Raw genomic sequence first — 54,656 nt, 5'->3', positions numbered from 1 at the left:
GGTCATCGAGGCGATGATGGAATCACTGCGCCTGTCCATCAGCGACTACGTTGCGGAGTCGATCCGCAGCGACGAGGCGTGGGAACCGGTCGCCGATGTACTCCGCGGCCAACATCACGGCATCCTGGCTGCGGTGTCGGCAGGCGAGGGCAAGCACGCTTCCCAGCTGCTCCGCGAGCACATCGAATGGTTCTACGCCGAAACCCAGCGCTAAAGCACCATCCGTCGATTCAGGGACCCACAGGTCCCTGTGAGTGGTGCCGCACGTCTGTGGGCAGCAAGTCATGAACGGCGCCCGCCAAGCGGACGTCACAATCTTGAACACTGTTCAATCTTTGTTGACAGAACCTGCGCGCCTCAACACACTTGAACGGTGTTCAATTACTTTCAAGACCTGGCCGACCGGCAACTGGCCGGCGGCACCCTGACCCGCGAGGAAGCCCTCGCCGTCCTGCACTCCACCGACGATCAGCTTCTCGACGTGGTGGCGGCCGCGGGCCGGCTGCGCCGCGCGCACTTCGCCAACACCGTCAAGGTCAACTACCTGGTGAACCTCAAATCAGGCCTCTGCCCCGAGGACTGCACCTACTGCTCCCAGCGCCTCGGTTCCGCCGCGCAAATCCTCAAGTACACCTGGCTCAAGCCCGAGGAAGCCGTGCAGCAAGCCGCCACCGGAATCCGCGCCGGCGCCTCCCGCGTCTGCCTGGTGGCCAGTGGCAAGGGCCCCACCGACCGGGATGTCGACCGGGTGGCTTCCATGGTGGAGGGGCTCAAGGACGAGCACCCGCAGGTGGAGGTCTGCGCCTGCCTCGGCATCCTCAAGGACGGCCAGGCCTCCAAGCTCAAGGACGCCGGCGTCGACGCCTACAACCACAACCTGAACACCAGCGAATCGAACTACGCGGACATCTGCACCACCCACGAATACTCCGACCGCGTGCGCACCGTTGAGCACGCCAAGGACGCCGGGCTCTCCCCCTGCTCGGGCCTGATCGTGGGCATGGGCGAAACCGACGACGAGCTGATCGACGCGGTCTTCGCGCTGCGCGAGCTGGACAGCGATTCGATCCCGGTCAACTTCCTGATGCCGTTCGAGGGCACACCGCTGGAAGGCACTTGGCTGCTGACGCCCGCGCACTGCTTGCGCATCCTAACGATGATCCGCTTCGCTTGCCCGGCCACCGAGCTCCGCATGGCAGGTGGCCGCGAAATGCACCTGCGTTCGCTGCAGCCGCTGGCCCTGCAGGTGGCCAACTCGCTGTTCCTCGGCGACTACCTCACCAGCGAAGGCCAGGAGGCCAAGGCCGATCTGGACATGATCGCCGACAACGGCTTCGTGGTCCTGGGCGCCGGCCCGGATTCTTCCACAGGGTCCACCGAATGCACCGGGTCCGCTGTTTCCGGTGCTGTGTCCCCTGGGTCCGCTGCGTCAGGCACTCCGCAGGCAAACAACGACGGCGGGGCCCCGGCTTCCGCAGGCCAGGTCACCATCCGGCGCCGCGGCGCCGGTACGGAACTCGCCCCCAATGTCTGAGACTGCCCAGGCCACCGCAACCGCCACGCCGGGCAGCCCGCTCGAGTTTCCGGTCGGAACAGCCGCCGCTGCACGAACTCTGGACAAGACAGCCTCCGCTGCGCCGTCGCTCATCGCCCGCGACCGCGGCCTGCTCTGGCATCCCTACGCCCCGCTGGACGGGGCGGATCCCTACGCCGTCACCGGAGCGTCCGGAGTCCGGCTCCAGCTTCAGGCCGCGGACGGCGAGCGCTTCGAGGCTGTGGACGCGATGAGTTCCTGGTGGTCAGCCATCCATGGGTACCGGCACCCGGTCCTGGACGAGGCCGTCCGCCGGCAGACGGAGCAATTCAGCCATGTGATGTTCGGCGGCCTCACCCACGAGCCTGCCGTCCGGCTCGCCGAGCAACTGGTGGAGCTGGCGCCGGATCCGCTGGAGCATGTGTTTTTCGCGGACTCCGGCTCGGTCTCGGTGGAGGTGGCCCTGAAATTGGCGGTGCAGTACCAGGCAGCCGTGGGCCGGCCCGGCCGCCAGCAGTTCCTGGCCCTGCGCGGGGGCTACCACGGCGACACGTTCGCGGCGATGAGTGTGTGCGATCCGGTAGACGGGATGCACGCAGCGTTCCCCGGCCTCGTCGCTCAGCAGCACTTCCTGCCGCGGCCGCCTGCGGCGAAGCTGAACAACGACGGCGAACTGGTCGCCGATGCGTCCGAGGTATCCGGCTGGATCGCCGAGCTGGAAGAGACGGCAGCGCGGCATGCCGGCGAGCTGGCCGGTATCATCGTGGAGCCGGTGCTGCAAGGCGCGGGCGGAATGTACAGCTACGCCCCGGAGTGCCTGCGCGCCCTGCGCCGGGTGGCGGACGAGCACGGACTGCTGCTGATTTTCGACGAGATCGCCACCGGCTTCGGCCGCACGGGCCGGCTGTTCGCCTCCGAATGGGCCGACCTCGCGCCGGATGTGATGTGCGTGGGCAAGGCACTGACCGGCGGCTACCTGACGCTCGCCGCGCTGCTCTGCTCCGGCGAGGTGGCTGCCGCCATCACGGCCTCGGAGTTCCGTGCCCTGCTGCACGGGCCAACCTTCATGGCCAACCCGCTGGCCTGTGCGGTGGCCACCGCGTCCCTGGACCTGCTGGAATCCGCGGACTGGCAGAAGCAGGTGCAGCACGTCCAGCAGAGCTTGTCCGCCGCACTGGCACCGACTGCCGGCCTGGAATCGGTCCGCGATGTCCGCGTGCTGGGCGCCGTCGGGGTGGTGCAACTGGACCGTCCGGTGGACATTCCCACCATCACCCGCGCCGCGCTGGAGCACGGTGTGTGGGTGCGGCCGTTCCGCGACCTGATCTACACCATGCCGCCCTATATCTCCTCGGCGGAGGATATCGCCGCCATCTGCGCCGGGATCACCGCCGCCGTCGCCCGGGTGCACGGCTGATGGGCGCCATGCAGCAGTGGCTCAGGGAGCAGTCCACCGTGCGTGCCCGGCGCGGAACTGTGCGGAACACAACGGCACGGAACACCACCGTCCGGAACGCGGCCGCCGGTGACTCGGCCGCGCGGGACACGCTGCTGGATCTGGCCTCCAACGATTATCTGGGCCTGTCCATCGATCCCCGGCTACAGGCCGCCGCCATCGACGCCATCGGGCGCTTCGGCACGGGCGCCCGCGCTTCCCGGGTGGTCACCGGGACGCAGCCGGTGCACGCGGAACTCGAAGCAGAACTCTGCCGGCTGACCGGCCAACCCGCCGCCCTGGCGTTCTCCAGCGGCTACGCGGCAAACCTCGGCATCCTCACGGCGCTCGGCGGTCCAGGAACGCTGATCGTCCGGGATGAACACTGCCACGCCTCACTGATCGACGGCGCCCGGCTCTCCCGCTCCCCCGTGGAGGTGTTTACCCATGGCGATCTCGCGGCGCTGGACCGGTTGCTGGCCAGCCGAAGCCAGCCGCGCGCCGTCGTCGTTGTTGAATCGATTTACTCGGTGCTCGGCGATGCGGCGGACCTGAGAGAAACTGCGCGGATCTGCGCCAAACACGACACCCTGCTGGTGGTGGACGAGGCGCACGGAATCGGCGTTGCCGGCGGCGGCCGCGGCGCCGTCCACGCGGCCGGGCTGGCCGGCGCGGAGCACGTGGTGCTCACGGCGACGTTGTCCAAGGCGCTCGGCGCACAGGGCGGCGCGGCTCTCGGTCCGGCCGCACTGCGCGCGCATCTGGTCAATACTGCCCGCAGTTTCATTTTCGATACCGGGCTGGCCCCGGCCGCAGCCGCCGCTGCGGCCGAGGCCTGCCGGATCATCGCCGCCGACCCATCGCTGGCACAGGCCGTGCTCGGCAATGCGGCCATCATTGCCCATGTGTGCGGAATCGAGCAGGCCGCCGGCGCCGTGCAGTCGGTTCCCGTGGGCCGGGCGGAAGACGCCGCGCAACTCGCCGTCCGGCTCGAAGAAGCCGGGGTCCTGGTCGGATGCTTCCGGCCGCCGAGTGTGCCGGACGGCATCTCGCGGCTGCGGCTGACTGCCCGCGCGGACCTGGCACCGGAACAGGTATGGCATGCCGCCGGGCTGGTGGCCGGCATGGTGGCCGCATTGGAGGCAGGGACTCCTGTACCGGTGGGCGGAATAGACGCTGCCATGCACCTCGGAAGGGTAGGAGCGCGATGAGCTTCCACGTGGTTTCGGATCCGGCAGAAGTGCGTGAGGTGATGCGCCGGACCGAGGATTTCCTGCCCACCAACGCGCTGACCTCCGTAGTACCCCTGGCCCCGGCCGCCCTGCGTATCCTCAGCCGCGCCCGCTTCGCCCTGCCGCCGGTGCTCGCGTCGGCTACCGGGACCAAGCACCGCGATGTGCGAAAGCTGGTGGCCAGTTTTTTCACCCCCGCAAAAGTCGCCGCCATCGGGCCGCAGGTGCGGGAGCTAACCCGGCTACGCACCGCTGCGACCACCGAACTGCTGCACCACGGGCCGGTGGATCTGGCCGATGCGGTGGCCAAGCACATTCCGCCGGTCATCATGGCGGAGCTGACCGGCGTCCGCTGCCCGGACCTGGACATCCTCAAACGCTGGAGCAGGGACTCGCTGGAGCTGTTCTGGGGCTGGCCGACCGAGGACCGCCAGCCGGTCCTGGCGGAGAGTGCCGCGGAGTTCTACGGCTGGCTGCGCGGCGAAGTGGCCGCCAGCCGCGGCACCGCGTCGCTCTTCGGCGTGCTCGATGCCGCCGGGCTCACGCCGTCGGAAATCTGCTCGCTGGGCTATTTCCTGGTCATCGCGGGGCAGGAAACCACGGCGCAGTTGATCGGCACGTCGTTCTACCGCGCCCTGCAGGAACCGGGACGTTGGCAGCACCTCGGGGCGGGCTCCGGGGCCGTATCCTTCGTGCGGCAGGTGCTGGCCACCGAATCCTCCGTGCATACCTGGCGGCGCGCCGTTGCCCGCGACACCCGATTGGGCGGCACGGAACTCCCCGCCGGCGCGGAAATCCTGCTCGAGCTCAGCGGCAACCATCCCCCGGATACCGGCGGAACAGCCTATTCGCTGGCGTTCGGCCATGGTCTGCACCGCTGTCTGGGCGCCAAACTGGCCGAGCTGGAAACTGTGCTGGTGCTTGAGGAAACGGCCCGGGCCCTGCCGTCGGTACGGCTCACAGGGCCGGAACCGGGATGGCTGCGCCTGATGTCCTTCCAAACGCCACTCACCGTCACGGTGGAACAGGAGGAAAAGTGACCAAAGCATCCGACCTGACGGGCTCGTCCGGCCTATCTGGCCTGCCGCAGGTCATTTTCGTCACCGGCACCGACACCGGCGTCGGCAAGACGATAACGACGGCGGCGCTTGCCACTGCTTTATCGGGCACCGTTTCGGTATACAAGCCGGCACAGACCGGGGTGGGTGATGGCGAGCCGGCCGACATGGACGAAGTGCGCCGGCTCTCCGGTGTAGCCAAGGTATCCGAGGGCATCCGGCTGCTCGAGCCGATGGCCCCGGTGGCAGCTGCCGCGCGGCAAGGGGCGGCGCTGCCTTCGCTCCCGGAGCACGTCCGGCACATTGAGCAGTTGGCTGCGGGATCGGACCATGTCCTGGTGGAAGGCGCCGGCGGGCTCCTCGTGGAGCTCGACGGCGGGGGCAGCACCCTCGCAGACCTCGCGGCCGTGGTGGGGAACTCCGATGGCGGAGGTGCCGGCCACCCCAGCTCCGGCGGCTGCAGTTCCGGCGTCGTCGTTGTCTGCCGCAGCGGACTGGGCACACTGAACCACACCCTGCTCACGCTGGAGGCCCTGGAAACCCGCAATCTCACAGCCGCCGGCTTGGTCATCGGCTCGTGGCCGGCGGAACCAAACCTGGTGGAAGAGGACAACCTGCGGTTCTTGCAGAATCTGGACGTGCCGTTCCTCGGCGCCATCCCGCAGGACGCTGCCGCCCTCCACCCGGCCGGGTTCCAGGCAGGCGCCCGGGAGTGGCTCCGGCTGCGCTAGCGCCAGCAGCCGGCGTTGGCGCTAGCTGGTGGCGTTGGCGCAGGCGTCCTGCAGTGCGTTCACAGACTCGGCCGGCACCTGGTCTCCGGCCTGCGCAATGTCACCCATCGGCGTCGTAATTTCGGCTGGCACGCCGGCCTGTTCAGCCGCATCGACGAGGCCGGAAAGAAGTTGCTTCTCCCCCGCGCTGATCGTGCCGTCCGCCACAGGTTTGCAAACCTGCTGGAGCACTTCGTCGACAGCAGCCGATGTGATTCCCGACACAGCATCAGAGGCGGCCTGGCTGGCCGCATCCTTGGCACCTGAGACGGCTTCATTGGCCGCATCGGTGGCGGCCTGTTCAACTTGGCTGCACCCCGTGATGAGCAGGGAAAACAACACAAACACGAGGGCAAAGCTTCGACGGATCATCCGGCAAGATTACTACGGAACAGCACCACCTCCTGAACGCAATCCAACGGCCGTCCACTAGCACCAAACCACCCCGAAACCTGCCACTGGCGGCGTGTCCGTTTTGCGGAGTTACCAATCCGTTATGTAGGGTGGCAACCACGTCGGCGCTTCCTGGGCCGGCCCCCTCGGAATGGCTTTGCCTAACTCTGCCACCGTTCCGAGTCCGTTCGCTAGACAGATGGCAGAGGCGGGGGACCCACGTTTACCGGGCTCCCTCCAGAGCCCTTGGGGTTAAGCCGCAGTTCACCACGGAGCGATTTTCCGAGGTGGAACGCGGCCGGGTGACTCCCATCCGAACCCGACAGCTTACCTCGCAGGCATTGGGAGAGGCTACAACCTTGTTCAAGAGCAATTCCGCACGCCATCGTGCAACCCCGGTCCACAGCAACCCGTTCAGCGGAGTTTCGAAGGCCGTATCGTCCCACGCAGGTACCGTTGGCCGCAGTGCCGCAGTTGTCACCGCTGCCGGTGGCCTGATGCTCGGCGCCGGCTTGCCTGCCAACGCAGCATCCGACGTATCTTCCAGCGACTTCGCCGCAACGGCCCAGACTGAGACTGTTGCCGCTCCGGCCGCAGCCCCGGCGCCCGCACCGGCCGCCTCGGCGGACGCTGCAACCCACACCGTCAAGGCCGGCGACACCCTCGGCAATATCGCCGCGCAGCACGGCATTGAGCTGAACGATGTCTTCGCCGCCAACGGCCTCGGCTGGGAATCGGTCATCTACCCGGGCGACGTCATCCAGCTCTCCGGCGCCGCACAGGCTCCGGCAGCCCAGGCTGCTCCGGCCGCCCCGGCACCCGCCGAGGCACCGGCCACCCAGGCCGCACCGCAGGAAGAAGCCTTCACTGTTGCTGCAGCAAGCGCCAACATCGAGCTTGCCTCCGCCAGCACGGCCAGCACCTCGGGCATCGTCGGCACCGCCAAGTCCATGGTCGGCACCCCGTACGTCTGGGGCGGCACCTCGACCAGCGGCTGGGACTGCTCCGGCTTCGTGCAGTGGGTCTACGCCCAGCACGGCATCGACCTGCCCCGCGTCACCACCGCACAGGCCGCCGCCCTGACCCCGACCAGCAACCCGAAGCCGGGCGACTTGGTTCTCCAGAACGGTGGAAGCCACATCGGCATCTACCTCGGTGGCGGCCAGATGATCAGCGCCCTGAACCCGGGCGAGGGCACCAAGGTGCACCCCACCAGCTGGATGCCGGTAGACGGCTACTTCACCGCGTAAGGCCCGCGGCCGAACAGCCGGAACAGTTATACAGGCGCGCTCCTATATATAGCGCTCCTATATATAGGTATGCACCGTCGGATTTTCCGGCGGTGCATACCTCGTTAAGTGGGGAATCTTATGTGCCGCGTACCCTCTTTTGGGACCGGTGGGAATACTGCTCCTACTATGCTGGTTAGTCTTGCTGTCGCCGCCTCGCGCAGGCACCGCTTCCCCACAAAAACCATTAGAGGATACCTTCCGTGAGTCAACAGTCCCCGGCCGAACCCGCCGTCGTAAATCCCGGCGCCGCGCCCGTACCCGGACCGGGAAGCGACGGCGCCGACCATACGCGCCGGAACAACCGGGTGATCCGGTTGCTGCTGGCTGCCTCCTTTGTGGTCATCCTCAACGAGACGATCATGAGCGTCGCCCTGACCGAGCTCATGGACGACCTGGGCATCACCGCCCGCGCCGCCCAGTGGCTGACCACGGCGTTCATGCTGACCATGGCGGTAGTCATCCCGATCACGGGCTTCCTGCTGCAGCGCTTCAACACCCGGCCGGTCTTCACCGCAGCCATGTCGCTCTTCTCCGCCGGCACGCTGATCGCCGCGATCGCCCCCGGCTTCGAACTGCTGCTGCTGGGCCGGATTGTCCAGGCCACCGGCACGGCCATCATGATGCCGCTGCTGATGACCACCCTGATGACCCTGGTGGCTCCGGCCGAGCGCGGCAAGACCATGGGCAACGTCTCGATTGTCATCTCCGTGGCGCCGGCCATCGGTCCGACCATCTCCGGCATCATCCTCAACGCCTTGTCCTGGCGGTGGATGTTCTGGCTGGTGCTGCCGATCGCCGTCGCCATGCTGATCATCGGCAACCGGCGGGTGGACAACGTCACCGAACCCAGGCCCGTGCCCCTGGACGTGTTCTCCGTGGTGCTCTCCGCGTTCGGCTTCGGCGGCCTGATCTACGGTCTGAGCCTGGTCGGCCAGGGCTCCGGCGAGGCCGGCGAGGCCGTTTCCGCACTGCCGATGTGGATCTCCTTCAGCGTAGGCCTTGTGGCCCTGTCCGCCTTCATCCTGCGCCAGCTGAGGCTCCAGCGGCAGGACCGCGCGCTGCTGGACCTGCGCACCTTCCGCTCCAGCACCTTCGCGGTCACCGTGGGCCTGATGGTCATCAGCATGGCGGCCCTGTTCGGCACCATCATCCTGCTCCCCATTTACATGCAGCAGGTGCTTGGGCTCGAACCGTTCCAGATCGGCCTGATGCTGCTGCCCGGCGGGCTCCTCATGGGATTGCTGGCGCCGTTTGTCGGCCGGCTCTACGACAGGTTCGGGCCGACCGTCCTGCTGGTGCCGGGAACAACGCTGGTCAGCGCGGTGCTGTGGTTCCTGTCCACGCTGACCGAGAACACCTCGCCCTTCACGCTGCTGGCCGCGCACATTGTCCTGAGCATCGGCCTGGCCCTGCTCTTCACCCCGCTGTTCACCGCGGGACTGGGCGCGGTGAAGCCGGAACTGTACTCGCACGGCAGCGCGATCATCGGCACGGTCCAGCAGGTGGCGGGCGCCGTCGGGACGGCCTTGTTCGTGACCGTCATGTCGATCCAGTCCGCCGCTCTGGCCGCGGACGGATCGGCGGGTAACGTGGCGGTGGCCGGCGGCGTGCGTGCCGCGTTCCTGGCCGGCGCGATCATCTCGGTCTTCGCCGTGGTGGCGGCTTTCTTTGTCCGCAAACCCGCGGACAACCAGGCGGCCGGCCATCAGGCAGCGGAGCACCCGGCAACGGAGCCTCAGGCAACGGACAGCCCCACGCCGGAACCTTCGGAGTCCGCCGGCGCGTTGGCCGACGGCCGCTAAGAGGTCTGCCCCGGAGTCGTCCCTGACCGGGAGCCCATAGAAAGGGCCAAGGACGTACGACGGCGACCCACAACATAGTGCGACGGCGGCACCACGATGATTCCGGCCGGCATGAGGACCGGAACTGTCCTCAATTCCCTTTCCGAACCCACCCGGCCTTTTCTAAGATGCCACCATGACGATCATCGAGGCCCGCGGCCTGACCAAGATCTACAAGACGAAAACCGGCGCAGTCCATGCCTTGGACGGGCTGGATCTTTCCGTCCCGCGCGGCACGGTCAAGTCCCTGCTCGGGCCCAACGGTGCCGGCAAAACCACGGCCGTTAAGGTCCTGACCACGCTCATCAAACCGGACCGCGGCACCGCCCATATCGATGGGATCGACGTCGCCGCTGCTCCGAAGGAAGTGCGCCGGATCATCGGCGTCGCCGGCCAGTACGCCGCAGTGGATGAGAACCTGACCGGCTTCGAGAACCTGGAAATGGTCGGCCGGCTCTACCACCTCGGCGCCAAGACGGCGCGGCGCCGGGCGCAGGAACTGATCGACCAGTTCGAACTGACCGAAGCCGGCAACCGTCCGGTCAAGGGGTTTTCCGGCGGCATGCGCAGGCGGATCGACCTCGCCGGAGCCCTGGTGATCAACCCCAAGATCCTGTTCCTGGACGAGCCGACCACCGGGCTGGATCCGCGCAGCCGGCTCGCGCTCTGGGGCGTGATCAAGAATCTCGTGGCCGAGGGCACCACCCTCCTGCTGACCACGCAGTACCTGGAGGAGGCGGACCAGCTCTCGGACGACATTGCCGTGATCGACGGCGGCAGGGTCATCGCCGAGGGCACCGCGGATGAACTCAAGGCGCAGATCGGCGGCCACCGCGTGGTTGTCACGCTGGTGGACGAGGCGGACGCCGGCACAGCGGTCGGCATTCTGGCCCGGCATGGCGAGGGCGAGGCCCAGGTCTCCGGGGACGGGCGCGTGGTGGAAGTGCCGGTGACCGACGGGCCGCGCGCGCTGCAGTACGTACTCGCGGACCTCGGCGAGGCGAAAATCCAGCTGCACGACGCCGGCATGCGCCGCCCCACGCTGGACGATGTCTTCCTCAAACTCACCGGCCGCAAGGCGGAAAGCGATGATGACGACGACGGCGGTGCGGGCACCGGCACCGGCTCGCAGCGCGTCAAGACGGAACTGGAGAACGCGAAATGACCACCCTCACCCAGCCCGACTCCACATCGGCCCTGGCCAGCACCGGCAGCAGCCTCGGCCAGTTCGTCTCGGACGGCTGGATCGCCACCCGCCGGAACTTGGTCAAGATCAAGCGCGTGCCGGAAATCCTGGTGTTCACCATCCTGCAGCCGATCATGTTCGTGCTGCTCTTCAGCCAGGTCTACGGCGGCGCCATGGCCATCGACAACTACACGCTGTTCCTGATGGCCGGCATTTTCGCCCAAACGGTAATCTTCGGCTCCACGTTCTCCGGCGCGGCGATGGCGCAGGACCTCAAGGACGGGATCATTGACCGCTTTCGCACCCTGCCCATGAGCCCGGCCGCGGTCCTGGTGGGACGCACCAACGGCGACCTGGCCATCAACTCCATCTCCATGCTGATCATGATGGCAACGGGCTGGGCGGTCGGCTGGCGGGTGACGACGTCGTTCTGGGGTTTCCTCGGCGGGGTCGCCATGCTGCTGCTGTTCTCGTATTCCTTCAGCTGGGTCATGGCGCTGCTGGGCATGAGCGTCCGCAGCCCGGAGATCATCAACAACGCCTCGTTCATGATCCTGTTTCCGTTGACCTTCATCTCCAACGCCTTCGTGCCCATCCACACCATGCCGGACATCCTGCGCGTCATCGCCGAATGGAACCCGGTCTCCGCGCTGGTGGCCTCGGCCCGCCAGCTCTTCGGCAACACCTATGCGGAATTCCCGGAGCCCACCGCGTGGACGCTGCAGCACCCGTTCGTCACCGTGTTCATCGGCATCGCCGTGATGCTGCTGGTCTTCGTGCCGCTGGCCATCCGGAAGTTCGAGTCCATCAGTTCCCGCTGACCCGCCGTTCGACGCCGGGGCCTGAGGCTGCCAATCGGTTTCCACATTGCCAATAGGCTGTTGCCCATGGAATCTCCGATCGAGAGCTACCTGCGCAGCCTCCATACCGAAATCTCGCAGCTCAGGCATGGCCTCCCCTACAGTGTCGGGCCTGCCTCGGCGACGATAGACCCGGATAACTTCGGTATCTGCCTCGCCACCGTGGACGGCTATGTCTATGAAGTCGGTGATTCCCGCAAGGAATTCACCATGCAGTCGATCTCCAAGCCATTCACCTACGCTCTCGCCCTGTCGGACCTCGGCATGGCGGCGGTGGACGAGAAAGTGGATGTGGAGCCGTCCGGAGATCCGTTCAACGAGATTTCGCTGGCCGCCGGTACCGGCCGACCCGCAAACGCCATGATCAATGCGGGCGCGCTGGCAGTAACTTCACTGGTCAAGGGCTCCGGCGGCAGGTCCGCAATCAAACGCATCGTCAGCGCCTACTCCGACTTTGCCGGCAGGGACCTGGCTGTTAGCGAAAAGATCTTTGAAGCGGAGTTCCGCAACAGTGACCGCAACCACGCACTGGCCTACCTCCTGAGCTCCTTCAACATTATCGAAGACAATCCCACTGCTGTCCTGGAAAATTACCTGCGGCAATGCTCGGTCCAGGTCACCTGCCGGGATCTGTCCATCATGGCGGCCACGCTCGCCAACAGTGGCACCAACCCCGTGACCGGCGTGAACGTCATGGACATCGGCCCGGTCGAGCGCGTGCTTTCAGTGATGATGACTTCGGGGATGTACGACGACGCCGGTGACTGGGTCAGCCACGTGGGGATGCCTGCCAAGTCCGGGGTGGGCGGCGGCACCATCGCTGTGCTCCCCGGACAGGCCGGGCTGGCTGTCTTCTCGCCGCCGCTTGATGAACATGGCGGCAGTGTACGGGGCATCGCCACCAGCCAGCGTCTCTCGGATGAGATGGAAATGCACTTTGTCCGCTCCGCCCGGGCCGGGCGTTCCGCCATCCGCGCCTCCTACGACATCGCTGCCTCGCCCTCGGGAATACGCCGCGACGACGACGCCGCCTTGACACTGCGCGAGCATGGCCACCGCGCCCGGGTGATCGAACTGAACGGAGACCTGCTGTTTGCCGGTACAGAATCGACGGTGCGGGCCATCGCAGGACTGGACTCCGCCGTCGAGCTGGTCATCCTGGATTTGCGCCGGGTAGGCGAGGCGGGCGGTGTTGCGCACCGGTTGCTGCCCCGCCTGCAACGGAATCTTGCCGTCGCTGGAAAGGAACTCGTGCTGGTCGACCGGGAAGAGTCCCTCAAGGACCTCTTCGCCGCCCCGGACGCCAAGGTGCGCAGCTTCGATACCCGCAATGCCGCCGTCGAGTATGCGGAAAACCGCCTGATTGCTTTGCACAATCCGGGCTGGTCGCCGCCGGCAAGGGTCCCAGTGGCCGAATCGCCGGCGATGAGTACGCTGAGCCCGGACGATATCGCCGCATTGGAGTCGCGGATGCAAACCCGCACCTACCACGACGGCGGCATCGTCCGCCGGGTGGGACAGCGTTTCGGCGGTGTCTTTTTCATCATCTCGGGCAAGGTCAACACCATCGCCACCGGGCCGGACGGCGCACGCGTCAGGCTGTCCACGCTCAGCGCCGGGATGACTTTCGGCGAACTCGCCTTGGGCAGCGAAGACCGGCAGGAGACCACGGAGAAGGCGGAAGGACCGGTTGAAGTGAAGATCTTGACCGCCGAAGCCATCGACGAGCTGCAGGAAGAAGACCCCCGGCTTGCTGTGGAACTGTGGCGTGCCCTGACCCGCGATGCCTACACCCGCGTGGACCAGTACCTGCGTGAATCAGCGGTCCGGGTCCGGGACACATAGCAGGCACAGCCGGCGCCGCGGCGCAGATAGAGGCTTGATAACGCTTTGCCGCATCTTGCGGACACGCTGCGGACTGCCGGGCACCGTCCACTATAGTGACAGTCAGTCCGGCAATTGGCACGTTCAAGGAATCTGCTGAAGCCACTGTTCCAGAGGCCGGTGCCCGGTTGAGATGTAGAGGAGAACTGCTTGGACTTCTTCGAATTCCTGATTAACCGCAGTGACGACATGCTCGAGCTGGGCATCGAGCATGCAGTCCTGGTGGGAGTTTCCGTCTTGCTGGCCACTGTGATCGGTGTAGGCCTGGGCATTGCTACCTACCAGCGGGAACGCCCGCGCGAAGTTGTCCTCGCCATCACCGGCGCCTTCCTCACAGTGCCGTCCTTTGCACTGTTCATCCTGCTGATCGGGCCGCTGGGCCTGGGGGCCATGCCCGTGGTCGTGGCCCTGACGATGTACGGGCTGCTGCCGATCGTCCGCAACACCATCACAGGGCTCCGCGAGGTAGACCCCGCCATCGTCGAGTCCGCACTGGGCATGGGCATGAGCCGGTCCCAGCGGCTGCTGCGCATCGAACTACCGCTGGCCTGGCCGGTCATCATCACCGGTATCCGTGTGACCACCCTGGTCCTGCTCGGCATCGCCGCGATCGGTGCCATTGTGCTTGGACCGGGCTACGGCGAACTGATCTTCACCGGGTTGGCGCGCGTCGGTACACCCGTGGCCGTCAATCTGGTCCTGGCCGGAACGCTGGGCGTCATCATTCTGGCCGTCCTTTTCGACGCCTTTTTCTACGTCATCCGCAAGCTCACAACCTCCCAAGGAATCCGATGACCAGCACAACCGTGAACAACCGATCCACCGGCAAGGTGATGATCCGGTTGGAAGACCTGACCAAGCGGTTCCCCGGGCAGAAACACAACGCCGTCGACAACCTGACGCTGGATATCCACGAAGGCGAGATTGTCGTGCTCGTCGGTCCCTCGGGCTGCGGCAAGACCACCACCATGAAAATGATCAACCGGATCATCGAACCGACTTCGGGCAGGATCATTCTCGACGGCGAAGACGTCACCACCACGGATCCGGACGCACTCCGCCGTCGTATCGGCTACGTCATCCAGCAGGTGGGTCTCTTCCCGCACCTGACCATCGGCGAGAACATCGCTACCGTTCCGAAGCTGCTGGGCTGGGACAGCAAGCGCGTCACTGCGCGGGTGGATGAACTGCTGGAGATGGTGAACCTCGCGCCCGAGTCCTACCGCAACCGCTATCCCAAACAGCTCTCGGGCGGACAGAAGCAGCGGGTCGGTGTGGCACGGGCGCTCGGCGCAGACCCGGACGTCATGCTCATGGACGAACCCTTCGGCGCCATCGACCCAATCACCCGGGACAGGCTGCAAAACGAGTTCCTGCGTCTGCAGTCCGAAGTACGCAAGACCATCGTCTTCGTCACCCATGACATCGACGAAGCAATCAAGATGGGAGACCGGATCGCCATCCTGCAAGACGCATCAAAAATCGCCCAGTACGACACCCCCGAACAGATCCTTACCGCGCCAGCCAACGACTTCGTCTCCGATTTCATCGGCAACGGCGCCTCGCTCAAGCGGCTGAATCTTAGCCATGTGTCCGACATCGAACTGACTCAATGGCCCACCGTCCAACTGGGCACGGACCACGACCAGGCGCTGGAAATGCTCCGCCGATCCGACCGAAGCGCCCTGCTGGTACTCGATGAGTCGGGGCGGCCGCGACGTTGGGTAGGTGCTGATGACCTTCACCGTGGCGCCGGCCGTCCGCTCGATGAGATCGGGCTGCCCGCCGGTGCCATGGTCGAGCCCCGTGCCACCCTCAGCGACGCGTTGAACGAACTGATCACCGCCCGCTACAGCGTGACCATCGTGGTGGATGCCAAGGGGATTTACCAAGGCGTAGTGGACATCGAGCAGATCAATGAAGCCATCCGGGGCATGCGCAGCAGCGCCGTCGCCAGAGCACGAGCCGGACTGGCCGAAGGCGCTGAGGCAGGGAGCACCGGGGGGCAGCCATGAGCGATACCGGCGCCGGTGTCCGTACCGGCATTGTCGCGGCCGCCGAGCCGCCGCACCACCGCCGGACGCTGGCCGGCTACCTGTTGATGCCGGCCCTGCTGGCATTGGTGTGCTTGGCCTTGTATCTGTATGTCAGTTCCCAGGAGCTGGACAGCATCGAAGCCCGCTCCCTCAACGCCGCGTCTCTGACCAAGGCCACGTGGGAGCATGTCCAGCTCACGGCGGTGTCTACCCTGCTCACCCTGATCATCGCCATTCCGCTGGGAGTGCTGCTGACCCGGCCATTCACCCGCCGCATCCGGCCCTATCTGCTGACCGTGCTCACCATCGGCCAGGCCGTACCGACCATCGCGGTCCTGGTGCTGCTCGCCGTGGCTTTCCTCTTCCTGGGCTTCCAGGCAGCGGTGGTGGGCCTGGTCCTGTACGCCATAATCCCCGTGCTGCTGAACACCATGGTGGGGCTGGAGCAGGTGGACGAATCCGTCCTCGAAGCCGGGCGTGGCATGGGAATCTCGAAGTTCGGCGTGCTGACCCGTCTGGAGCTACCGCTGTCCGTCCCGATCATCCTCGCCGGCGTCCGGACCGCCCTGGTCATCAATGTCGGCACCGCGACGCTGACCACCTACATCAACGCAGGCGGGCTCGGGGACATCATCGTTGCCGGGCTTTCCACCAACCGGGTCCTAGTGCAGATTGTCGGTGCCGCGCTCACAGCCGTGCTGGCCCTGCTGATCGATTACCTCGCTGGTATTGCCGAAGACTTCCTGCGGCCCAAAGGCCTGTGAAAGCACGATCAGAACGAGGAGAAGAGGAATCATGAAAGCAATGAGCGCCAGGATCAAAGTGGCTGCTGCCCTGGGGGCAGGCATGCTGCTGCTGACCGGCTGTGGTGGCGGAGACGACGGCGGAGGGAACGGCACCGGCGAGCTGGCCGGCGCCGAGCTGGCCGTCGGCTCGAAGGAATTCACGGAGTCCATCCTGCTGGCCCAGATCACCGCCGTCGCCCTGGAGAACGCAGGTGCCACGGTTGAGGACCGCACCGGTATCTCCGGCAGCGCCACCGTCCGCGAGGCACTCGAGTCGGGCGAAGTTGACATGTACTGGGACTACACCGGGACCGGCTGGGTCAACATCTTGGGCCACACCACCGAGGACGCGCCGGAGGACCTCTACGCCGCGGTAGCCGAAGAGGATGCTCAAAACGGCATTGTGTGGCTGGAACCCGCACCGTTCGACGACACCTACCGGATTGCGGTGAAGTCTGCCTTTGCCGAAGAAAACGGCCTGACGAACATGACAGAAGCGGCAGCATTCATTCAGGAAAATCCCGAGCAGGGAGCCGTCTGTGCGGCCAGCGAGTTCATCAACCGCGACGACGGCCTGCCGGGGCTTGAAAAGGCCTATGGGTTCGAGTTCAGCGAAGTTGTTGAGCTCGATCTGAACCTGATCTACACGCAGATCGGCGAGTCCTGCCCGTTCGGTGAAGTGTTCTCCACCGACGCCCGCGTCGTGTCCAATGACCTGACCGTGCTCGAAGACGACAAGGAATTCTTCGTCGAGTACCAGGGCGCCCTGACCCTGCGGCAGGAAACGTTGGACAAGTTCCCGGCCATCGCTGACATTATGGCTCCGATCAGCGCCGAACTGACCAATGAGGTTGTCACCGAGCTCAACGGCCGCGTGGACAACGACGGCGAACAGCCGCGCGACGTCGCCGAAGAGTGGCTCAAAAGCGAAGGCCTGCTGGGCTGAGTGCAGTGGGCAGGTTCAGGCTTCGACGAACCTGCCCACTGTCTTCTGTGCGTTGACTCCCGGCAGTGCCGCGGTGAACATGCGGTAGTACGCCAATTCCTCCCCGGTACGAAGGGGCGGATCCAGCACACCGGATTCGCGGGCGAGTTCCTCGTCTGAGATTGTGGCGCCAAAGTGACCGCGGAGCACATCGTTCATGCCTGTGCCCTGGCCGAATTGCTCCTTGGGCCGCCACAGCACCTCATCCGGTATCCAACCATCGAAGGCACGGCGCAGCAGCCATTTCGCCGGGCGCTCCAAGCTCGTAAGTTTCCACGCCGGCGGAAGTGCCAGGGCAAGTTCCACCATGTCCAGATCCAGGAACGGCAACCGCGGTTCCAGTCCATGCGCACCGGCGACGCGGTCCACCCGCTGCAGCCCACCGATATGCAGGCCTTCGATGGTGTCGAGCAGGTCCTGATGCAGGGCTTCGCCGCTACTGTGTTCGCCATAGTGCGAGTAGCCGGCGAACAGCTCGTCCGCCCCCTCGCCGACCAGCACAATCTTGATGTGGTCCTGCGCGAGTCGGGATACCAGGTGGTTAGGCACGGCGCTGTGCACCAGAGTCGGGTCGAAGGATTCCAGCTCGGCAATCACCTGCGGGACCAGATCGATGGCATCTTCGGCCGTGTAGACGTGCTCATGATGCTCGGTCCCGCAGTGCTCGGCCACTACACGCGCCGCAGCAAGATCCGCACTACCGGCCATTCCCACGGCGAACGTTTTCAAGGTCTTGCCCTTTTTGCCGGCGATACGCGACGCAATGGCCGTCACGATGCTCGAATCCACCCCGCCCGAAAGCAGGACGCCGACAGGAACGTCGACCTGCATGCTCCTTTCGACGGCGCGGACCAAGGTCTCGCGCAGTGCGTCAAAGACCCAGGTGGGCGGGTCTTCCTCCGGGGTGCGGCTCTTAAGCAGCACCGGCGCGCCAGAAGGAAAAACCGGACCTGGAATGAGACCGGCTTCCGGCGTCCAGGCGTGCCCCGGCGGAAAAGGCTCCACCGAGGGGCGCCACTGCTCGTCGAAGGCTTTCATCTCCGAGGCGAACAGCACTGTCTGGCCTTGGCGGGCCCAGTACAGGGGTGCCAGCCCGAGCGGGTCACGGGCCGCTACAAACCGCCCGTCCTCCGACGCAATGACCAAGGCGAACGTACCCCAGAGTTTTTCGAATGCGGCAACCCCGATTTCTTCGTAGAGCTGTACCGCCGCTTCCAGATCCGAGCCAGTGTGGAAGCGGTCCGCGCCCAGCCTGGCACGGATCCGCTGGTGGTTGTAAATCTCGCCGTCACCCACCAGCCAGATGTCCTCGGTACTGCCGGACAGGGGCTGGCCGCCGTGTGCAGGATCGACGATGGCGAGATACCGGTTCCCCAGCCAGGAAGGTCCGCATTGGCGGAACCCCACCCCGTCAGGTCCACGGTGCGATAACCGGTCCAGCATCCGCTTTCCGGTTTCGGGGTCGAAGGGGCCATGGGCGGCAACTATTCCGGACATCAGCGATCACTCTTTCCCACGCCGTAGCGGAGATAAACAACGCCGTTTCCGAAACGGCGTTCATCCAACAGTTCAAGTTCGATCCGGATTCCGTCGGCCAGGAAGCGTTTGCCGCCTCCCAGCGCAATAGGCGATAGGAAAAGGTGGCACTCATCCACCAGCCCGGCCCTGAGCGCCTCGGCCACGAGCTCGGATCCGCCCACCGCTAGGTCGCGGTCCGCCTCGCCCTTCATCCGGCGGACTTCGTCCGGGGCAAAGTTGCGCTCGATCCGGGTCCTTGCGCTGGAGGCAGTCTCCAAGGTTCTGGAGTAGACGACTTTGTCCGTCGTATCCCACATTTTGGCGAAGTCATGCTCGACAGCCGGCAGTCCGGCGTCGTTGGACAGACCCTCCCAAGCGGTCATGACTTCATACATCCGCCGGCCGAAGAGGTAGGTACCTATCTGCCGCTGAAGATCGTTGATAAAGGCGTGGACTTCTTCATCCGGCATGCTCCAGTCGAAGCGGCCCTGCTCGTCTGCGATGTACCCGTCCAGTGAGGCGATCGCCGAATAGATCAAGTTGGCCATGGAGAACCTTCCGAAGACCATGTGCACTGCGTCAGTCTGACCATAGATCCGGCTGCCCGCAGATGACAACCGTTTCGGCGCCTTCCTCGAGAGCACCTCGTGATTCTGCCACCCGGAGCTGCATCCCTTAAGATCAATGGGTCCCCTCCGCAGCCAGGCACTGGCAGAAAGTTCTTGATGCGCTCCACTGAACAAGCTGTCTCCAACTGGCACACCCAGAAGGACTTCAGGCTCAGCCCTGCCTGGAAGCTGCTCTCCGCGGCACCGTGGACCATCGCCTTCTTCCGGGCCGAGTTCACCCCGAACCGGCCGCGGATTGGGCTCGAGGAATTCCACGCGGCACTGGCTGCCTTCCTGAAGGAACTCCGGCACGAGAACCTGAATCTCAATGAGCAGTGGCAGGCAGACAACTATGCCGATTCCTGGGTGCGCAACCAGTTCCTCGCCCGGCCGATGGTGGACGGACAGTTTGTCTACGAGCCCACCGCACAAACCCAGCGAGTGCTGAACTTCATCGAGGGTTTCACCCAGGAGCGGACCAATCTCAACAGCTCCCGGTTGAGCGCCCTGCTGAACAGCATTGAATCGCTCGCCCACGAGTCCGACCCGGATCCGGCGGCGAGAATCCGGCAGCTTGAGGCAGAAATCGCCGAGCGGCAGGCGCAGATCCAGGCGTTGGAGACCGGCCAGGAACCCGCGGTCCTCCCACACGAAACCTCCGTTGCCGCGGCCCGCAGCATCCTCGACCTGGCTTCCAGTCTGCCAGCGGACTTCAAGCGGATGCGCGACGGCGTGGAGGCCATGCTGCACAACATCCGGCAGGAAATCATGGAGTCCAGCGTGGCCAAGGGCGTGGCCGTGGGCCAGGTCCTCGAAGGCGACCGCCAGTTGCGCAGCACCGCCGAGGGCGAGACCTTCCGCGGCTTCACGGAGTTCCTGAACAACCCGCAGCAGCAGGCCCGCTTCCGCCAGGCTGTCCGAGAGGTGCTTGAGCGCGATTTCGTCTCCGATCTGAGCTCCGACGAGCGCAACACCCTGGCCAACATGGTGCGGGAGCTGCGCCGCCAGGCCTCCGAAGTCCATGCCATCTACGGCCGTCTCTCCGAGAGCCTGCACACCTATGTCCAGAGCGACGAGTTCCGCGAGTCGATGCTGCTGCGCAAGGCCATCCGCTCGGCCGAGCTTGCCGTGGCCCACTCGCCGGACCTGAAGACCCGCACGCCGGCGGTTCCCGTCAACCTGTACCTCCCGGAGTTCGAAACACTGGCCGGCATCGGGATCTTCAACCCCGAGGACCATGTCCCGCCGCCCCGGCTTGCGGAGCCGCCTGCGCTCAGCGATGCGGACATCCACCGCACCCCCAACACGCCAAAAGCCGACGCCGGTGCCATCCGCCAGGCGATCAGCTCCGCCACCGCAGCGGCGAAGGACGGCAGGGCAACGCTGGGCACGGCGTTCGCGCTGCTGCCGCCCGAGCACCGCCACATCAACTCAGTCCGCGGCCTGGTGCTCGCCGCCCGCAACACGGACCAGAACATCACCGGCGACCGGTTCGAGGTCCTTACCTACAAGCAGATCGACGGCGTCGAGCGCACCGCATACCTCCCGCTCGTCACGTTCACCAAAGATTCAACAGACTCAAAGGATGACAGCAAATGACCGAGACGGAAGCTGACATCGCGGCGAGCGGGTACCGCGCGGAGCGGCAACTGTTCGACGGCGACACCGGTACCTTCCCGCTGCAGCTGCGCCAGACGATCGTGCGGCTGCTACGCGGACCGTACATCGATGGCGTTGCCGACCCCCGGCTGTGGACCACCGTGCTGGACAACCGGCAGGTCATCGCCAACTACCTGTGCGAGATCTTCCTGGTGCTCAGCGTGGATCCGGACCGGAAGATCGCCATGCTCACCCCGGCCGAAGTAGACGCCCCGCACACCACCGCCATCCAGCCGCGGAAGCCGCTGCGGCGCGAGGAGACGCTGCTGGCCCTGCGCCTGCGGCTGCTGCTGGACCGGCACGCCGGCTCCGGCACCGACGCCACCATTTCGCGCGCCGCCGCCCGGGAAATCCTCGAAGAACACCGGCAGCCCGGCACGGTGGACGACAAGCGGCTGGAAGAGCTGACCGATGCCTCCATCTCCCGCCTGCTGGCGCTGAAGCTGCTGCTGCCTACCGAGCTGGCCGGCGTGTACCGGGTCAGCAATGCGCTGGCCATGGCGCTGCCGTTCGACAGCATCGACCAGATCCCGGCCTACATCGAGGCGCTGGCCCGCAGCGACGCGCAGGAACTGCTGGACCCCGACCTGTTGGAGGCTGAATCACTCGATCCGGAGATGCTGGATCCTGAGCTGACCGCCCCGGAGGCCGAAGGCCACGCTTCCGGCAGCACCGTCCCTGACAACACCACCGCAGACGAGGAGGAACTGTGAGCATTGCCCAAACGCTCCCGCTCGGCGAGGAGATCAACCCCGGCCAGTACCGGTTGAGCAAGATCCAGGTGATCAACTGGGGCACGTTCCACGGTCGCCACACTATGTACGTGGACCGCGCCGGCACGCTGCTCACCGGCCATCCCGGCGTGGGCAAGTCCACGCTCTTCGACGGCATCCAGCACATCTTCTATGCCGCACCCCGGCTGAACGAGTCCGCCAACGAGGCCAGCAACCGCAAGGACCGCCGCACCACCCTTAGCTACATGCGCGGGCGGAAGGCCAAAACCGCTGCGGGCACCACCTACCAGCGGCCCAGCGCCACCTGGTCCGCCGTCGCACTGGTCTTCGATGACGGCCTCGGCCGCCAGGTCACCATCTCCGCCCTCTGCGATCTGCCGGCCAACGGGCTGGAAGGCCAGGTGGGCAAGCACTACGTCATCCACAACAAGCCGCTGGACACCGAGGCGCTGGAAAACCACGGCGGACGGCGCTTCTCCCCCACCTCCCTTCACGCCGCGCTGCCCGGTTGCGAGGCGTTCGACGTGCACAAAGTCTTCGCCGAGCGCTTCCGCCGCAGGCTGGGAATCGATAATGACAAGGCCTTCAGTCTGCTGCGGACCCTGCAGAACGGCAAGGGTCTGGACAAGGGTGTGAATAAGTTCTTCCGCTACGAGGTGCTGGACATTCCGTCCACGCTCAAGGCGGCCGCAGGAGCCATCGAGGACTTCAGCCACCTGCGCGGGATTTACCGCCAGTTGGAAGAGGCCACCGGCCAGCGCGATGCCCTCGCAAAGGTACCGGCACAGCACCTGCGCTACCGGGAACTGCGCGAACAGTTGGAACGGAACCGGGAACTGGCCGAGGTCCAACTGCCCCGGGTCCGCCAGCAACTGGCGGCCGGGCTCCTCGAAATCGAAACGGCCAGGCTCGCCGCCCAGCGCGAGGCCAAGACCCAGAGGATCCGGGAGAAAGCCGCGGCGAAGGAGACCCTGGAGTCGCAGGTCCAGCGGCTGGATGAACAGCATGCCAGCCACGGCGGCCGCGCGATTGAAGCGCTGGAGCGTGACATCCGCGCCGCCTCGGTGGAACTGGCGCAGCGCGAGCGCGTCCGCACCCAGGTGCAGCAAGACATTGACGACGCCGGGCTGCAGCTTGAGTGGTCGGCCGACGGATTGGCGTCTGCCCGCCAGCAGGCCGCGGCCGCCGTCGAAGAGCTCACCGCCGAGGCCGCAGCCGCCAAGACCCTCGAATATGAGGCCGTTGCCGCGAGCATCAACGCCAAGGACCGGGAGAAAAAGCTCCGCGCCGAGATCGGCTCCTACGCCCGGCGCGGCAACAACATCGACGGCGCCAGCGCAGCCGCCCGGCGGCAGATCAGCGCCGAGACCGGCATTGCACCTGAGGACATGCCCTTCGCCGGCGAGCTGGTGGACATCGCGCCGGAGCACCTGCGGTGGCGGCCTGCCGCCGAAAAGGCCCTGCGGTCGCTGGCCACCACGCTGCTGATCCGCGGCGAGGATATCCGGACGGTGACCAAGGCGATCGATGCGTTGGACAGCCATGGAAAGCTGCGCTGGATCAATATCGCCACTCCCCCGCGCCCGGGAACCGCCGGAGACCGTGATTTGGCCGGCAAGCTCGAGTTCAAGAACTCGGAGGCCGGCGACTGGCTGAAGCAGAAAATCACCAGCGATTATGCCTTCACCTGCGTGGACTCGGACGCCGAGCTGCATCACGAGGACAAGGCGATCAGCCTCGCGGGCACCCTCAAACTGAACAAGAACACCTTTGAACGGGACACCCGGAAGGTTAATCCGGGCGACTACCTGCTTGGCTTCAACAACACGGACAAGATCGCCCTGCTCGAAGCCCAGGCCGAGCGCATTCTGCAGGAACACGCGGACGCCGCCGAGCTGGCGGACCAGCGGAGCAAGGCCAAGGACGTGCTCGCCGGAAGGCTGGACGCGCTGCATCGGGTGGCCGCCGATACCCGTCCATGGTCCGACGTCGACAGCAGCGCCCAGCGCGAAGTGCTGGAGAACCTGCAGGACCGGCTGCGCGAAGCGGTGGACAGCAGCGCCACCCTCGCGGAAATCCACGCCGAGCTCAAGGCCGCCAAGTCCGAGCTGGAGGCCAGCGTCGGCCGGCTCGCGGTGCTGCGCCACGACCTCCAGGAGCTGGACAAGCAGTTCCGCAATGCCGAATCCGCCTGGCACAACACCGCCCGCCGGGCCGAAGAAAACCCGCCGGCGGAGTGGGCTGCCGAGGCCATCGGCCGCTACCTTGAACCGCTGGGCGATCCCACCGGGCTGGAGGAACTGGAAACCGCCTTCCACCGGCTGGCCCTGGAGCTCAAGGACGCCGCTGCCACCCTCAGCGATGAGCTCCACAAGACGGAGACGGCGCTGACGGATACCTTCAAATTCTTTGCCCGCGACTGGGGCGAGCATCTGAGCGCTTCCTTTGGCACCGGGGTCGAAAGCGCCGCGCAGTACGAGCAGCTGTACCACGACATCATTTCCGAAGGACTGCCGCAGCGCGAAGAGGAATTCCGCGAGTACTTCAACAACCGCTCCTACGAGCGCTTTTCGGACCTGCTGCAGATGCTGGAGGAGGAGCGCCGTGCCATCGAGGAGCGGATCCTGCCGCTGAACCAGATTCTGGACGACGTCCCCTTCGACAACGGCAGCCACCTCAAGCTCGAGGTCCGGACCAGCGTTCCGGAGGAAGCCCGTACCTTCCGCACGGATCTGAAAAACGCGCTGGGCAACGCGTACATCAAGCAGACTCCGGAACAGATGGCCGCCAGCTACAAGGCGCTGGAGCGCTTAGTGGACGCGCTGAACGATCCGGCGAAACAGCACTGGCGGGACACGGTGCTGGATGTGCGCCAGCATGTCACCATCAGCTGCAACGAGCACCGGCCCAACGGGGAGATCGAAACCGGGCTGGAACCCGGCACGCTCTCCGGCGGCGAAGGCCAGCGCTTCACCTCGTTCATTATGGGCGCCGCGCTGGCGTACCAGCTCGGCATTGCCAGCCAGGGTTACAGCACCTACGGCACGGTGATGATCGATGAGGCCTTCATCCAGGCGAACTCGGAATATGCCGGTGCCGGCATCAACGCGCTGCAGGAATTCGGCTTCCAGTTGCTGCTGGCCGCACCGGAGGACAAGGTGGATCTGTCCCGGCATCTGGGCTCTATCACCGACATCATCAAGCATCCGGACGCGAACGTTTCCGGCTTCGTGGAAACGGGGGCCTCGCCCGCAACGGCCACGGCGATTGTGTTGCGCTGACCTAGACTGGTCGGATGCCAGAAGAACCCGTCATCACCGTCACTGGCCACGAGCAGTACCGGGCGTGGCACGCCAAGGAATTCCCGCCGGTGGAACAGCTGCGTTCCAACGTCTGGTCCATTCCGGTGCCGTTCCCGGGCAATCCGCTGCGCTACACGATCAGCTACCTGCTGCTCGGCACCGGAGCGTCTGTGTTGATTGATCCGGGCTGGGACAGCGACGACGGCTGGCGGCATCTGGTGGACGGGCTGGAGCAAGCCGGCCTAACACCCGGGGACCTGACCGGTATTGTGGTCACCCACTACCACCCGGACCACCACGGCATGACGGCCCGGCTGAAAGACGCTTCAGGCGCCTGGCTGGCCATGGGCGGAGACGAGTGGATTCCGGATCCCTCCCGCGATGTGGACGATGTACGGGAGGCGGACATGTTCCGGCTCGGCCACTGGGGTGTGCCGCAGGACAGGTTGGAAGAGCTGACCTTTTCTCGCCGCGCCGACCGCCCGCGGCTGCTGGCGCCTGATCTCCCGCTGGCCTCCGGCGAAATGCTTCCCGTCGCCGGACTGAACGTCCGTGCCGTCTCCACTCCGGGGCATACCCCTGGCCACCTCTGCCTGGTCGATGAGGACAACGGGTTGGTCTTCAGCGGCGACCACGTCCTGCCGCGGATTTCCCCGCACATCTCACTCGAACACGAGGGCCTCTCAAACCCTTTGGCCGATTACTTCGACTCGCTCGCCGCCATTGATTTGGGCGACGACGTCGAAGTCTGCCCGGCGCACGAGTACCGCTTCACCGGCCTGTCACGCCGGGTGGCCCAACTGGCACGCCACAACCAGGCCCGTTCGGATGAAGTGCTGCTGGTCCTGCGTGAGCAGGCTCCCGCCTCGGTCTGGGAGGTCGCGCGCGAGCTGACCTGGTCCCGCGGCTGGGCCTCCCTGAACGGGTTCTCGCTGCGGCTCGCCTTGGCGGAAACCGCCAGCCACCTGGTGTATCTGGAGTCGCTCGGGCACAAGGTGGATGTCGCGGTTGATTTCCCAGAACCGGTCACGACCATCGCTGCCGATAGCGTCCGCTGACAGCCAGACGGCATAGCAGGCGCCAGGACCCGCCTCGTGGACCGCTTAGCCCTGCTTCGCAGACCGCTTCTGCCGCCGGTCCCGCTCCTTGGCCGCGTCCAGTTCCCGTTGCAGCGCGGCGTTGACCTCCTCGAGCCGCAGCACTTTGTCGACGCCGGCCAGGTTCAGTCCGTCGTCCACTAGTTCGCCGATCCGGCGCAGCCGCTCGACATCGTTTTCGCTGTAGCGGCGCGTGCCGCCCTCGGTGCGCTCGGGTTCCACCAGGCCCTTGCGCTCGTACAGCCGCAAGGTCTGCTGGCCCACGCCGACCAGGTCAGCGGCCACCGAGATGCCGTAGACGCCTTGCTCCGCCCGCAACCGCCGCTCGTCGTCGTTGCCCAATTTCTTCCTCCGCACTTCTTGCAAAATATTGTAGCGCAGCGTCATAATATCTATGTCGGCAGACACAGATAATCTGCCGGTCTAACAAGAGAAGGACTGAAGGAGGCAACCATGTTGATGCGAACTGATCCGTTCCGGGAGCTCGACCGGCTGACCCAACAGGTCTTCGGATCCCAGGCCCGTCCCGCCGCCATGCCCATGGACGCTTGGCGCGAAGGCGACGAGTTCGTCGTGGAACTTGATCTGCCCGGTGTGGATCCCGCAACGATTGATCTGGATGTCGAGCGCAACGTCCTCACCGTTGCCGCCGAGCGCAAATCCCGGCTGGATGACGAGAAGGAAGTCGTGGCCGCCGAACGCCCCAGCGGCACCTTCAGCCGGCAGCTCGTCCTCGGCGACACCCTGGACACGGACAAGGTCACAGCAAATTACGACGCCGGGGTGCTGGCTCTGCGGATCCCGATCCGTGAGCAGGCCAAGCCGCGCAAGATCGAGATCAACAGCAGCGACGCCCGGCAGCAGATCAACGCCTAACCCCAAGGAGAACGGAAGGACGCACAAGGAGGCTGATATCCGCCGGGATTGCGCGGTTGCCCTGTCTGGCTGCAGGGCAACCGCCCCTGCCTTGATCACTTTCGGTGCATCCGTAACCGTGCCCCGTGCGGACGGAAGACTGTCGAGGAGAACCCGAGATGGAAGAGCAGGATCTCTACGCGGTCCTTGAGGTGGACCGCGACGCAGACCAGGAACAGATCCGCCGCGCCTATCGTCTGCTGTTGCGCCGGCATCATCCCGACCTCCAGCTCTCGGCAGATCCGGAAACAGCGCGGGCTGCGGCACGAACTATGGCCCGCATCCTGGATGCTTACGCCGTACTGGGCGATCCCCGGCGCCGGGACGCCTATGACAACCGCGGACGGCACCGCGCATCCGCTGTTCCGGATACGCCGCCGAAATCCCGCGGACGCCACGTGGGGGTAACTGTGCAGGATCAGGATCCGGTGGTTTTGGGCTGGACGGCGCTGCCCGAAGATACGGTCTGGCTGTTTCCTCCGGTCTCGCCCCTGCGCCCTCCGCGGGACGTGTTTGATCTGCTGGTCCGGCGATGGTTCCTGGGCTAGCCTGACCCGAATATCACGAGAAAGGACCGCAAAGTGTCGAACTGGCGGCGCTACGATTCAACCCTGTTTCCCATCTTCCATGAGCGCTTCGAGGAACGCTGGGGCGAGGGCACAGCCCCGTTCCTGAATCCAAGTGTCTTCGACGAGGACCAGCCGCGTCCCCGCGCCCAATGGATCAACGTGGACACCGGCGCTGCCGTCGCCGTCGTCCCTATTTGGGAGGATGACCGGAAGCACCGGTCCTTCGCTGTTTTCTATCTGCCGCCCGCCGGCGGCATCTGGGTCCTGCGGCCCGGATTCACGCAGTTCATCGAAGCTGAAACCCAGGACGACGCCGCGCAGCTGGCCCTCCGCAATGATTCCTTCAAGAAGGCCGTGGCCCATGCCGAGGAGTTCATCTTCGGGCCCGAAGGGAAGCAGCCGCCGTCGTAAATAATTTCCTCCGAAACTGAACCTTCAACGGGGTCTCTGCGTCTCATGCAGTAACTGGCGCGCGCCTTGCGCACCATCGGAAGCAAGAGGAGACTCTGATGCCTGCCGTTCGCGATGACCCCACGCATTCCCAGTTCATCATTTTCTCGGACGGAACCGTCGCCGGGACCCTGACCTACCGCATCAAGGGTGCAGAAATCTGGTTCCTCAAAACCACCATCGACCGCGGCTTCAGAAACCAGCAGCTGGACACCTTCCTGATTATCAGCGCCCTTGACTTCGTCCACCGCCGGCAACTGATGGTGCGTCCGATGGATCCGCTGGTAAAGAAGATTATCTACGAGCATCCCGAGTACTTGCACCTGCTGCCGCACCGCCCGCATCCACCGGTCCGGCACGGCCGTCATCCCGTCGTGAACCAGTCGGCCCGCCATCCGGTTGCCTAGACGGGCGTCCCCAGCTGGTGAGCTAGTGCCTCCGTTTTACCGCCGGGCGAGGTAAAACGAGCGTCCGCTATTGCCTCAGTAAGCCACGGATTTCGGCGAGGTGGGCAATGCGGTGCAAAATGAACGCTATCTGGTCGGGGCCGGGTCCTACGCTGAAAGCATGAACAAAGATCAGCCGCCGCAGAGCCGTTGGATGAATCGGACGCGCACCGAGGGTGGAACCGGACCGGCGGAACCGGCGGGTGACCTGCAGGATGCAGCGGAAGTCGCACGGCTGTTTTGCGAGGCGCTGATGGATCCCGGACATTTCCGGAACACCCTCGAAAGCCTGGTGACACCCGGCTCCCGTGAGCACTGGGGAGATTTCGGCGCCGCGGCGCGGGAACTGCAGCAGGTTCCGGATTGGGACGTTGCCGCGGTGGCCGAGCCTGCGGAGGGAAACCCCGAAGTGGCTTACGTCTGGATCTTCCCGACGGCGGCAGCAGGAACCACGCCAGGCAGCGGCCGTCCGGCAGACGGCGCCACCGTTGTCACCCTGGTATGGCGGGATCAGCTTGGTGCGTGGCTGGTCCATGCCTTCGGCCAGCGGGTTGATCCGGCAACGGCCGGGGGAACCGCGTGACTTCGCTGCCGGCCGCTACTTCGCCTCCGGTCGCAACCTCGCCCGTTACTTCAACCGTGGGCTGCGCGCCTTGAAATCCTCTGCAATGGTGTGGAAGTCCGCCCACCTGACACCGTCGTGGCCACTGATGTGTTCGATCAGCCGCTCCAGCATGAGCAGCACCTGCGGCCGGCCCGAAACATCCGGGTGGATGGTCATGGTGAAAGCGGCGTAGTCGCATTCCCGGTAGACCCAGTCGAACTGGTCGCGCCACATTTCCTCCAGCTGGCGCGGATTGACGAATCCATGGCTGTTGGGGCTGGATTTGACGAACATCATCGGCGGCAGGTCATCCAGGTACCAGTTGGCCGGAATTTCCACCAAATCGGTTTCCTCGCCCCGGACCAGCGGCTTCATCCAGGTCTTGGCCGGCTGGTCGTAGTCGATCTTCGTCCAGCTGTCGCCCACGCGCACGTAGTACGGCTCGAAATCGCGGTGCATCAGTGAATGGTCATACGCGATGCCGCGCTCCAGCAGCAGTTCGTTGGTGATCTTGGAAAATTCCCACCACGGCGCCACATAGCCCGTCGGACGCTTGCCGGACTTCCGCTCGATCAGGTCGATGCAGTAGTCCAGGATCTCGTTCTCTTGTTCCCTGCTCATCGCGATCGGGTTCTCGTGACTGTAGCCGTGGACGCCGATCTCGTGTCCGGCCGCAACAACTTCGTCGAACTGTTGGGGAAAGGTCTCGATGGAGTGGCCGGGCCAGAACCAAGTGGCCGGGAGCTCGTACTTGGCCAGCAGCGCGTTCAGCCGCGGAACGCCTACTTCACCGGCGAAAACACCGCGCGAAATGTCACCAGGCGAGTCCTCTCCCCCGTAGGAACCGAGCCAACCGCCCACCGCATCAACATCAATGCCAAAAGCGACGAAGATTTCCTTTGCCATGTCTTTCCTTCCTCAGAGGTACGGCTCCAGCAGTTGTGCTTCGGGCCGCCGCCCGCCGGAGATCAGCAACGCCAGCAGGATGCGCGCCTGGAACAGCGGCAGCGAGCCCAGTGGAACGGCCCCGACGCGTACAAGATCGGCGCCACCGCCATTGCCGTAGTACGGAACCACCGGACCTTCCGCCACACGGGTGGAAAGCCCAACAACGACGCCGGACCGCACCGCTTCTTCCGCCCAGGCACACAGCGCGTGATTGCCGTTACCCACTCCGGTGCCCGCAATAACGACGGCGGCGGCACCGGCTTCGACCGCGGCGGCCGCGAGCGCGGCATCGGCTCCGGGGTAAGCGCTGACCACGTCCACCCGCGTGCTATCAAAGGCCGGCGTCGGCCGGGCCAACGCGGGTGCCCGAAGCGGTTGCATCGCCAACCGGACGCATGTCCCGTCGGTGCGGCCGATCGGACCGCCGTCGGCAGTTTGGAACGGAGCCGGGGCCACGGTATGCGCCTTGCGGGTGCCCCGTGCGGCAAAAATCTGTCCGGCGAAGGAGATCAGCACGCCGTGTCCGCGGGCCTCGGAAGCCGCCGCAACGGCAACTGCTTCGCGAAGATTTGCCGGACCGTCAGTATCAACGGCGTCCGCCGGACGCTGGGCACCGGTGAACACCACGGGCTTGGGACTGTCATGCACCAGGTCCAGCAGATAGGCAGTTTCTTCCATGGTGTCCGTACCGTGGGTGACTACGATCCCGTCAACCTCAGGTCGGGCCAGCTCCTCGGCGACGGCTTCGGCGATGAGGCGCAGATGGCGGTGCGCCAACAAGTAGGATCCGAGCTGGAGCACATCCCGCGCTTCCACCGCTACGTCCCCAGCCCCGAGCCCCGACACGAGGTCCTGCACGCCCCGGCTTGCTACCGATGCGCCGTCGGCACCCTTGCTCGACGCGATGGTCCCGCCGGTTGCCAGTACAGCCACTCGGAGCATTGGGTGCGCGCCTTTCCGAGGAAGTCTGTTCCTCGTTCTGCCAGGAGACATTATGTTCGCCGGTCGGTACTGCCAGCATGGTGGACGCTCTGGCTTAGTTCAAGGGCAAGCCCATGTCTGGCCTCCGGCGGGCGACGGGTTACGGTTTTGCCCTCCATCCATCTGACGGGTCCGCCTCACTCCCGGCCTCCGGATGTTTCATCAGCTAATTTCCGCCGTTCTTGTTGTCGTCTGCTGTAGGTTGCTTCCCGGATGGATTCGTCGCTGTCGAAACTGGACCCCAGCGCGCCGGCAAAGGTGCCGAGGGAACTGGCGAGCCACGCCAGCCGCGCGTAATCGATGGGGCTGACGGGATGCTTCAGCTGTGACTGCAGGTAGTCCCCGGAAATCACCGCCAAGGACCCCAGGAACAGCACCGCGAACAGAATCAGGTACATCGCTGCAACGCTGAGCACCACGGTGATGGCCGTAGCGACGTTATCCATGCCTGCGCGGCCGGCCAGTCCGTGGAGCCGGTGCCGGTCCCACAGTCCGTTGTACCCGATCAGCCATGCTGTCATCGAGACAACGGCAAGGACACTGATTCCTGCCAAGCGGAGGGGGCTGGAAGAATCGGCCATGTTCCAGATGGACGCGTAGAAGATGCCGAAGGCGCCGGTGCCGATTGCGGCAGCGGTGGCGCTGGACAGTGATGGCAGGAGCCGGCCCGGTTGGTTGCTGCGGATCATTCCCAACATCAGCCGTAGCCGTCCGCGCAGTCCCGACAGGTACGAGTATTTGCCGTCATCTCTGGCAGAGGAGAAAACGCCATGCACCGGGGCGAGCCGGTCCGCACTTTCATCGTCGGCCGGCTCTTCTGCGGAAGACGCTTCGGTCATATGCGCTACCGCATGCAGCACCGCCTGCAAAGTGCGGCGCCGGACCCGTGGCCAACCCAGGGCGGGCAACGAGATCAGACAGACACCTAGGGCCACGTTGACGTCGCTGACCAGGGGCTCGTTACCGACGTAGCGGGGCAAGTCCGTCACATAGACCAAAAGGTCCCAGTGATGGCGCTGTTTCAGATCCTCCGAATACCGCTCCAGTTGCATATCACCGTCCGCATCGAGCGGGAGGGTCTCACGGATGACGGAAACTTCCCACCGCACCGCGGCGTCGATATTTTCGGACAACTTGCCCGGCAGCACGTCTCCCAATCGTGTGGTCACGAGCTCCGGCAGGCCGGGATCGGCCATCAGGCCCAGGACAATGGTCCGACTCCCGCGCTCGTCCCCTCCGGATGGTGCCATAAACTCCCCTCCCGGCTGTGGTAGCTCGACCGCTTGTACGCTCGCCCATCGGTGCCATCGGAAATTTGCACTGCGATCAGCGACTGGCCCGAAATTCAATCTTCTAAGTATACTTACTTCTTCTGGATGGCCAGGGCTGCGCTGCTCCCCGATCCCCCAATCCCCCAATCGAGGAGGGGAATGCGCCGCCATCGTGGGTTCGCAGGAGGTACTTCAATGGACTGGGCTTCAATTCTTGAACCGTCCCTTCCCGTGGCCGAATTGGTTGTGCGGGGCAGCTTGCTGTTTCTGGGGCTGACCTTCGTCCTCCGGCTGACGGGGCAACGGGAGTCAGGCGCGTTGGCGCTAACGGACCTCCTGGTCGTTGTCCTGCTCGCGGAAGCCGTCTCCCACGCGTTCGCCCCCGATTCCACATCCGTCACGGACGGTATGATCCTGGTGGTGACGATCTTGGCCTGGAGCGTTGTTCTCGATGCAGTAGCCTATAAGTTTCCATCGGTCAGAAAGATCCTCAAGCCGAGCAAGAGACCACTGATCGAGAACGGGCAGTTGAACAAGCACCTCATGAGGAGGGAGTTTATGGGCCGTGAAGAAATCGAGGCCCAACTGCGCCTGCAAGGCATTGAAAATCTGGATCAAGTGAAATACGCCTTTATGGAACCAAATGGAATGATCAGCGCATTCCGGAAGGACGGCGGCGAGGCCGACCCTACTCCACAGCCGCCAGCCAGCTAACCTGTCAACGTCGCGTTGGGGTTAGTCATAAATTCAGGACGGTCCGGGCGATCAGGAAGTACATCACCAAGCCGGTAGCGTCGCAGAACGTGGAAATGAACGGATTGGAAAAAACGGCCGGATCGACGCGGATGGACTTGCCGATCAGGGGCATAGCCCCGCCGACTGTCGCTGCCATAGTGCACACGCTCAGCAATGTCAGCCCGATGACAAGCCCCACCCCTGCGCCGTAGAAGATTGAGGCCAGGGCAAAGCCCAGTCCACCGAGCATGAGGCCCAGGGCCGCTCCTACCCGTACTTCCCGCAGGAGAACTTTTCCCATGTCCCGGATCCGCACATCGCCGAGCGCCAAAGCACGGGTCACGGTCGTGGCGGCCTGGTTTCCGGTGTTTCCGCCCGTACCTGTAAGCAGCGGTATGAACAGGGCCAGGACCACCATCTGCTCCAGCGTTGCCTCGAAGATTTCCAGGACCTGGACCGTCAGGATCGCCGATACGGCCAGCATCAGCAGCCACACGACTCTGGATCGCACCAGGCGCATCACCGGGGTCGCGAGATAGGGCCTGCGCAGCGGCTCGCTGCCGCCAGCACGTGCCGTATCTTCCGACTCCGCGTCTTCCAGGATGCGCAACGCGTCGGCAACCGTCAGATTCCCGACAAGTCGACCTGCCTCGTCAACGACGGGCACAGCCAGAAGTTTCAAGTCCGCGCAACGCCTGGCCGCTTCCTCAGCCGGGATGTCCACGCGTACAGACTCGGGCGTCCGCATGATGTCGGCGATATGGGTCTCCGGGTCGGTGGCGATCACATCGGGCAGGGTCACCACGCCGATGAGCCGGCCGGCTGCATCGGCCACCGGCAGGATACAGAGTGCGTCGACCTTGTCTGTGGACGCCCTGACCAGTCCCAGCGCCTGGGCAGCCGTCAGTTCCGGATGCAGGGACAGCGGGTCCGAACTCATCCAGTGTCCTATGGTCCCTCTGGAGTAGCGCAGCAGTGCGGAGGTGGTTTCCTGCTGGGCGGGCGGGAGTCCGGCGAGTAATCGCTCAGCGGTCCGGGCGGGCGTGATGTCGAGGAGGCGCGCGCGGTCCTCAGGCCGAAGCGTGGCGAAGATCGCTGCCGCCTTGGAGGCCTCCAGCCGGAGGATCAGTTCGCGCTGCAGCTCCGGATCCAGCCGCTCGAACACCAGAGGCGCTGCCTCTTTGCTCAGCAACAGGAAGACCGTCACCCGCCGTTTGGCATTCAGCCGTTCGAGCAGCTGGACGGCCTCAACCGGGCCCAGCCCGGAGAGGATGTTGGCCACTCGGCGCTGATCTGCCTCCCGGACACCGCGTTCGACCTCGACTGTCGTTGTCTCCAGATCCACTGCGTGCACTCCTTCCGTCGGAGCATTCCGGCGCTTCGGCGCTCCGGCATGCTTCGTCCACTCCTATTAACTCAGATCAATCATCCGAGACTTTCTCGATCACGGTTCTGCCGCAGAGGCTGTCGCCAGCACGGCCCTTGCCCTCCCACTGATGACGGCCTACAGTCTGGACATGGACAAGTCTGCCGAAAGTGGCCCGGGCAAGACCCGAAAAATAGACACAGGCGAGGTACCAGAGAAACAGCTGCACCGGTGGAAGGGCGAAGGCGGTGCCTTGCCTCCCGAACCAGAGACAGACTCGGATCCGGAAGCCGGGTCCGGGTCCGAATCACGCCCGGAGACGGACGACGCCTGAGGCGAACTACCCGCTGGGCGGTACGGACGGCTTGATCCCGGAAGGGACATGCAGGAGCGAAGATCTACGGCAGAATGGTCAAAGCGGACGAGGACGCGCTCGCAGCCCTTCTTGCTTCCGCTGCCCTCGCCTGGGTGGCAGCGCTGCTGGTGTCCGCCCTGAGCTCGCCGTTCATTGTCGCCATGGCGGAAGAACGCGGCACCGGCGGTTTGAGCGGGCTGGGACCGTTCGTCATTGCCTCCGGGCTGGCAGGAATCCTTGGTCGCGGTCTCGAATACCGCCATGTGCGTCCTGCTCCTGGTAACAGGCGGAATCAGCAGCGTTCCTCGCGCAACTCGGCACGGGCGCGGCACTGCTGTTCCTGGCCGCACTGGGGTCGGCCAGAGTTGTGGCGGCCCGTTTCCTCCCCGAGGTCAGCCAGGAAAGCACGGTGAGTAGGCCAGGCCGGCCCAGGTTTCATACCTGTACGTGGTCGGCTTGCCGCTGGCGTGCATATTGGGCCAGACCAGCGTCGAGTTGCCGGGTCAGCATGATCGAGTCCTCGGCGAGGCTCGAAATCAATAGCGTCTTCGCGTCCAGCTGCATCAAGGCTGTATCCGGGATTCCGTCCGGCAGAGACTGGATGACGTTGGTCTGCTCCTCTGTTTCCGCATCCACGATCAGCAACGATCCCAACGCCCTGCGGCCACCTGTAACGGCGGAGCTGTCCCAGCCGGTCATGCCGTCGCCGACCGCGAGTTCCTGGTCGTAGATGGCAACGCCGTCGTAGGAGACGCGCAGGCGTTGGCGGACCGCTCCCGGGCTCTCGCCGTGACGGCCGAGCACGAGTTCCTCGCGTGTGAACAGCCGGGCGCCGTCGTCCATGTCAATACGGGTGTGCGCCTCATGGCGGCAGCGCTCCGCCAGGATCTGCCTTCCCGGCAGCCAGACGAGCGTCCCTCCTGAGGCGACTTTGATATTGATCTCGCTTCTGGATTCCAGACCATGCGGCCCGGGCAGCACCAAGGTGGCGGCAACGGCGCGGACAATCAAGACCGCACCCTCCCTGACCTCAATATCGAGCCGGAAGTGGTCTCCGCCCAGCGGACCGGCAGCGCCGGCAACCAGGCTGACGCCGGCACTGTGATCCGGGTTCAGCCGCCAATGGCGCAGCGCCGCCGGCGGTTGTTGGCGGGTAGGTCGCAGAATCAAGGGCGCCTGGGACCGCATGCGCAGGATGCGCGCGGACTGTCTTCCCGTCGTGCCGGATGGGTTGTCCGCGATAAGACGCGCGTGGGCCAGCATTAGAACAGGAAGTATCTCTGTGCCATGGGCAGTTCGGTGGCCGGTTCGTGCTCGATCAGTTCTCCGTCGATTTTGACGCCGTAGGTATTCGGGTCGACTTCGATGTGCGGCATCGCGGTGTTTTCGGGCATGTCTGCCTTGCCGCGGCCGCGGACGTTGCCGACCGGGACGAGCGGGCGGTTGATCGAGAGCCGGTCTGCCAGTCCGTCTTCGATCGCCGCGGGAGCGACGAACGCCACCGAGGTGGAAGCGGCAGCGCGGGAGAAAGCGCTGAAGCCGAGGCGTTCCATGACCGGTTGTGGCGTGGGCACCGACGCGTTGGGGTCTCCCAGTGCTGCCACGGCGGCGACTCCGCCCTTGAACACGGCTGTGGGCCGGATGCCGAACAGTGCCGGCTGCCAGAGCACCATGTCTGCCAGTTTGCCCGGTTCGATGGACCCGATTTCGTGTTCGAGTCCGTGCGCGACGGCGGGGCAGATCGTGTATTTCGCGACGTATCGGCGGGCGCGGTGGTTATCGGCCCGGTCATCGCCGGCGAGGGAGCCGCGCAGGCGCTTCATCCGGTGCGCAGTCTGCCAGGTCCGCATCACGACTTCGCCGATGCGGCCCATCGCCTGCGCGTCCGAGGACATGATCGAGAGCGCCCCCATGTCCTGCAGCACATCCTCGGCCGCGATCGTTCCTTCACGCACCCGGCTCTCGGCGAATGCGAGGTCATTGGGGACCTGCGGATTCAGGTGGTGCGCGACCATGACCATGTCCAGGTGCTCGTCAATGGTGTTGCGGGTGAAGGGCCGCGTCGGGTTGGTCGAGGCCGGCAGCACGTAGGATTCGCTGGCGATCCTGATGATGTCCGGGGCGTGCCCGCCGCCGGCACCTTCGGTATGGAAAGCATGGAACGTGCGCCCGTTGACCGCCGTGAGAAGGTCCTCGACGAAACCGGATTCGTTCAGGGTGTCGCTGTGGATGGCGATCTGGACCCCGGAGTCATCGGCGACCCGCAGGGCGGCGTCGATGACTGCCGGCGTGGCACCCCAGTCCTCGTGGACCTTGAAGCCGCCGGCCCCGCCGCGAAGTTGCTCCCACATGGCCTCGTGCGACGTCGTGTTGCCCCGGCCCAGGAAGAGCACGTTCAGCGGCCAGGGCTCCAGGCCCTCGAGCATCCGCTCGATCCACCACGAGCCCGGCGTCGCCAGGGTCGCCTTCGACCCCTCGGTGGGGCCGGTGCCGCCGCCGACCACCGTGGTCGTGCCCGTTTGCAGGGCCATGGCCAGCATGTCCGGGCCGACGAGATGGACGTGCGTGTCCACGGTCCCGGCGGTCAGGATCAGGCCGTTGCCGGACATCACTTCCGTGGACGGGCCGATGACCAGGTCCGGGTGGATCCCGTCCATGGTGTCGGGATTGCCTGCCTTGCCCAGCGCCACGATCCGGCCGTCGCGGACACCGACATCGGCCTTGATGATGCCCCAGTGGTCCAGGACCACCGCCCCGGTGATGACCAGGTCCGGGGTGCCCTCGGCCCGGGTCGCCGATGACTGGCCCATGGACTCGCGGATCGATTTGCCGCCGCCGAACACCGCCTCATCGCCGCCCCGGCACCGGTCCTCCTCGACCTCGATAAGGATGTTGGTATCGGCCAGGCGGATACGGTCCCCCGTCGTCGGACCGAACGAGGCAACGTACTCCGAACGCCGGATCTCACCCATCGAGGTTCCCCTTGCACAGACCCCGGAGGCCAAGGACGATCCTGGCCCCCCGGATCGGGATCAGTTCCACTTCTTCCGCGGCGCCCGGTTCGAAACGCATGGAGCCGCCGGAGAGCACGTTCAGCCGCTTGCCCCACGCCGCATCACGATCGAACTCCAGCCCGGAGTTCACCTCGGCGAAATGGTAGTGGGACCCGACCTGGACGGGCCGGTCAGCGGTGTTCTCGACCCGCAGGACCGTTACTTCGGCGCCCGCGTTGATCTCCACCGGTTCATCGCCGTACAGGACTTCGCCCGGGACGATGGGCTCGTAGGCCACCACTTTCCGGCTGTTTTGCCGGGTGGGCGACTGCCGTTCGCTGGTTCCCGGACGCCGCGGCTGGCTCGTCCCCGAGGATCCGGAAGAAGGATGACGCGTCTTATGGTTATAAATGACGTTGCTGTCGTAGCCAGGGTTGTCACTGGGATGGCTGTAATTATCATCGGTGTCCCGGTTGGCCAGGGCCGGGTTGCTGAAAGGGTTCTCGGTGATCCTCACTGGATCGGTCCCGTGACCGTGATGAGTTTTGTCCCGTCCGGGAAGGTGGCCTCGACCTGGACCTGGGCCAGCATCTCCGGGACGCCTTCCATCACCTCGTCCCGGCTGAGGACTTCACGGCCCGATTCCATCAGATCGGCAACCGTGTCCCCGTTCCTGGCACCCTCAAGCAAATAGGAGGTGATGATCGCGGTGGCTTCGGGCAGGTTGAGCTTCAGCCCACGGCCCTTCCGCTCCATCGCGAGTTTAGCGGCCGTGTAGGTCATCAGGCGTTCAACTTCAAAGGTGCTCAACAACATTGGCGGACTCCAAGCATTCTCAAGAGACGTGCTTACTGGCAACGCGAACGCAGTACAACTTGAGTGTAGCCACGGGGTTTAGGCCCGGCAATGGCCGCGGCTGTTATGGACGGTCAGTCCGGCAGAGAGTAGCGGGCCTCGACTTTGCCCAGCTTCCAATACGCGGCCGCGGACAGCCAGGCCGCCGCGAACAGCCCGCAGATCATGAAACCGAAATTCTCCAGATCCACCGAAGCCACCCAGGCAAGTGGGCCGCCGCGCACCGGCATCTTCTCCGCCGCCAGCCCCAACAGGCCCACCCCGCCGACCAGGAAAGCCACGATCACGGACATGCCGGTAACCATCAGGTTGTAGTACACCTTCCGCACCGGACGCGCGTACGCCCACTGATACGCCCGGTGCATGAAAATGCCATCGAGCGTGTCGAACAACGTCATGCCCGCCGTGAACAGGACCGGCAGCACAAGAACCACATACCACGGCGCGGCCAGCGCGGCACTGCCGCCAATGACGAACAAACCGATCGTCGTCGCCGTGTCGAACCCCAGCCCGAACAGCACTCCGATCGGATACATTTTCCACGGCCGATCGATCTGACGGGCCAGCGGCCCCAGAATGCGAGTGATGAGGCCGCGGTTCTGCAACAGTTCCTCCATCTGCGCCTCGTTGTATTCGCCGCTCCGTAATTGGCGGAAAACGCGGGCGATCCCGATGAACGAATACAGGTTCAGCGACCCGATCAGCAGCAGGAACAGCCCGGAAACGATAACGCCCCAGAGCCCGGTAACGGAAGCGAGCACTGATTCGTCGTCGGAAATCTGGTCGGCCAGCAGATTCAGTCCCGCGGCCAGCAGTGCGACGGCAACGATCACAACACTCGAATGGCCCAACGCGAACCAGAATCCCACCGACACCGGCCGGCGGCCCTCCCCCACCAGCTTGCGTGTGGTGTTGTCCACGGCCGCAATATGGTCCGCGTCGAACGCGTGGCGCGCTCCGAGAATGAAAGCAGTAAAGGCCAGCCCGAGCCCAAAGGGCGCCTGGTCGGCAAGTTCATACTGCCCGGGTAATACGACTGCGAAGAACATGCCCCACCCGGCGACCAGCAGAAACGCAATCACCACGGCCATGCCCAAGATACTGCGCCGGTTTCCTGCCGCCTGTCTCTGGAGGTCACGTTTCACGACTGTCCTGCCACTCTCGCCGCATGACGGCTTCGCCTATGGAACATCAATGGAACACGTCCGCCCAGAATGCAGAGGTCCCGTCTGCGCTGTCAATAGGCAGGCCGTTCCCTCTACACAGAAACTCCCCAGACTCTTTGTCTAGGATGTGGGGCTGGAGGACTGCGCATCCTGTTGAAAGGACTGCGTGGTGGAGAGTCAACGAAAGCAGGCACACCCCATGGCAGGATTCAGCAAGTTCGGCAAGATCGCCCAGGAACTCGCGCGAAACCCGAAGGTCAGGCAGGCACTGCAGAACCCCAAGACGAAGCAGACCGGCGCCAAACTGGTTGAGCGCGCTGCCAATGCCGCGGACAAAGCGACCAAGGGCAAGCACACCGACAAGATCCAACGCGCCCGCAATGAAGCCAGGAAGCGGCTCATCGGAGGGGACAACAACGGCAATCCCGGGCTCGGCGACAATAAGCCCTCAGCGTAGTCAGGCGTCGGCATAGCATATCCACAGGGACCTATTTGAGCTTGCCTTCGCCATAATAAGCATGCTTGGCTTTAGTGGTACCCAAATTTGGAAGGCACGAACGAAAGCATGATTGACAGACCGAACGCAGTACCGTCGACCCTTACAGCGCCTTCACTTGCGCAGTTCCTTCCCGCGGACGCATCGCTGCTACACACGATGAGAAACAGGGTGCACTGCCGCAAGCCCATGCAGGTGGTCGACGCCGATCGTCCGTCCGTCTCGGAACCTCTGCTGGTCGGCGCGGAACCTTCGGGTGCCGCAGTCGGCTCCGGAGCAATAGCCGAGCCGTACCCGGTCACAACATACCGCTGCGATTGCGGCTTCACCCTCGAGGAGCCGGCATGAGCGAAAAAGACCGCCCCGATAACATCCGCGAAGAGCAGCAGACCCAAGCAGGCGGCGCAGTTCCCCCAGGCTTTGTCGGCGGCGGCGACCCGGCAGCCGATCACAAACCGGAGGATGCACTTGGCGAATCCACCGAGGAGCAGGACCTGCTGAAGCGAAACCAGCAGGACTGACATGCCGACCCCTGCAGCCCGTCGGAAGAATCTCGTCTCCGGGCTGCTCTTCGGGTTGGGCGTCATCGGGTTTCTGGACGAGGTGGTCTTCCACCAACTCCTGCACTGGCATCATTTCTACGACCGGGGCACAACGGCCGCCGGACTCGTTTCCGACGGCGTGTTCCATGCCTTCAGTTGGTTCGCCACGATCGCCGGATTGTTCCTGTTCGCCGATTTACGACGGCGGCACGAACTGCGCCGTCGTCTGTGGGCGGGTGCAGGGCTGCTCGGGGCTGGAGCCTTCCAGCTGTATGACGGCTTGGTCCAGCACAAACTGCTGGGCTTGCATCAGATCCGCTACGACGTGGATTTGTTTCCCTACGACATCGGTTGGAATGTCACCGCAGTCCTGGTGATGCTGGCCGGGGCGATCCTGCTGTTCCGCGGCTGGCAAGCCCGGGACCGCCTGGAGAACGATGCATGAGCACGGCGGCTTCCTGCTCGAAGCTGCGCTCTTCCTGCCGGCATTGGTCGCAGTCGCCGCGTATCTCTTCTCGGCTGCTTCCCCACGGATAGCCGGAGGCTGGCCGAAGCGCCGCTCGGCCTTCTTCATTCTCGGTGCGATCGCCGCGGCATCAACCTTCGTGGGCCCGTTCGCCGCGCTCAGCCATCGGGATTTCACCGCGAACGTCGGCGCCCATGTGCTGGCCGGGATGGTGGCTCCGTTGTTCCTTGTCTTGTCCCGGCCGGTCACCTTGGCGTTGCGCACACTGGAGGTGATTCCGGCCCGGCGGCTGTCGGCGCTGCTCAAGTGCAAGCCTGCACGGGTTCTGACCGATCCATCCGTTGCCGCGGTGCTGAACGTGGGCGGCATGTGGGTGATGTACCGGACGGACCTTTACCAAGGTATGCAGGATTCTGTCCTCATCCACTGGCTGGTCATGGGCCATGTGCTGGCTGCCGGCTACCTTTTTACCGCGGCAATGGTGGGACGGGATCCGGCTCCGCACCGGCCGTCGCATGCCTACCGGTGCGTTGTGCTGATCGCGAGCATTGCGGCACATAACGTTTTGGCCAAGAGCCTGTACGCCATCCCGCCAGCCGGAGTCCCTGCCGGCCAGGCAGAAACCGGAGGGCAACTGATGTACTACGCCGGCGGCGCGGTGGAACTGACGCTCATCATCTTGCTGTGGCACCAGTGGTACCGCACCGGCGCACGCAAGGTTCCCGCCGCCGTCGTACGCCGTCCCCGTACCGGACAGGCAGCATGACACCCGAGCCGCCGGAGCCGCCAGAGGATCGTTTTGTCGGCAGCAAGGATCTCACGCGGTGGAAGACCCCGGTGGGGCGGTTTTTCGCACGTGCGATGGAATGGGCCAGCCGCGCGCTCGGTCCACACACCGCGCTCGTCATCACGCTCGCGGCCGGCGCCATCCTCGCCACCGCCCTGACTGCTCTTTCGGCTGAAGTCTACGAAGCCGTTGTCGAGTCCGATGGCGTCGCCGTACTGGACCAACCGCTGCTCGACGCCGCCGAGACGATGCGTTCCCCGGAAGCTAACACGGCGGTCACGGCCTTCACCAATCTCGGCGGCGGCATAGGCATGACCGTGCTGGCAGCCCTGGCACTTCTTGTGCTGACGCTTCGGCGAAGGTCCTGGACACCCCTCATTCTCATGGTCGCTGCGGCCGGCGGTTCCCTGTTGATGACCATTGCCGGGAAGGAACTTATCGGGCGCACCCGGCCGCCGCTTTCCTCTGCGGTGGCGCCGTTCGAATATTCGCCGTCTTTTCCCAGCGGCCACTCGCTCAACTCCATCGTCATCGCCGGAATCGTCGCCTACCTGCTGGTCCTGAAGCAGCAATCGAAGCGCACGCGCACGCTGACCATCGCGGGTGCGGCGCTGTTCGCCGTCGCCATGGGCCTGAGCCGCGTCTTCCTGGGCCACCATTGGTTTACTGATGTCCTTGTCGCGTGGACGCTGGGCACTGCCTGGCTTGCCACCGTCATCACAATCCACCGCCTGTTCCTCACCGTTAGCTACCGCAGGGCCGGCAGCCCCCGGCGGGCGCAGGCAGGCCCGCCATGAGGCGAAATCCTTTCCGGCCTCCCGCCGTGTCGAGCAGGTGGCGGGCCGTGGTGGCGTGCGGAGCAGGACCAGCAGGGGTGGAACTGGTCCCGGCACGGGGGTACCTTGGAAGCATCAGCCCGCCTATGTGGGACGGGCGCGCCCGCTGGAGGACAGCAGCCATGACAACACCAGTATTTCCGCAAGAGAACGACCGCCTGCACAGCGAAGATGCGGTGGAGGGAGAGCTGGAGCAGATCCCGTACGTCTCCCACCCGCACTCGCAGGACGCCGCAGAGGGCCCCGATACTGACGACTAGAAGCCGCTGATCAGGGCCTAAGCCGAAAGGCCGTTCGTGGCGGCACCCGTGACAGGTCCCACAGTGAGTGGGAGCATGGGGAAGTATGGCACCGACGGAAACAAATCACAGGAATCCGAGCGGCAAGACATTCTTCGGCCAGCCGCGCATGCTGGCCAATCTGTTCAGCGTAGAACTCTGGGAGCGCTTCTCCTTCTATGGCATGCAGGTTGTCGTCCTGCTGTACATGTATTTCGAGGTATCGGAGGGCGGCCTCGGCATTGACGAGGGCGTTGCGGCCGGCATCATCGGTGCCTATGGCGGCTCCGTCTACCTCTCCAGCATCCTCGGCGCCTGGGTAGCGGACCGCCTGCTCGGCTCCGAACGTGTGCTGTTCTACAGCGCCGTGATGATCATGTTCGGCCACATTGCCCTCGCCCTGCTCCCGGGTGTCGCCGGGCTGGCCACCGGCTTGATTCTTGTCGGGGTGGGCAGCGGCGGCTTGAAGGCGAACGCCACCGCGCTGGTGGGGTCCCTCTACGACCGCGACGACGACCGGCGCGATGCCGGTTTCTCCATCTTCTATATGGGCGTGAACATCGGCGCGTTGTTCGGACCGCTGCTGACCGGCCTCACCCGCGAGACACTAGGCTTCCACTTCGCCTTTGGCCTGGCCGCGGTCGGCATGGCCGTCGGCCTGATCCAATACGGCCTGACGCGGAAGAACCTGCCCGAAGAGTCCCACATCGTCCCGGATCCGTTGCCGTCGAAGAAGAAGCCGCTGATCGCGATCTTGGCGGTTGCCGCCGTCGTCGTTATTGTTGTCGCCGTCATGAGCGGCCTGATCACTCCGGCAAACCTGGATACGGTGGTCGCCGGCGTTGCCATTGCCGCAGCCATCATGTATTTTGTCGTCATTCTCAGCAGCAAAGGCGTGGACCACACCGAACGACGGCGGGTGTACTCCTTTATTCCGATGTTCATCGCAAGCGCGGCGTTCTTTTCGCTTTTCCAGCAGCAGTTCACGGTGGTGACGCTGTACGCGGACCAGCGGCTCGACCGCAACATTTTCGGTTGGATCATGCCGATCGAATGGGTGCAGTCTTTCAACCCGATCTTCATCATCCTGCTTGCCCCGCTGTTCGCCGCCGCGTGGACCAGACTGGGCCACAAGCAGCCGGTGACGCCACTGAAATTCGCCATCGGACTGGCGGTCATGGGGCTGGCCATCCTGGCGTTTATCCCGCTGGCCGGCGGCGGTCCCAACAGCAGCCCGCTGCTGGCGATCGTCGGCATCCTGTTCCTGTTCACCGTGGCCGAGCTGATGATCTCGCCGGTCGGCCTGTCGCTGTCTACAAAACTGGCCCCGCGGATTTTCACCACGCAGATGGTCGCCCTGAACTACCTTTCGGTGTCACTGGGCACGGCGCTGTCCGGCGTGCTCGCGGGAATCTACGATCCGACCGACGAAATACCGTACTTCGGCACGATCGGCGTCGTTGCCATTGTGATGGCCGTGGCACTGTTCCTCGCCGTCAAGCCCATCAAGAGCCTCATGTCCGGAGTCCACTAACCGCAGACACGTACCCCCACCCGCATCGAACCCCGAACACGCACCCGAAACCCAGACCCGAACCCACGAGATTGGAGCACCCCATGGCAGAAGAAACCCTCGGCAGCCCGACGCCGGAATCCGGCGGCGACATCAATAGGGACCCGGAGGAATGGGTCACCGGCGACGAACCGATGACCGATGCCCAACGCAGCTACCTGGACACGCTCGCCCGCGAGGCCGGGGAGGAACTGCCCGCCAATCTGACCAAGGCCGAAGCATCGGAGCACATTGACCGGCTGCAGAAATCAAGCAGCCGGCTCTCGAAGGACCAGTAACCCAGCAACCGGAGCCCGCACAGCGGGTACCGCGATCAGGAGGACACCATGACGGCAACCGAGTCCGGCAATAATCCACGCGAACACAGCGAGATGCCGGCTGAAGGCGAACGCCCCCAGCGGCCCACCGACTCCGGGCAGCATCCGCAGGCGCCAGCCGAAGGCGCGGATGCCGAGCAAGGCCAGAAGCCGGACGAGCCGGACACGGAGTCAGCAAAAGACTGACGGACGGAAAAGACTGACGGACGGATTCCTGAGCGAACCCGGAAGAGTCTACATTCTTCTTAGTTTCCTGCTGCCGGGATTCTCTGCCCAGTACAAACCCGCTGCGACGAAGAGCAGGCCGACAACGGCCGCTCCGACGAAACTGGCGTAAGCGCCCCACAGCACCGCAGTGGCTCCGCAAAGCACCAGCAGCCAGCCGGCTACGAGGGTGCGGTGGGGAACGGCCGGAGTCGGGGCGAGGGACAGGGTTTGTACCAGGGCGGGATCATCCGCCCTGAGCTGCTGCTCAAGCAGGAACAGCTGCTGACGCTCGTAGTCAGAAAGCGTCATGGTCGTCTCCGACTTCTGCAAAGTCGAGACGTACGCATCGTTGCGTGTGGTACTTCATTGGCTTCTCTCCCATTAGAGGCCGATGACCAAGCTTTTGGTCGGAATAAGAGTACGAAAATTCGCTCCCTGGAGCAACGGGCACCGCCATGCGTCGAAGCCGCGTAACAAAACTCATTCCGGCCGGTCCCGCAAGAGCCCTTGGCAGGCTTGTCGGGCCTGCCTAGGCTGGGAGTGCAGGCCCAACCGCTGGCCGCTCAGCCGAAGGAAAGAAGGCAGAAAATGTCTGAAGAGAACCCGAATACCGAGGCCCCGAACAGCGCGTCGGAAGGGACCATTGGCAACCAGGACGACACGGAAGGCGGCGCCCGTCGGCTTGAGCAGGACGAGGACCGCGCGCACGGCGGAGATCCGGAGAAGGCGGAAGAGCTGGAAAAGAAAGCCTTCGGCGATACAGACAACGACGGCGACGGGGACGCCCCCTACGTGCAGTTCCCCGGCTAGCTGCAGCCGCCTGTCTCAGGACGTGACATCCAGAACGGACGCCGGGCCGATCTGCCGTCGTTGGTCGATCGGCCTGGCGGGACAGTCGTAGCGTTCGACCATCAGATCCTTCGTCCAGGCCCGAAGCCACATTGCTTCCACAACCGCATCGAGCAGATACACGCGGCTGATGCGCCCCGTGCCGCCGTAGATCAGATCAACCGCGGCGAAAGTTCCCGCCGTTCCCACTCCGATGCGTCGGGCTGTGGCCAGTCCTTCCGGTGATTTCCGGGCGCGCAGCTGGGCGTAGCCGGCGCCAACAATCAGGCCGCCCACGCATTTGACCAGCCAATCGTCCGCTTTTGGCCCTGACACCGCTTCGAAACTGCGGTAGTGAAGCAACGGCCAGAGCCCTGCCGCCATGTTGAACAAGCCGTGAGCCACCGCCAGCCGGGATCTCCTCATGATTCGCCTTCCACCGGTCAGTGAGAAGTGACGGCAGCGCCCTGCAGCGCTGCCATCACTTCCGAGCCGATCCGGTTGTTCTTCGATGGGACTAGGTGCGCCTGGCTGTTGTGCGGTTGCGGGTGAGCAAGACACCGAGGGCGATCATGGCGACGCCCAGGACGAAGTGCAGCCAGTTGTCCGCGGTATTGACCGGGACGAAGTTGGCGGCGGTATCGTGTCCGATGATCAGGCCGTACAACCACAGGACCAGGTAAACAGCCCCGCCCCAAATCAAGTAGTTGCGGGCACCGGAAACACTCTTCGCCATGGCGATCCCACCGATGCCGAAGAGCAGGTGGACGATGTTATGGAGGATGGAGACCTGGAAAACGCCTAGCAGCATGGACTCCGATTCATGCCCGGCGAAGGACATCTGGTCGTAATTAGTCGTGACGCCGGGAATGAACCCCAGGATACCGACCAAGAGGAATACTGCGCCGACGGCCATGGCGGCCTTCTGGACATTGGTTTTCTCGTTGCCGCGGGCTTCAACGCGGCCTGATGATGCGGTCATTGCGTCGTTCCAATCTGTCCTGTTGCAGTCCGGCGGACCGCGATGGTTGATTCAGGCGGAGCTAAGTCCACACCTAAATACTAAGGCAACTTAGTATTTAGGTGTGGAAACGACCATAACTTTCAGGGCACGGTTGGCAGGAGACCGATGCACGACGCCGGATGCAGCGTTTCAATCGGCTTTTTCACCAAGCGATGAAGAAACCCCGTGGACGGAGACATTCCGGACACGTTCGGCCGGTGCCTCCGTCCACGTTGAGGTCACGCGACCAATTGCCTTAGGACGTACTGCAGGATGCCGCCGTGCCGGTAGTAGTCGGCCTCACCCGGGGTATCGATGCGCAGGTCGGCGTCGAAATTCCTGGTCGTCCCGTCCTCGGCCGTGACGGTCACCCGGACGGTCCTCGGTGTCGAGCCGTTGTTCAGTTCCGTGACACCCTCGATGGCAAACGTCTCGGTGCCCGTCAGGCCCAGCGACTCGGCGGTCTCCCCCTTGGGGAACTGCAGAGGCAGCACGCCCATGCCGATCAGGTTGGAACGGTGGATACGCTCGAAGCTCTCGGCGATGACGGCTTTCACACCCAGCAGTGCGGTGCCTTTCGCCGCCCAGTCGCGTGAGGAACCGGAACCGTATTCCTTGCCGGCCAGGACCACCAGCGGCGTACCGGCCGCCTGATAGTTCATCGAGGCATCGTAAACGGAGGCCTGCGGCGCGCCGTCCTGACTGAAGTCCCGGGTGAAGCCGCCTTCGACGCCGTCCAGCAGTTGGTTCTTGATGCGTATGTTGGCGAACGTACCGCGGATCATCACCTCGTGGTTGCCGCGGCGGGAACCGTAGGAGTTGAAGTCCTTCCGCTGCACGCCGTGCTCAAGCAGATACTTACCCGCCGGAGTATCCGACTTGAAGGATCCCGCGGGAGAGATGTGGTCAGTGGTTACCGAATCGCCGAGCTTGAGCAGGACCCGCGCCCCGGCCACATCCTGCACCGGCTGGGGCTCGGCCTGCATGCCCTCGAAGTACGGTGGCTTGCGCACATAGGTGGACTGCTCGTCCCACGCGAAGGTCGCGCCCTCCGGCGTGGGCAGCGAGCGCCAGCGCTCGTCGCCGTCGAAAATCGTGCTGTAACTGGAGGTGAACATATCCTCATCGATCGAGGAATCGATAATGCGCTGGACCTCCAGCGGGTCCGGCCAGATGTCCTTCAGGAAAATGTCGTTGCCATCCTCGTCCTGGCCAAGCGGATCGTCCTCGAAGTCGAAGTCCATGGTGCCGGCCAGGGCGTAGGCGACCACCAGCGGCGGCGAGGCCAGGTAGTTCATCTTCACGTCCGGATTGATCCGGCCTTCAAAGTTGCGGTTTCCGGAGAGGACAGCGGACACGGCCAGGTCATTGTCGGCGATGGCCTGGGAGATCTCCTCTTCCAGCGGCCCGGAGTTGCCGATGCAGGTGGTGCAGCCGTAGCCCACCAGGTAGAAGCCCAGCTTCTCCAGGTACGGGGTCAGGCCGGATTTGTCGTAGTAGTCGGTGACCACCTTGGAGCCCGGCGCCACCGAGGTTTTGACCCAGGGCTTGGAGGCCAGCCCCTTCTGCACCGCATTCCGTGCCAGCACCGCGGCGGCAAGCATGACGGAGGGATTCGACGTGTTGGTGCAGGAAGTGATGGACGCGATGCTCACCGCGCCGTGGTCCAGTTCGAATCGGCGGCCGTCCGGCATCGACACCTCCACCGGATTGTGCGCGCAACCCGAATCCGGGTCAGTCCGGGTCACGGTCATATGCGGGGCGTTTTTGACCTTGCTGCCGGCTTCCGTGTACGTCGGCGGATCCGATGCCGGGAAGGATTCCTCCACGGCCTCGTCCACGGTGGCGCCTTCGGCTTCCACGCTCTGGTGGACATAGTTTTCCAGGTCCCGGTGGAACTGGGCCTTGGCGTTGGTCAGCGACACCCGGTCCTGCGGCCTCTTGGGGCCCGCGATGGACGGCACCACGGTGGAGAGGTCCAGCTCGAGGTACTCCGAGTACGTCACTTCCTTGGCCGGATCGTGCCACAGCCCCTGTTCCTTGGTGTAGGCCTCCACCAGCGCGACGTCGTCTTCGGAACGCCCGGTCAGGCGCAGGTACTCCAGCGTCACGTCGTCGATCGGGAACATCGCCACGGTCGAACCAAATTCCGGACTCATGTTGCCGATGGTGGCGCGGTTGGCCAGTGGCACGGCGGCCACGCCCTCGCCGTAGAACTCCACGAATTTCCCGACGACGCCGTGGTCACGGAGCATCTCGGTGATGGTCAGGACCACGTCCGTGGCAGTGGCACCGGCAGGAATCTCGCCGGTTAGCTTGAAGCCGACGACGCGCGGAATCAGCATGGAGACGGGTTGGCCCAGCATTGCTGCCTCAGCCTCGATGCCGCCAACGCCCCAGCCGAGCACGCCCAGGCCGTTGACCATAGTGGTGTGCGAGTCCGTGCCCACGCAGGTATCCGGGTAGGCGCGCAGCGTGGTCCCGTTACCGGTCTCCACCTCGCGCGTCATCACGGTGCGGGCCAGGTACTCCAGGTTGACCTGGTGGACAATGCCCATGCCCGGCGGCACTACCTTGAAGTCGTCGAAGGCTGTCTGGCCCCAGCGCAGGAACTGGTACCGCTCGCCGTTCCGCTCGTACTCAATCTCGATGTTGCGCTCCAAGGCACTGGAATTGCCAAACACGTCGATCTGGACCGAGTGGTCGATGACGAGCTCGGCCGGTGCCAGCGGATTGACCTTCGTGGGGTCGCCGCCGAGTTCTTCCAGCGCCTCCCGCATGGTCGCCAGGTCCACCACGCACGGCACACCGGTGAAGTCCTGCATGATCACGCGCGCCGGGGTGAACTGGATTTCCGTGCTGGGCTCCGCTTCGGCATCCCACTGGGCCAGCGCCCGGACGTGGTCCGCGGTGATATTGGCGCCGTCCTCGGTCCTGAGCAAGTTCTCCAGCAGGACCTTAAGGCTGAACGGCAGCCGGTCGGCGCCATCGACGGCATTCAGCCGGAAAATTTCATAGTCGGTTCCGGCTGCGTTCAGCGTACCTTTTGCACCGAAAGTATTCACAGAAGTCATTGCCTAAATTCCCTTCGACAGCGATGGGCAGACTTACAGCTAGGCTATGGCCCCTGCCCAGTTTTGTACACGGGGCGTTGACGGAAGGCGGCAACGGACTCGGCCAGCGGTTAAAAGGAAGCAGGGCGGGAAATTTCTTCCCGCCCTGCTTCTGGTCCTAGGACCTCAGATTACAAAATTATGCAACCTGGATGTTTACAGCCTGGGGGCCCTTGGGGCCCTGCTCAGTCTCAAAGCTGACCTTCTGGTTCTCGTCGAGAGAACGGTAGCCGCCCGAGTTGATAGCGGAGAAGTGAGCGAAAACGTCGGCACTGCCGTCTTCGGGCTCAATGAAGCCGAAGCCCTTTTCAGCGTTGAACCATTTCACGGTACCTGTAGCCATTTTTATTCATCCTTCTGAGATTGAAACTCATCCCGACTGTCGGGGAGTTTCAGTCGCGGCGTTCTTTTCCCGCTTCTACAGAAAGAGCGGCTGGCCCAGATGGGTTCGCCGCTCAGAATACAAAATGCGCAACACAACAACTTCCTCCACTGTACACGCGTTTGGGAGCAGTACTGACCACTCCTCCCCGGGCCCGGAAGAAAGGTGGGCCCGGAAGCGTTCCCGGCCCACCGACGTCGTATATACGGCCTTACGCCAAGTGCATGCCGCCGGTCACGCCAATGATCTCGCCGGAGACGTAGCGCGCATCGTTGGAGGCGAGGAAGACAAAGGCACCGGCAACTTCGGCCGGCTGGCCGGCGCGCCCCAAGGGTGTGCTGTCGCCGAAGGAAGCCAGCTTCTTCGGCGTTGTGGTCGCCGGTTGCAGCGGCGTCCAGATAGGACCTGGCGCAACGGCGTTCACCCGGATCCCCTTCTCCCCCAGCAGCTCGGCAAGACTGAAAGTCAGGTTGTTCAGCGCTGCCTTCGTGGCCGCGTAGTCCATCAAGCTTGTGGAGGGATGGTGCCCCTGAATGGACGTGGTGTTGATGATGACCGAGCCGGGCTTCAAATGCGGCAGCGCGGCCTGGATCATCCAAAACGTGCCGTAGACATTGGTTTCGAAAGTCCGGCGCAACTGGTCCGGGGTAATATCCTCGATGCCGTTGGGCTGGCCGAGGTGGTAGCCGGCGTTGTTGACCAGGATGTCCAGGCCACCCAGCTCGTCGATAGTCTCGGCCACGGCGGACTTCGCATAGTCCTCGTCGCGCACGTCGCCCGGGACGCCCAGCGCAGTGCGCCCTTCGGCCAGGATCAGGTCCAGGCAGTTCTGGCCGTCTTCTTCCTCTTCGCGGAGGTAGGAAATAGCGACGTCGGCGCCTTCCCGCGCGAACGCGAGGGCAACGGCGCGGCCGATGCCCGAGTCGCCGCCGGTGATCAGCGCCTTCTTGCCCTTCAACCGGTCATTGCCCTTGTAGCTGTCTTCGCCATGGTCGGGCCGCGGCTCCATCTCCTCGGTAAACCCCGGGTACTCCTGGGTCTCGGTGGACACATCCACGGCCGGCTCCCGCGGGTTTTCCTTGTCCAGCGTCTCCTGCGGCTCATTGCTCATGCGGTCCTCCTCGATGGGTACGCCTTCACGCTATAAGCCGACCCGCAGCCCAGCAAGGCTTACGACGGCGGGAGGCACCGCCGTCGTACTCTTTGGGGTCTTGACGTGGCTTTGTATGGTGGGGACATGGCTGCTAATCGACCCATTGGATTCTGGCTCAGACTGGTTGACGGACTGATCAACGAGCAGTTCGACGCGACCGTTGAGGAGCATGGCGTGACCCGCCGACAATGGCAGATCATGAATGTACTGGCGGAGGCCCCTGCCACGGCGGCGGAGCTGAACGAAGCGCTCAAGCCGTTCTTCAGCCAGACCGCCGAAGAGTCCTCGGCCGAGCATTTGGACGAACTGCTGGAAAGTAATTGGATCACCGACGACGACGGCAAATACTCGCTGACCGAGCTGGGACGCAACAGTCTGACGCTGCTGGGCGACGTGGTGGACCGGAACCGGAAACAGGTCACCGAAGGCGTCTCCGATCAGGAGTATGAGGCAACCCTTGACGTGCTGCAGCGGATGGCACGGAACTTGGGGTGGGAAGGCTAGGCTCCGGACAACTCCGGGGTAGTCAGGGCCGGGCGGCGCCGATAGGCTGGCAAGTGAGCAAACATTCCGCAGACTCTCGTCGAAGGATTGCTGATGGGCTTTGACCAATACCACGAGCCGCCAGAGGAACTCTCTGCCGAGACACGCACCTTTGCCCGGATGTGCGCCAACCTGACCGAGGAAGCCGAGGCCATCGGCTGGTACGAGCAGCGCATTTCCGTGGAGCCTGACGCCGCGGCCCGGAACATTATGAACAACTCCCTGACCGAGGAATACAAGCACTTCAGCATGGAGCTTGAGCATCTCTTCCGAGCCAAGCCCGTGTGGCGGGAGATTGCCCGCGGAGTCCTCTTCCAGGGTGGCGATATTGTCGCGAACGGCGAAGCCGCCGAAAAGGCCGGTTCCGAAGGGAGCGGTGCCAGCGCTGTGCAGCCGTCGACGGCGGCTGTGGATCCGTCCCTGGGAATCGGCAGCTTGAAGGAGTCACGACCATGACGATGAACCACCTCCTGCGCGAACATGCCCCGATTACCGACGGCGGTTGGCGGCTGCTCGATACCGAGGCCAAACAGCGACTGACCGTTGCCTTGGGCGCAAGGAAGCTTGTCGATTTCTTTGGGCCGCTCGGCTGGGACTATTCGGCCACCAACGTGGGCAGGACGGAGCCCCTGCCCGGCACCGATGAGAAGGGCATTGCTGCCCGCCGACGGCGGGTCCTGCCGTTGGTCGAAATGCGCGCGGAATTCAACGTCTCCCGCTCCGAACTGCTGGATAATGACCGCGGTGCAGTGGACGTGGATCTGAGCAGCCTCCACGAGGCTGCCCATCGAATAGCCAGTGCGGAGAACGTAGCGGTCTTCCACGGTTGGGAGCAGGCGGGTATCGAGGGGATTACCGAAGCCAGCCCGCACCCGCCGGTTCCCCGAGTGGAAGATTTCAACGACTATCCGAAGCGCATTGCCAAGGCTGTCGCGGTGCTGCTGAAAGCAGGCATCGGCGGTCCCTTCGGCCTCGCTCTTGGCCCCGGCCACTATACGGCTGTAGTTGAGACGGCCGAGCGCGGCGGATACCTGCTGGCCGAGCATCTTCGCCGGATCCTTGAAGGACCCATTGTGTGGGCACCCGGCGTCCGCGGTGCAGTGGTGATGAGCCTGCGCGGCGGCGACTTCCTGTTCGAGTCCGGGCAGGACCTCTCCGTGGGCTATGACCGTCACGATACCGATAACGTCCACCTCTATCTTGAGCAGTCCTTCAGCTTCAGGGTGGCGACGCCGGAAGCAGCCATCCATCTGAGGAGCGCCAACGACTAACCTCTTGCCTGCTTGTCAGGCTGCTTGGCGGTAGATGAAGTCGATGCGGCCCAGGGCCTGCTCGAAGACTGAGAACGGCTCCAGTGTCTCGTCCGCCTGCTCCGTCGCCGGTGGGGTGCCGGGTAGCGCTGGTGCGGTGGATTGGTAGGTGTGTCCGGTCGGCGTTGTCGTTTCGACGGTGTGCCGCGGTCCGGGGATCCTTTGGGCGTGCCAGCCTTCAGTTTCCTTCGCCAGGTTACAAGCTTCACATAGCCCTTGCCCGTTGAGTTCGCTGGTCGCCCCGGCGTCGCGCCAGGGCACGACGTGGTCGTGGTGGCGGATCGGTGCATCGCACCACGGTGTGCGGCAAAGCTGGTCCCTCGCCTGGATCATGCGCTGCATCCCGGCCGGCATCAACCGCGCCCGCGAATCCATGCCCAGCAACTGTCCGGTACCCGGCGCGGTGTAGAGCCGGCGCACCCACACTTCCACATCTTCCGTATCGCCGGAGGCTCTTCGCTCCGAGTTTGGCGGCCCGGTCGCCGTACCGGTGGTTCCACCTGTGTCTGGCGGGCCGGAACCGGCAGCGCCGTCCCCGTTGCCGGCATCCGCTGCGCCGGCGACGAATTCGTCTTTCCCGGCGGCGCCCTTTACCGGATTGCCGACCGCGGAGTGATCTGTGCTGCCGTTCCCGGCGTCGATGTTATCCGTGCCGACACAGTCACTGTCGGTCTCGGTCTCGATGCCGTTCGCGTTGTCGGTGTTGGTGTTGTCGGTGCGGAGGAGGTCGCGGGCCCATTGGGCGGGGACGATGCCGTACCCGGCCAGGTGGGCCGGTTCGGAGTCGCCCTGGAACAGGGTGCGGTCGGTCATGACCAGCTGGACTTCAATTTTCGCGGGATTCTCCGCGGGTTGGCCGGTGATGCGTTCGACGAGGATATCGGCCATCAGCTGGCCCCGGCCACGTTCATCGCCCTGCGCCTTCAACCGGTCGGCCTCCTTCGTCAGGGCCGCGAGGA

General features: G+C 64.6%; 59 protein-coding genes and 1 riboswitch (1 of these 60 running past the window's edge). Of the genes, 39 read left to right on the top strand and 20 right to left on the bottom strand.

Annotated features, from left to right (window positions below):
• The 6 genes from B0G38_RS20585 to bioD form a co-directional block, all read left to right on the top strand.
• Window positions 1-214 carry the 3' portion of a FadR/GntR family transcriptional regulator gene (locus B0G38_RS20585; RefSeq protein ID WP_264671173.1) on the top strand. 512 nt of this gene lie to the left of the window's left edge, so 214 of the gene's 726 nt are visible here — the last part of the coding sequence; its start codon lies off the left edge, out of view; it ends in the stop codon at window positions 212-214.
• Between the two features lie 159 nt (window positions 215-373).
• Complete coding sequence (gene bioB / locus B0G38_RS20580) at window positions 374-1,534, top strand: biotin synthase BioB (protein ID WP_264671172.1); 1,161 nt, start codon at window positions 374-376, stop codon at window positions 1,532-1,534.
• The gene (locus B0G38_RS20575) at window positions 1,527-2,951 is read left to right on the top strand and encodes an adenosylmethionine--8-amino-7-oxononanoate transaminase (protein ID WP_264671171.1); all 1,425 of its coding nucleotides are present in this window, start codon (window positions 1,527-1,529) and stop codon (window positions 2,949-2,951) included. The genes bioB and B0G38_RS20575 overlap by 8 nt, the downstream gene beginning before the upstream one ends.
• Entirely contained in the window at window positions 2,951-4,180 is a 1,230-nt protein-coding gene (locus tag B0G38_RS20570; protein WP_319801275.1) for an 8-amino-7-oxononanoate synthase, read from the top strand. The genes B0G38_RS20575 and B0G38_RS20570 overlap by 1 nt, the downstream gene beginning before the upstream one ends.
• Window positions 4,177-5,241: a cytochrome P450 gene (locus B0G38_RS20565; protein WP_264671170.1), complete on the top strand. Its 1,065-nt coding sequence runs from the start codon at window positions 4,177-4,179 to the stop codon at window positions 5,239-5,241. The genes B0G38_RS20570 and B0G38_RS20565 overlap by 4 nt, the downstream gene beginning before the upstream one ends.
• Window positions 5,238-5,990, top strand: a complete 753-nt coding sequence (gene bioD / locus B0G38_RS20560; protein ID WP_264671169.1) for a dethiobiotin synthase — start codon at window positions 5,238-5,240, stop codon at window positions 5,988-5,990. Before B0G38_RS20565 ends, bioD begins: the two co-directional genes overlap by 4 nt.
• Window positions 5,991-6,011: 21 nt before the next feature.
• On the opposite strand, the gene B0G38_RS20555 is transcribed toward bioD, so the two are convergent.
• A complete protein-coding gene (locus B0G38_RS20555) occupies window positions 6,012-6,377 on the bottom strand; it encodes a hypothetical protein (RefSeq protein WP_413542098.1) in 366 nt (121 codons plus the stop codon).
• 224 nt (window positions 6,378-6,601) lie between these two features.
• Window positions 6,602-6,777: riboswitch (cyclic di-AMP (ydaO/yuaA leader) on the top strand.
• A gap of 4 nt (window positions 6,778-6,781) precedes the next feature.
• On the opposite strand from B0G38_RS20555, the gene B0G38_RS20550 reads away from it, so the two are divergent.
• The 9 genes from B0G38_RS20550 (at window position 6,782) to B0G38_RS20510 (ending at window position 17,252) form a co-directional block, all read left to right on the top strand.
• Window positions 6,782-7,672, top strand: a complete 891-nt coding sequence (locus B0G38_RS20550; RefSeq protein WP_264671167.1) for a C40 family peptidase — start codon at window positions 6,782-6,784, stop codon at window positions 7,670-7,672.
• Between the two features lie 233 nt (window positions 7,673-7,905).
• Window positions 7,906-9,516 (top strand): MDR family MFS transporter, encoded by a 1,611-nt coding sequence (locus tag B0G38_RS20545; protein WP_413542099.1) that lies wholly within the window; start codon window positions 7,906-7,908, stop codon window positions 9,514-9,516.
• Window positions 9,517-9,691: 175 nt separating this feature from the next.
• Window positions 9,692-10,720, top strand: a complete 1,029-nt coding sequence (locus B0G38_RS20540) for an ATP-binding cassette domain-containing protein (RefSeq protein WP_264671166.1) — start codon at window positions 9,692-9,694, stop codon at window positions 10,718-10,720.
• Window positions 10,717-11,562 carry an ABC transporter permease gene (locus tag B0G38_RS20535; protein WP_264671165.1) on the top strand — a complete coding sequence of 282 codons (846 nt, stop codon included), beginning with the start codon at window positions 10,717-10,719 and terminating at the stop codon, window positions 11,560-11,562. The genes B0G38_RS20540 and B0G38_RS20535 overlap by 4 nt, the downstream gene beginning before the upstream one ends.
• 66 nt (window positions 11,563-11,628) lie before the next feature.
• The gene (gene glsA, locus B0G38_RS20530; protein WP_264671164.1) at window positions 11,629-13,446 is read left to right on the top strand and encodes a glutaminase A; all 1,818 of its coding nucleotides are present in this window, start codon (window positions 11,629-11,631) and stop codon (window positions 13,444-13,446) included.
• Window positions 13,447-13,635: 189 nt separating this feature from the next.
• On the top strand, window positions 13,636-14,280 hold the full coding sequence (locus B0G38_RS20525) for an ABC transporter permease (RefSeq protein WP_169991784.1): 645 nt from the start codon (window positions 13,636-13,638) through the stop codon (window positions 14,278-14,280).
• Complete coding sequence (locus tag B0G38_RS20520; protein ID WP_264671163.1) at window positions 14,277-15,500, top strand: ABC transporter ATP-binding protein; 1,224 nt, start codon at window positions 14,277-14,279, stop codon at window positions 15,498-15,500. Before B0G38_RS20525 ends, B0G38_RS20520 begins: the two co-directional genes overlap by 4 nt.
• A complete protein-coding gene (locus B0G38_RS20515) occupies window positions 15,497-16,285 on the top strand; it encodes an ABC transporter permease (protein ID WP_264671162.1) in 789 nt (262 codons plus the stop codon). Before B0G38_RS20520 ends, B0G38_RS20515 begins: the two co-directional genes overlap by 4 nt.
• Window positions 16,286-16,316: 31 nt before the next feature.
• A complete protein-coding gene (locus tag B0G38_RS20510) occupies window positions 16,317-17,252 on the top strand; it encodes a glycine betaine ABC transporter substrate-binding protein (RefSeq protein ID WP_169991790.1) in 936 nt (311 codons plus the stop codon).
• Between the two features lie 15 nt (window positions 17,253-17,267).
• Here B0G38_RS20510 and asnB read toward each other — a convergent pair whose 3' ends face one another.
• Together asnB and B0G38_RS20500 are read right to left on the bottom strand one after the other, a co-directional pair.
• Complete coding sequence (asnB, locus tag B0G38_RS20505; RefSeq protein ID WP_264671161.1) at window positions 17,268-18,788, bottom strand: asparagine synthase (glutamine-hydrolyzing); 1,521 nt, start codon at window positions 18,786-18,788, stop codon at window positions 17,268-17,270.
• Window positions 18,788-19,357, bottom strand: a complete 570-nt coding sequence (locus B0G38_RS20500) for a dihydrofolate reductase family protein (RefSeq protein ID WP_264671160.1) — start codon at window positions 19,355-19,357, stop codon at window positions 18,788-18,790. The genes asnB and B0G38_RS20500 overlap by 1 nt, the downstream gene beginning before the upstream one ends.
• Before the next feature lie 177 nt (window positions 19,358-19,534).
• Here B0G38_RS20500 and B0G38_RS20495 point away from each other — a divergent pair, with 177 nt between their 5' ends.
• The 4 genes from B0G38_RS20495 to B0G38_RS20480 are packed head-to-tail and all read left to right on the top strand — an operon-like array spanning window position 19,535 to window position 26,170.
• Complete coding sequence (locus B0G38_RS20495) at window positions 19,535-21,016, top strand: DUF3375 domain-containing protein (RefSeq protein WP_264671159.1); 1,482 nt, start codon at window positions 19,535-19,537, stop codon at window positions 21,014-21,016.
• Window positions 21,013-21,789 carry a DUF4194 domain-containing protein gene (locus B0G38_RS20490; RefSeq protein ID WP_264671158.1) on the top strand — a complete coding sequence of 259 codons (777 nt, stop codon included), beginning with the start codon at window positions 21,013-21,015 and terminating at the stop codon, window positions 21,787-21,789. Before B0G38_RS20495 ends, B0G38_RS20490 begins: the two co-directional genes overlap by 4 nt.
• Window positions 21,786-25,091: an ATP-binding protein gene (locus tag B0G38_RS20485; RefSeq protein WP_264671157.1), complete on the top strand. Its 3,306-nt coding sequence runs from the start codon at window positions 21,786-21,788 to the stop codon at window positions 25,089-25,091. Before B0G38_RS20490 ends, B0G38_RS20485 begins: the two co-directional genes overlap by 4 nt.
• A gap of 14 nt (window positions 25,092-25,105) precedes the next feature.
• Complete coding sequence (locus B0G38_RS20480) at window positions 25,106-26,170, top strand: MBL fold metallo-hydrolase (RefSeq protein ID WP_264671156.1); 1,065 nt, start codon at window positions 25,106-25,108, stop codon at window positions 26,168-26,170.
• 45 nt (window positions 26,171-26,215) lie between these two features.
• Here the strand turns inward: B0G38_RS20480 and B0G38_RS20475 are convergent, their stop codons facing one another.
• Window positions 26,216-26,596 (bottom strand): MerR family transcriptional regulator, encoded by a 381-nt coding sequence (locus tag B0G38_RS20475; RefSeq protein WP_264671155.1) that lies wholly within the window; start codon window positions 26,594-26,596, stop codon window positions 26,216-26,218.
• A 66-nt stretch (window positions 26,597-26,662) separates the two neighbouring features.
• Here B0G38_RS20475 and B0G38_RS20470 point away from each other — a divergent pair, with 66 nt between their 5' ends.
• The 5 genes from B0G38_RS20470 (at window position 26,663) to B0G38_RS20450 (ending at window position 29,172) form a co-directional block, all read left to right on the top strand.
• Window positions 26,663-27,085, top strand: a complete 423-nt coding sequence (locus B0G38_RS20470) for an Hsp20/alpha crystallin family protein (RefSeq protein WP_264671154.1) — start codon at window positions 26,663-26,665, stop codon at window positions 27,083-27,085.
• Window positions 27,086-27,243: 158 nt separating this feature from the next.
• Window positions 27,244-27,672 (top strand): DnaJ domain-containing protein, encoded by a 429-nt coding sequence (locus B0G38_RS20465; protein ID WP_264671153.1) that lies wholly within the window; start codon window positions 27,244-27,246, stop codon window positions 27,670-27,672.
• A gap of 33 nt (window positions 27,673-27,705) precedes the next feature.
• Window positions 27,706-28,104, top strand: a complete 399-nt coding sequence (locus tag B0G38_RS20460; protein ID WP_264671152.1) for a hypothetical protein — start codon at window positions 27,706-27,708, stop codon at window positions 28,102-28,104.
• A 98-nt stretch (window positions 28,105-28,202) separates the two neighbouring features.
• Window positions 28,203-28,550 (top strand): GNAT family N-acetyltransferase, encoded by a 348-nt coding sequence (locus tag B0G38_RS20455; protein WP_264671151.1) that lies wholly within the window; start codon window positions 28,203-28,205, stop codon window positions 28,548-28,550.
• A 160-nt stretch (window positions 28,551-28,710) separates the two neighbouring features.
• Window positions 28,711-29,172 carry a hypothetical protein gene (locus B0G38_RS20450; protein ID WP_264671150.1) on the top strand — a complete coding sequence of 154 codons (462 nt, stop codon included), beginning with the start codon at window positions 28,711-28,713 and terminating at the stop codon, window positions 29,170-29,172.
• Window positions 29,173-29,217: 45 nt separating this feature from the next.
• On the opposite strand, the gene B0G38_RS20445 is transcribed toward B0G38_RS20450, so the two are convergent.
• The 3 genes from B0G38_RS20445 to B0G38_RS20435 form a co-directional block, all read right to left on the bottom strand.
• Window positions 29,218-30,099: a polysaccharide deacetylase family protein gene (locus tag B0G38_RS20445; protein ID WP_264671149.1), complete on the bottom strand. Its 882-nt coding sequence runs from the start codon at window positions 30,097-30,099 to the stop codon at window positions 29,218-29,220.
• A gap of 12 nt (window positions 30,100-30,111) precedes the next feature.
• Entirely contained in the window at window positions 30,112-31,083 is a 972-nt protein-coding gene (locus tag B0G38_RS20440; RefSeq protein ID WP_264671148.1) for an asparaginase, read from the bottom strand.
• A gap of 176 nt (window positions 31,084-31,259) precedes the next feature.
• A complete protein-coding gene (locus tag B0G38_RS20435; protein WP_264671147.1) occupies window positions 31,260-32,372 on the bottom strand; it encodes a hypothetical protein in 1,113 nt (370 codons plus the stop codon).
• A 216-nt stretch (window positions 32,373-32,588) separates the two neighbouring features.
• Between B0G38_RS20435 and B0G38_RS20430 the strand changes: the two genes are divergently transcribed.
• Window positions 32,589-33,107 carry a DUF421 domain-containing protein gene (locus B0G38_RS20430; RefSeq protein ID WP_264671146.1) on the top strand — a complete coding sequence of 173 codons (519 nt, stop codon included), beginning with the start codon at window positions 32,589-32,591 and terminating at the stop codon, window positions 33,105-33,107.
• A gap of 25 nt (window positions 33,108-33,132) precedes the next feature.
• On the opposite strand, the gene mgtE is transcribed toward B0G38_RS20430, so the two are convergent.
• Entirely contained in the window at window positions 33,133-34,473 is a 1,341-nt protein-coding gene (gene mgtE, locus B0G38_RS20425) for a magnesium transporter (RefSeq protein ID WP_264671145.1), read from the bottom strand.
• A 429-nt stretch (window positions 34,474-34,902) separates the two neighbouring features.
• On the opposite strand from mgtE, the gene B0G38_RS20420 reads away from it, so the two are divergent.
• Entirely contained in the window at window positions 34,903-35,262 is a 360-nt protein-coding gene (locus B0G38_RS20420) for a hypothetical protein (protein WP_264671144.1), read from the top strand.
• A gap of 22 nt (window positions 35,263-35,284) precedes the next feature.
• On the opposite strand, the gene B0G38_RS20415 is transcribed toward B0G38_RS20420, so the two are convergent.
• The 5 genes from B0G38_RS20415 to B0G38_RS20395 form a co-directional block, all read right to left on the bottom strand.
• Window positions 35,285-36,019: an urease accessory protein UreD gene (locus tag B0G38_RS20415; RefSeq protein WP_264671143.1), complete on the bottom strand. Its 735-nt coding sequence runs from the start codon at window positions 36,017-36,019 to the stop codon at window positions 35,285-35,287.
• A gap of 92 nt (window positions 36,020-36,111) precedes the next feature.
• Entirely contained in the window at window positions 36,112-37,821 is a 1,710-nt protein-coding gene (locus B0G38_RS20410; protein WP_264671142.1) for an urease subunit alpha, read from the bottom strand.
• Window positions 37,814-38,359 (bottom strand): urease subunit beta, encoded by a 546-nt coding sequence (locus B0G38_RS20405; RefSeq protein WP_264671141.1) that lies wholly within the window; start codon window positions 38,357-38,359, stop codon window positions 37,814-37,816. The genes B0G38_RS20410 and B0G38_RS20405 overlap by 8 nt, the downstream gene beginning before the upstream one ends.
• A complete protein-coding gene (locus tag B0G38_RS20400; RefSeq protein ID WP_264671140.1) occupies window positions 38,356-38,658 on the bottom strand; it encodes an urease subunit gamma in 303 nt (100 codons plus the stop codon). The genes B0G38_RS20405 and B0G38_RS20400 overlap by 4 nt, the downstream gene beginning before the upstream one ends.
• A gap of 113 nt (window positions 38,659-38,771) precedes the next feature.
• The gene (locus tag B0G38_RS20395; protein WP_264671139.1) at window positions 38,772-39,788 is read right to left on the bottom strand and encodes a HoxN/HupN/NixA family nickel/cobalt transporter; all 1,017 of its coding nucleotides are present in this window, start codon (window positions 39,786-39,788) and stop codon (window positions 38,772-38,774) included.
• Window positions 39,789-40,062: 274 nt separating this feature from the next.
• Between B0G38_RS20395 and B0G38_RS20390 the strand changes: the two genes are divergently transcribed.
• From B0G38_RS20390 to B0G38_RS20350, 9 genes are all read left to right on the top strand, one after another.
• A complete protein-coding gene (locus B0G38_RS20390; protein ID WP_264671138.1) occupies window positions 40,063-40,320 on the top strand; it encodes an antitoxin in 258 nt (85 codons plus the stop codon).
• A gap of 383 nt (window positions 40,321-40,703) precedes the next feature.
• Entirely contained in the window at window positions 40,704-40,880 is a 177-nt protein-coding gene (locus B0G38_RS20385) for a hypothetical protein (RefSeq protein WP_264671137.1), read from the top strand.
• A 1-nt stretch (window position 40,881) separates the two neighbouring features.
• Window positions 40,882-41,346 (top strand): DUF2243 domain-containing protein, encoded by a 465-nt coding sequence (locus B0G38_RS20380; protein ID WP_264671136.1) that lies wholly within the window; start codon window positions 40,882-40,884, stop codon window positions 41,344-41,346.
• Window positions 41,339-42,133, top strand: a complete 795-nt coding sequence (locus B0G38_RS20375; protein WP_264671135.1) for a cytochrome c oxidase assembly protein — start codon at window positions 41,339-41,341, stop codon at window positions 42,131-42,133. The genes B0G38_RS20380 and B0G38_RS20375 overlap by 8 nt, the downstream gene beginning before the upstream one ends.
• Window positions 42,130-42,951 (top strand): phosphatase PAP2 family protein, encoded by an 822-nt coding sequence (locus B0G38_RS20370; RefSeq protein ID WP_264671134.1) that lies wholly within the window; start codon window positions 42,130-42,132, stop codon window positions 42,949-42,951. Before B0G38_RS20375 ends, B0G38_RS20370 begins: the two co-directional genes overlap by 4 nt.
• Window positions 42,952-43,112: 161 nt before the next feature.
• Window positions 43,113-43,250 (top strand): hypothetical protein, encoded by a 138-nt coding sequence (locus tag B0G38_RS20365; protein WP_264671133.1) that lies wholly within the window; start codon window positions 43,113-43,115, stop codon window positions 43,248-43,250.
• 85 nt (window positions 43,251-43,335) lie between these two features.
• The gene (locus B0G38_RS20360; RefSeq protein WP_264671132.1) at window positions 43,336-44,802 is read left to right on the top strand and encodes a peptide MFS transporter; all 1,467 of its coding nucleotides are present in this window, start codon (window positions 43,336-43,338) and stop codon (window positions 44,800-44,802) included.
• 83 nt (window positions 44,803-44,885) lie between these two features.
• The gene (locus tag B0G38_RS20355) at window positions 44,886-45,119 is read left to right on the top strand and encodes a DUF3072 domain-containing protein (RefSeq protein WP_169991839.1); all 234 of its coding nucleotides are present in this window, start codon (window positions 44,886-44,888) and stop codon (window positions 45,117-45,119) included.
• A 48-nt stretch (window positions 45,120-45,167) separates the two neighbouring features.
• The gene (locus B0G38_RS20350; protein WP_264671131.1) at window positions 45,168-45,344 is read left to right on the top strand and encodes a hypothetical protein; all 177 of its coding nucleotides are present in this window, start codon (window positions 45,168-45,170) and stop codon (window positions 45,342-45,344) included.
• A 48-nt stretch (window positions 45,345-45,392) separates the two neighbouring features.
• Here the strand turns inward: B0G38_RS20350 and B0G38_RS20345 are convergent, their stop codons facing one another.
• A complete protein-coding gene (locus B0G38_RS20345) occupies window positions 45,393-45,674 on the bottom strand; it encodes a DUF3040 domain-containing protein (protein WP_264671130.1) in 282 nt (93 codons plus the stop codon).
• 279 nt (window positions 45,675-45,953) lie between these two features.
• Here B0G38_RS20345 and B0G38_RS20340 point away from each other — a divergent pair, with 279 nt between their 5' ends.
• Window positions 45,954-46,175: a hypothetical protein gene (locus tag B0G38_RS20340; RefSeq protein WP_169991844.1), complete on the top strand. Its 222-nt coding sequence runs from the start codon at window positions 45,954-45,956 to the stop codon at window positions 46,173-46,175.
• A 15-nt stretch (window positions 46,176-46,190) separates the two neighbouring features.
• Here B0G38_RS20340 and B0G38_RS20335 read toward each other — a convergent pair whose 3' ends face one another.
• The 5 genes from B0G38_RS20335 to B0G38_RS20315 form a co-directional block, all read right to left on the bottom strand.
• On the bottom strand, window positions 46,191-46,619 hold the full coding sequence (locus B0G38_RS20335; protein WP_264671129.1) for a hypothetical protein: 429 nt from the start codon (window positions 46,617-46,619) through the stop codon (window positions 46,191-46,193).
• A 91-nt stretch (window positions 46,620-46,710) separates the two neighbouring features.
• Window positions 46,711-47,175 carry a DUF4383 domain-containing protein gene (locus B0G38_RS20330; protein ID WP_264671128.1) on the bottom strand — a complete coding sequence of 155 codons (465 nt, stop codon included), beginning with the start codon at window positions 47,173-47,175 and terminating at the stop codon, window positions 46,711-46,713.
• 260 nt (window positions 47,176-47,435) lie between these two features.
• Entirely contained in the window at window positions 47,436-50,270 is a 2,835-nt protein-coding gene (locus tag B0G38_RS20325; RefSeq protein WP_264671127.1) for an aconitate hydratase, read from the bottom strand.
• 178 nt (window positions 50,271-50,448) lie between these two features.
• Window positions 50,449-50,652 (bottom strand): cold-shock protein, encoded by a 204-nt coding sequence (locus tag B0G38_RS20320; protein WP_169991850.1) that lies wholly within the window; start codon window positions 50,650-50,652, stop codon window positions 50,449-50,451.
• A 250-nt stretch (window positions 50,653-50,902) separates the two neighbouring features.
• Window positions 50,903-51,802 carry a glucose 1-dehydrogenase gene (locus tag B0G38_RS20315; protein ID WP_139006130.1) on the bottom strand — a complete coding sequence of 300 codons (900 nt, stop codon included), beginning with the start codon at window positions 51,800-51,802 and terminating at the stop codon, window positions 50,903-50,905.
• 126 nt (window positions 51,803-51,928) lie between these two features.
• On the opposite strand from B0G38_RS20315, the gene B0G38_RS20310 reads away from it, so the two are divergent.
• The 3 genes from B0G38_RS20310 to B0G38_RS20300 all read left to right on the top strand — a co-directional run bounded on the left by B0G38_RS20310 (window position 51,929) and on the right by B0G38_RS20300 (window position 53,658).
• The gene (locus tag B0G38_RS20310; RefSeq protein ID WP_264671126.1) at window positions 51,929-52,348 is read left to right on the top strand and encodes a MarR family winged helix-turn-helix transcriptional regulator; all 420 of its coding nucleotides are present in this window, start codon (window positions 51,929-51,931) and stop codon (window positions 52,346-52,348) included.
• Between the two features lie 93 nt (window positions 52,349-52,441).
• On the top strand, window positions 52,442-52,843 hold the full coding sequence (locus B0G38_RS20305; protein ID WP_264671125.1) for a ferritin family protein: 402 nt from the start codon (window positions 52,442-52,444) through the stop codon (window positions 52,841-52,843).
• Window positions 52,840-53,658, top strand: a complete 819-nt coding sequence (locus B0G38_RS20300; RefSeq protein ID WP_264671124.1) for a family 1 encapsulin nanocompartment shell protein — start codon at window positions 52,840-52,842, stop codon at window positions 53,656-53,658. The genes B0G38_RS20305 and B0G38_RS20300 overlap by 4 nt, the downstream gene beginning before the upstream one ends.
• A gap of 15 nt (window positions 53,659-53,673) precedes the next feature.
• Here B0G38_RS20300 and B0G38_RS20295 read toward each other — a convergent pair.
• On the bottom strand, window positions 53,674-54,656 hold a 983-nt coding region (locus B0G38_RS20295), incomplete at its 5' end, for an HNH endonuclease (RefSeq protein ID WP_264671123.1).

The organism is Crystallibacter permensis, from assembly GCF_025960875.1.
Taxonomy (GTDB): Bacteria; Actinomycetota; Actinomycetes; order Actinomycetales; family Micrococcaceae; genus Crystallibacter; species Crystallibacter permensis.
Note: the sequence above shows the minus strand (reverse complement) of the source record. Positions and strands in the feature narration are given on the sequence as shown.

What these genes read in the sequence shown, in the direction of transcription:
- B0G38_RS20575 (WP_264671171.1), top strand. Translation starts at nt 1,527, where the DNA reads ATGTCTGAGACTGCCCAGGCCACCGCAACCGCCACGCCGGGCAGCCCG.
- B0G38_RS20570 (WP_319801275.1), top strand. Translation starts at nt 2,951, where the DNA reads ATGGGCGCCATGCAGCAGTGGCTCAGGGAGCAGTCCACCGTGCGTGCC.
- B0G38_RS20565 (WP_264671170.1), top strand. Translation starts at nt 4,177, where the DNA reads ATGAGCTTCCACGTGGTTTCGGATCCGGCAGAAGTGCGTGAGGTGATG.
- B0G38_RS20540 (WP_264671166.1), top strand. Translation starts at nt 9,692, where the DNA reads ATGACGATCATCGAGGCCCGCGGCCTGACCAAGATCTACAAGACGAAA.
- B0G38_RS20535 (WP_264671165.1), top strand. Translation starts at nt 10,717, where the DNA reads ATGACCACCCTCACCCAGCCCGACTCCACATCGGCCCTGGCCAGCACC.
- glsA (WP_264671164.1), top strand. Translation starts at nt 11,629, where the DNA reads ATGGAATCTCCGATCGAGAGCTACCTGCGCAGCCTCCATACCGAAATC.
- B0G38_RS20520 (WP_264671163.1), top strand. Translation starts at nt 14,277, where the DNA reads ATGACCAGCACAACCGTGAACAACCGATCCACCGGCAAGGTGATGATC.
- B0G38_RS20515 (WP_264671162.1), top strand. Translation starts at nt 15,497, where the DNA reads ATGAGCGATACCGGCGCCGGTGTCCGTACCGGCATTGTCGCGGCCGCC.
- B0G38_RS20510 (WP_169991790.1), top strand. Translation starts at nt 16,317, where the DNA reads ATGAAAGCAATGAGCGCCAGGATCAAAGTGGCTGCTGCCCTGGGGGCA.
- asnB (WP_264671161.1), bottom strand. Translation starts at nt 18,788, where the DNA reads ATGTCCGGAATAGTTGCCGCCCATGGCCCCTTCGACCCCGAAACCGGA.
- B0G38_RS20500 (WP_264671160.1), bottom strand. Translation starts at nt 19,357, where the DNA reads ATGGCCAACTTGATCTATTCGGCGATCGCCTCACTGGACGGGTACATC.
- B0G38_RS20495 (WP_264671159.1), top strand. Translation starts at nt 19,535, where the DNA reads ATGCGCTCCACTGAACAAGCTGTCTCCAACTGGCACACCCAGAAGGAC.
- B0G38_RS20490 (WP_264671158.1), top strand. Translation starts at nt 21,013, where the DNA reads ATGACCGAGACGGAAGCTGACATCGCGGCGAGCGGGTACCGCGCGGAG.
- B0G38_RS20480 (WP_264671156.1), top strand. Translation starts at nt 25,106, where the DNA reads ATGCCAGAAGAACCCGTCATCACCGTCACTGGCCACGAGCAGTACCGG.
- B0G38_RS20475 (WP_264671155.1), bottom strand. Translation starts at nt 26,596, where the DNA reads ATGACGCTGCGCTACAATATTTTGCAAGAAGTGCGGAGGAAGAAATTG.
- B0G38_RS20470 (WP_264671154.1), top strand. Translation starts at nt 26,663, where the DNA reads ATGTTGATGCGAACTGATCCGTTCCGGGAGCTCGACCGGCTGACCCAA.
- B0G38_RS20465 (WP_264671153.1), top strand. Translation starts at nt 27,244, where the DNA reads ATGGAAGAGCAGGATCTCTACGCGGTCCTTGAGGTGGACCGCGACGCA.
- B0G38_RS20455 (WP_264671151.1), top strand. Translation starts at nt 28,203, where the DNA reads ATGCCTGCCGTTCGCGATGACCCCACGCATTCCCAGTTCATCATTTTC.
- B0G38_RS20450 (WP_264671150.1), top strand. Translation starts at nt 28,711, where the DNA reads ATGAACAAAGATCAGCCGCCGCAGAGCCGTTGGATGAATCGGACGCGC.
- B0G38_RS20445 (WP_264671149.1), bottom strand. Translation starts at nt 30,099, where the DNA reads ATGGCAAAGGAAATCTTCGTCGCTTTTGGCATTGATGTTGATGCGGTG.
- B0G38_RS20440 (WP_264671148.1), bottom strand. Translation starts at nt 31,083, where the DNA reads ATGCTCCGAGTGGCTGTACTGGCAACCGGCGGGACCATCGCGTCGAGC.
- B0G38_RS20435 (WP_264671147.1), bottom strand. Translation starts at nt 32,372, where the DNA reads ATGGCACCATCCGGAGGGGACGAGCGCGGGAGTCGGACCATTGTCCTG.
- B0G38_RS20430 (WP_264671146.1), top strand. Translation starts at nt 32,589, where the DNA reads ATGGACTGGGCTTCAATTCTTGAACCGTCCCTTCCCGTGGCCGAATTG.
- B0G38_RS20420 (WP_264671144.1), top strand. Translation starts at nt 34,903, where the DNA reads ATGGTCAAAGCGGACGAGGACGCGCTCGCAGCCCTTCTTGCTTCCGCT.
- B0G38_RS20410 (WP_264671142.1), bottom strand. Translation starts at nt 37,821, where the DNA reads ATGGGTGAGATCCGGCGTTCGGAGTACGTTGCCTCGTTCGGTCCGACG.
- B0G38_RS20400 (WP_264671140.1), bottom strand. Translation starts at nt 38,658, where the DNA reads ATGTTGTTGAGCACCTTTGAAGTTGAACGCCTGATGACCTACACGGCC.
- B0G38_RS20395 (WP_264671139.1), bottom strand. Translation starts at nt 39,788, where the DNA reads ATGGCCGTGGTGATTGCGTTTCTGCTGGTCGCCGGGTGGGGCATGTTC.
- B0G38_RS20390 (WP_264671138.1), top strand. Translation starts at nt 40,063, where the DNA reads ATGGCAGGATTCAGCAAGTTCGGCAAGATCGCCCAGGAACTCGCGCGA.
- B0G38_RS20385 (WP_264671137.1), top strand. Translation starts at nt 40,704, where the DNA reads ATGAGCGAAAAAGACCGCCCCGATAACATCCGCGAAGAGCAGCAGACC.
- B0G38_RS20380 (WP_264671136.1), top strand. Translation starts at nt 40,882, where the DNA reads ATGCCGACCCCTGCAGCCCGTCGGAAGAATCTCGTCTCCGGGCTGCTC.
- B0G38_RS20375 (WP_264671135.1), top strand. Translation starts at nt 41,339, where the DNA reads ATGCATGAGCACGGCGGCTTCCTGCTCGAAGCTGCGCTCTTCCTGCCG.
- B0G38_RS20370 (WP_264671134.1), top strand. Translation starts at nt 42,130, where the DNA reads ATGACACCCGAGCCGCCGGAGCCGCCAGAGGATCGTTTTGTCGGCAGC.
- B0G38_RS20365 (WP_264671133.1), top strand. Translation starts at nt 43,113, where the DNA reads ATGACAACACCAGTATTTCCGCAAGAGAACGACCGCCTGCACAGCGAA.
- B0G38_RS20360 (WP_264671132.1), top strand. Translation starts at nt 43,336, where the DNA reads ATGGCACCGACGGAAACAAATCACAGGAATCCGAGCGGCAAGACATTC.
- B0G38_RS20355 (WP_169991839.1), top strand. Translation starts at nt 44,886, where the DNA reads ATGGCAGAAGAAACCCTCGGCAGCCCGACGCCGGAATCCGGCGGCGAC.
- B0G38_RS20350 (WP_264671131.1), top strand. Translation starts at nt 45,168, where the DNA reads ATGACGGCAACCGAGTCCGGCAATAATCCACGCGAACACAGCGAGATG.
- B0G38_RS20345 (WP_264671130.1), bottom strand. Translation starts at nt 45,674, where the DNA reads ATGACGCTTTCTGACTACGAGCGTCAGCAGCTGTTCCTGCTTGAGCAG.
- B0G38_RS20340 (WP_169991844.1), top strand. Translation starts at nt 45,954, where the DNA reads ATGTCTGAAGAGAACCCGAATACCGAGGCCCCGAACAGCGCGTCGGAA.
- B0G38_RS20335 (WP_264671129.1), bottom strand. Translation starts at nt 46,619, where the DNA reads ATGAGGAGATCCCGGCTGGCGGTGGCTCACGGCTTGTTCAACATGGCG.
- B0G38_RS20330 (WP_264671128.1), bottom strand. Translation starts at nt 47,175, where the DNA reads ATGACCGCATCATCAGGCCGCGTTGAAGCCCGCGGCAACGAGAAAACC.
- B0G38_RS20325 (WP_264671127.1), bottom strand. Translation starts at nt 50,270, where the DNA reads ATGACTTCTGTGAATACTTTCGGTGCAAAAGGTACGCTGAACGCAGCC.
- B0G38_RS20320 (WP_169991850.1), bottom strand. Translation starts at nt 50,652, where the DNA reads ATGGCTACAGGTACCGTGAAATGGTTCAACGCTGAAAAGGGCTTCGGC.
- B0G38_RS20315 (WP_139006130.1), bottom strand. Translation starts at nt 51,802, where the DNA reads ATGAGCAATGAGCCGCAGGAGACGCTGGACAAGGAAAACCCGCGGGAG.
- B0G38_RS20310 (WP_264671126.1), top strand. Translation starts at nt 51,929, where the DNA reads ATGGCTGCTAATCGACCCATTGGATTCTGGCTCAGACTGGTTGACGGA.
- B0G38_RS20305 (WP_264671125.1), top strand. Translation starts at nt 52,442, where the DNA reads ATGGGCTTTGACCAATACCACGAGCCGCCAGAGGAACTCTCTGCCGAG.
- B0G38_RS20300 (WP_264671124.1), top strand. Translation starts at nt 52,840, where the DNA reads ATGACGATGAACCACCTCCTGCGCGAACATGCCCCGATTACCGACGGC.